Annotated in this window: 37 protein-coding genes and 1 pseudogene; 30 read left to right on the forward strand and 8 right to left on the reverse strand. The window is 67.5% G+C overall.

What is annotated here, in order from left to right; translation table 11 throughout:
- Positions 1-179 precede the first annotated feature (179 nt).
- Genes A3ES_RS0140445 through A3ES_RS0140455 form a run of 3 tightly spaced genes read left to right on the forward strand, consistent with a single transcriptional unit; the run spans position 180 to position 5,834 of the window.
- Complete coding sequence (locus A3ES_RS0140445) at positions 180-1,985, forward strand: glycoside hydrolase family 3 protein (RefSeq protein WP_020392551.1); 1,806 nt, start codon at positions 180-182, stop codon at positions 1,983-1,985.
- 5 nt (positions 1,986-1,990) lie between these two features.
- Entirely contained in the window at positions 1,991-4,540 is a 2,550-nt protein-coding gene (locus A3ES_RS50155; RefSeq protein ID WP_157631020.1) for a glycoside hydrolase family 3 N-terminal domain-containing protein, read from the forward strand.
- Between the two features lie 10 nt (positions 4,541-4,550).
- On the forward strand, positions 4,551-5,834 hold the full coding sequence (locus A3ES_RS0140455; RefSeq protein ID WP_020392553.1) for an exo-beta-N-acetylmuramidase NamZ family protein: 1,284 nt from the start codon (positions 4,551-4,553) through the stop codon (positions 5,832-5,834).
- A gap of 49 nt (positions 5,835-5,883) precedes the next feature.
- Here the strand turns inward: A3ES_RS0140455 and A3ES_RS0140460 are convergent, their stop codons facing one another.
- Positions 5,884-7,200, reverse strand: coding sequence for an ATP-binding protein (locus A3ES_RS0140460; protein ID WP_026163657.1), 1,317 nt, complete (start codon positions 7,198-7,200; stop codon positions 5,884-5,886).
- A gap of 206 nt (positions 7,201-7,406) precedes the next feature.
- On the opposite strand from A3ES_RS0140460, the gene A3ES_RS0140465 reads away from it, so the two are divergent.
- The 6 genes from A3ES_RS0140465 (at position 7,407) to A3ES_RS0140490 (ending at position 14,107) form a co-directional block, all read left to right on the forward strand.
- Complete coding sequence (locus tag A3ES_RS0140465) at positions 7,407-9,140, forward strand: serine hydrolase domain-containing protein (protein WP_020392555.1); 1,734 nt, start codon at positions 7,407-7,409, stop codon at positions 9,138-9,140.
- 35 nt (positions 9,141-9,175) lie between these two features.
- Positions 9,176-10,078, forward strand: coding sequence for a MurR/RpiR family transcriptional regulator (locus A3ES_RS0140470; RefSeq protein WP_026163658.1), 903 nt, complete (start codon positions 9,176-9,178; stop codon positions 10,076-10,078).
- A gap of 32 nt (positions 10,079-10,110) precedes the next feature.
- On the forward strand, positions 10,111-11,004 hold the full coding sequence (gene murQ, locus A3ES_RS0140475; RefSeq protein ID WP_020392557.1) for an N-acetylmuramic acid 6-phosphate etherase: 894 nt from the start codon (positions 10,111-10,113) through the stop codon (positions 11,002-11,004).
- A 47-nt stretch (positions 11,005-11,051) separates the two neighbouring features.
- Entirely contained in the window at positions 11,052-11,312 is a 261-nt protein-coding gene (locus A3ES_RS0140480) for a type II toxin-antitoxin system Phd/YefM family antitoxin (RefSeq protein ID WP_020392558.1), read from the forward strand.
- Between the two features lie 42 nt (positions 11,313-11,354).
- Complete coding sequence (locus A3ES_RS0140485; RefSeq protein WP_026163659.1) at positions 11,355-12,353, forward strand: GNAT family N-acetyltransferase; 999 nt, start codon at positions 11,355-11,357, stop codon at positions 12,351-12,353.
- Between the two features lie 392 nt (positions 12,354-12,745).
- Positions 12,746-14,107 (forward strand): class I adenylate-forming enzyme family protein, encoded by a 1,362-nt coding sequence (locus A3ES_RS0140490; RefSeq protein WP_085955608.1) that lies wholly within the window; start codon positions 12,746-12,748, stop codon positions 14,105-14,107.
- Here the strand turns inward: A3ES_RS0140490 and A3ES_RS53175 are convergent.
- Positions 14,038-14,664: a 4'-phosphopantetheinyl transferase family protein gene (locus tag A3ES_RS53175; protein WP_085955607.1), complete on the reverse strand. Its 627-nt coding sequence runs from the start codon at positions 14,662-14,664 to the stop codon at positions 14,038-14,040. The genes A3ES_RS0140490 and A3ES_RS53175 overlap by 70 nt on opposite strands.
- Positions 14,665-14,681: 17 nt before the next feature.
- Between A3ES_RS53175 and A3ES_RS0140500 the strand changes: the two genes are divergently transcribed.
- From A3ES_RS0140500 to A3ES_RS0140560, 13 genes are read left to right on the forward strand one after another with little or no spacing between them, the layout of a single operon-like run.
- Entirely contained in the window at positions 14,682-14,936 is a 255-nt protein-coding gene (locus A3ES_RS0140500) for an acyl carrier protein (RefSeq protein ID WP_020392562.1), read from the forward strand.
- Entirely contained in the window at positions 14,936-15,166 is a 231-nt protein-coding gene (locus A3ES_RS0140505; RefSeq protein ID WP_026163661.1) for an acyl carrier protein, read from the forward strand. Before A3ES_RS0140500 ends, A3ES_RS0140505 begins: the two co-directional genes overlap by 1 nt.
- On the forward strand, positions 15,159-16,190 hold the full coding sequence (locus A3ES_RS0140510; RefSeq protein WP_020392564.1) for a beta-ketoacyl-[acyl-carrier-protein] synthase family protein: 1,032 nt from the start codon (positions 15,159-15,161) through the stop codon (positions 16,188-16,190). The genes A3ES_RS0140505 and A3ES_RS0140510 overlap by 8 nt, the downstream gene beginning before the upstream one ends.
- Complete coding sequence (locus A3ES_RS0140515; protein ID WP_020392565.1) at positions 16,187-16,678, forward strand: beta-ketoacyl synthase chain length factor; 492 nt, start codon at positions 16,187-16,189, stop codon at positions 16,676-16,678. Before A3ES_RS0140510 ends, A3ES_RS0140515 begins: the two co-directional genes overlap by 4 nt.
- Positions 16,675-18,273, forward strand: a complete 1,599-nt coding sequence (locus A3ES_RS0140520) for a class I adenylate-forming enzyme family protein (RefSeq protein ID WP_020392566.1) — start codon at positions 16,675-16,677, stop codon at positions 18,271-18,273. The genes A3ES_RS0140515 and A3ES_RS0140520 overlap by 4 nt, the downstream gene beginning before the upstream one ends.
- The gene (locus tag A3ES_RS0140525; protein ID WP_020392567.1) at positions 18,270-19,529 is read left to right on the forward strand and encodes a beta-ketoacyl-[acyl-carrier-protein] synthase family protein; all 1,260 of its coding nucleotides are present in this window, start codon (positions 18,270-18,272) and stop codon (positions 19,527-19,529) included. Before A3ES_RS0140520 ends, A3ES_RS0140525 begins: the two co-directional genes overlap by 4 nt.
- The gene (gene hppD, locus A3ES_RS50165) at positions 19,529-20,602 is read left to right on the forward strand and encodes a 4-hydroxyphenylpyruvate dioxygenase (RefSeq protein ID WP_020392568.1); all 1,074 of its coding nucleotides are present in this window, start codon (positions 19,529-19,531) and stop codon (positions 20,600-20,602) included. Before A3ES_RS0140525 ends, hppD begins: the two co-directional genes overlap by 1 nt.
- The gene (locus A3ES_RS0140535; protein WP_020392569.1) at positions 20,599-21,507 is read left to right on the forward strand and encodes a phytanoyl-CoA dioxygenase family protein; all 909 of its coding nucleotides are present in this window, start codon (positions 20,599-20,601) and stop codon (positions 21,505-21,507) included. Before hppD ends, A3ES_RS0140535 begins: the two co-directional genes overlap by 4 nt.
- Positions 21,508-21,521: 14 nt before the next feature.
- Positions 21,522-22,319, forward strand: a complete 798-nt coding sequence (locus A3ES_RS0140540) for a DUF3050 domain-containing protein (protein ID WP_020392570.1) — start codon at positions 21,522-21,524, stop codon at positions 22,317-22,319.
- 4 nt (positions 22,320-22,323) lie between these two features.
- Positions 22,324-23,271 (forward strand): thiamine pyrophosphate-dependent dehydrogenase E1 component subunit alpha, encoded by a 948-nt coding sequence (locus A3ES_RS0140545; protein WP_020392571.1) that lies wholly within the window; start codon positions 22,324-22,326, stop codon positions 23,269-23,271.
- Positions 23,271-24,242 carry an alpha-ketoacid dehydrogenase subunit beta gene (locus A3ES_RS0140550; protein ID WP_020392572.1) on the forward strand — a complete coding sequence of 324 codons (972 nt, stop codon included), beginning with the start codon at positions 23,271-23,273 and terminating at the stop codon, positions 24,240-24,242. The genes A3ES_RS0140545 and A3ES_RS0140550 overlap by 1 nt, the downstream gene beginning before the upstream one ends.
- On the forward strand, positions 24,239-25,579 hold the full coding sequence (locus tag A3ES_RS0140555; protein WP_020392573.1) for an ATP-grasp domain-containing protein: 1,341 nt from the start codon (positions 24,239-24,241) through the stop codon (positions 25,577-25,579). The genes A3ES_RS0140550 and A3ES_RS0140555 overlap by 4 nt, the downstream gene beginning before the upstream one ends.
- On the forward strand, positions 25,579-26,913 hold the full coding sequence (locus A3ES_RS0140560; protein ID WP_020392574.1) for a hypothetical protein: 1,335 nt from the start codon (positions 25,579-25,581) through the stop codon (positions 26,911-26,913). The genes A3ES_RS0140555 and A3ES_RS0140560 overlap by 1 nt, the downstream gene beginning before the upstream one ends.
- Positions 26,914-26,915: 2 nt before the next feature.
- Here A3ES_RS0140560 and A3ES_RS0140565 read toward each other — a convergent pair whose 3' ends face one another.
- Both A3ES_RS0140565 and A3ES_RS0140570 read right to left on the reverse strand, forming a co-directional pair.
- Entirely contained in the window at positions 26,916-27,977 is a 1,062-nt protein-coding gene (locus A3ES_RS0140565) for a methyltransferase (protein ID WP_020392575.1), read from the reverse strand.
- Positions 27,974-29,221 (reverse strand): MFS transporter, encoded by a 1,248-nt coding sequence (locus A3ES_RS0140570; RefSeq protein WP_040456773.1) that lies wholly within the window; start codon positions 29,219-29,221, stop codon positions 27,974-27,976. The genes A3ES_RS0140565 and A3ES_RS0140570 overlap by 4 nt, the downstream gene beginning before the upstream one ends.
- Positions 29,222-29,379: 158 nt before the next feature.
- Between A3ES_RS0140570 and A3ES_RS0140575 the strand changes: the two genes are divergently transcribed.
- Positions 29,380-30,588: a cytochrome P450 gene (locus tag A3ES_RS0140575; RefSeq protein WP_020392577.1), complete on the forward strand. Its 1,209-nt coding sequence runs from the start codon at positions 29,380-29,382 to the stop codon at positions 30,586-30,588.
- A gap of 65 nt (positions 30,589-30,653) precedes the next feature.
- On the opposite strand, the gene A3ES_RS0140580 is transcribed toward A3ES_RS0140575, so the two are convergent.
- Both A3ES_RS0140580 and A3ES_RS0140585 read right to left on the reverse strand, forming a co-directional pair.
- The gene (locus A3ES_RS0140580) at positions 30,654-31,328 is read right to left on the reverse strand and encodes an SGNH/GDSL hydrolase family protein (RefSeq protein WP_020392578.1); all 675 of its coding nucleotides are present in this window, start codon (positions 31,326-31,328) and stop codon (positions 30,654-30,656) included.
- Positions 31,318-32,841, reverse strand: a complete 1,524-nt coding sequence (locus A3ES_RS0140585) for a class I adenylate-forming enzyme family protein (protein WP_020392579.1) — start codon at positions 32,839-32,841, stop codon at positions 31,318-31,320. The genes A3ES_RS0140580 and A3ES_RS0140585 overlap by 11 nt, the downstream gene beginning before the upstream one ends.
- Positions 32,842-33,034: 193 nt before the next feature.
- Here A3ES_RS0140585 and A3ES_RS0140590 point away from each other — a divergent pair, with 193 nt between their 5' ends.
- From A3ES_RS0140590 to A3ES_RS0140620, 7 genes are all read left to right on the forward strand, one after another.
- On the forward strand, positions 33,035-34,312 hold the full coding sequence (locus A3ES_RS0140590; protein ID WP_020392580.1) for an SGNH/GDSL hydrolase family protein: 1,278 nt from the start codon (positions 33,035-33,037) through the stop codon (positions 34,310-34,312).
- A gap of 16 nt (positions 34,313-34,328) precedes the next feature.
- Positions 34,329-35,255 (forward strand): alpha/beta hydrolase, encoded by a 927-nt coding sequence (locus A3ES_RS0140595; protein WP_020392581.1) that lies wholly within the window; start codon positions 34,329-34,331, stop codon positions 35,253-35,255.
- Entirely contained in the window at positions 35,248-36,306 is a 1,059-nt protein-coding gene (locus A3ES_RS0140600) for an alpha-hydroxy acid oxidase (RefSeq protein WP_020392582.1), read from the forward strand. Before A3ES_RS0140595 ends, A3ES_RS0140600 begins: the two co-directional genes overlap by 8 nt.
- Positions 36,306-37,574 (forward strand): aminotransferase-like domain-containing protein, encoded by a 1,269-nt coding sequence (locus tag A3ES_RS0140605; protein WP_020392583.1) that lies wholly within the window; start codon positions 36,306-36,308, stop codon positions 37,572-37,574. The genes A3ES_RS0140600 and A3ES_RS0140605 overlap by 1 nt, the downstream gene beginning before the upstream one ends.
- Before the next feature lie 69 nt (positions 37,575-37,643).
- A complete protein-coding gene (locus A3ES_RS0140610; RefSeq protein WP_020392584.1) occupies positions 37,644-38,834 on the forward strand; it encodes an MFS transporter in 1,191 nt (396 codons plus the stop codon).
- A gap of 135 nt (positions 38,835-38,969) precedes the next feature.
- Positions 38,970-39,923 (forward strand): hypothetical protein, encoded by a 954-nt coding sequence (locus tag A3ES_RS0140615; protein WP_020392585.1) that lies wholly within the window; start codon positions 38,970-38,972, stop codon positions 39,921-39,923.
- A 254-nt stretch (positions 39,924-40,177) separates the two neighbouring features.
- Positions 40,178-41,125 (forward strand): hypothetical protein, encoded by a 948-nt coding sequence (locus A3ES_RS0140620; protein WP_020392586.1) that lies wholly within the window; start codon positions 40,178-40,180, stop codon positions 41,123-41,125.
- A 46-nt stretch (positions 41,126-41,171) separates the two neighbouring features.
- On the opposite strand, the gene A3ES_RS0140625 is transcribed toward A3ES_RS0140620, so the two are convergent.
- Together A3ES_RS0140625 and A3ES_RS0140635 are read right to left on the reverse strand one after the other, a co-directional pair.
- Positions 41,172-41,450 carry a hypothetical protein gene (locus A3ES_RS0140625; protein WP_020392587.1) on the reverse strand — a complete coding sequence of 93 codons (279 nt, stop codon included), beginning with the start codon at positions 41,448-41,450 and terminating at the stop codon, positions 41,172-41,174.
- 718 nt (positions 41,451-42,168) lie between these two features.
- Positions 42,169-42,384: pseudogene (locus A3ES_RS0140635) on the reverse strand (IS256 family transposase); the annotation flags it as partial.

The following is a 42,384-nucleotide window of genomic DNA, read 5'->3' on the forward strand; positions in this document are numbered from 1 at the left end:
GGGCGGGAGCAGGCGACGGAGGAGCCTGCGTGGGGGAGGTTGTTCAAGCGATTGATCCGCGGGGTTGGTCATCGGGTGGTTGGATGAGGTGTGGGTTTCCTCTTGACCCCGCCTCGGGTCCGTGGGTAACTTTCGCGTGCGGGGGCACGGTTGTAATTCAATTACCTGAGGGGTCGGTCATGTCCGCCTTGCGCCGTTTTGCTGTTGCCAGCCTCGGTCTTGCGACCATCGCCTCGCTTGCGCCGGCTGTTGCTGTCAGTGCTCCACCACCCGAGCCGCAGTCCGCGGCGTTCACCAACCTGCAGCAGGCCAGCAAGGCTCTGCAGGGGATGACGCTCGAGGACAAGATCGGGCAGATGTTCGTGCTGTTCGCCTATGGGCCGGACGCGAGCAAGCCGGATGCGCGCAACACCACCCTGTACGGCGTGGCGACGCCGGCTGAGGTGATCGCGAAGTACAAGCCGGGTGGCTGGATCTACTTCAGCGCGCGCGGCAACGTCGAGAACCCGACCCAGCTGGCGACGTACTCCAACCAGCTCCAGCAAGCCGCTCTCAAGACCGGCCTGCGCGTGCCGCTGACCATCGCCACCGACCAGGAGCAGGGGGTGGTGGTCCGGATCGGCCCGCCTGCCACCCAGTTCGGCGGCAACATGGCCCACGGCGCGAGCCGGGACCTCAAGGACGCGCGGACCGCGGCCGGCATCACCGGGCGTGAGCTGAAGGCGATGGGCATCCGCCAGGACTACGCCCCGGTCGCCGACGTGAACGTCAACGCGCTCAACCCGGTGATCGGCGTCCGCTCGTTCTCCAGCGACCCGACGCTCGTCTCGGACATGACGGCCGCGCAGGTCAAGGGGTACCAGAACGACGCCGGCATCATGGCGACCGCGAAGCACTTCCCCGGCCACGGTGACACCCGCGACGACAGCCACACTTCGCTGCCGACGATCAACCACACCCTGGAGGAGTGGAACACGATCGACGCGCCGCCGTTCAAGGCCGCGATCAAGGCCGGCATCGACTCGATCATGACCGCGCACATCGTCGTACCGTCGCTCGACCCGTCGGGTGACCCGGCGACGCTGAGCAAGCCGATCCTGACCGGCGTACTGCGTGACCAGCTCGGCTTCAAGGGGCTCGTGATCACCGACGCGCTCGAGATGGCCGCGGTGCGGTCGAAGTACGGCGACGCCGAGGTGGCCGTCCGGGCGATCGAGGCCGGGGCCGACCAGTTGCTGCTGCCGCCGGCGCCGGACGTTCAGTTCAAGGCCGTCGTCGACGCGGTGAAGTCGGGCCGGATCAGCGAGCGTCAGGTCAACGAGAGCGTGCTGCGCGTCCTGTTGATGAAGCTCAAGAACGGCGCAATGTTCCACCCGTACGTCGACCCGGCCAAGATCGCCACGACAGTCGGTACGCCGGCCAGCCTGGCCACCGCGCAGAAGATCGTCGACAAGTCCGTCACGGTGGTCAAGAACGACACCAACACGCTCCCGCTGGCCAACACCCCGCGCAAGGTTCTCGTCACCGGCTGGGGAGTCACCACGACCCAGGCCCTGGCCAACAGTCTCGCCACCAGGGGTGCCACCACCACTGTGGCCCAGACGGGCGCGCAGCCCACCGACGCCGCGATCACGGACGCGGTGACGAAGGCGCAGGCCAACGACGTGACCGTGGTCCTCACCCAGAAGGCCTGGGACACCAGGGTCGTCGACCCGAATGCCAAGCAGCAGAAGCTCGTGAAGGACCTGCTCGCAACCGGCAAGACCGTGATCGTCGTGGCCGTCCGCGACCCGTACGACATCGCCTACTTCACCGCGGCGCCGACGTACGTGGCCACCTATGGTTTCGCGGCGGTCTCGATGGAGTCGCTCGCCAAGGTCCTGTACGGCGAGGTCAGCCCGGCCGGCAAGCTCCCGGTCGACATCCCGGTGGCGGGGCAGCCCGCCACGCCGCTCTACAAGTTCGGCCACGGACTGACCTGGTGACTCCGATGGAGTTCTCCCGCAGACAAACCCTGGGTCTCGCCGCCGCAGCCGTAGCCGGTACTACGGTCGCAGCGACGGGCCCGGCGCAAGCCGCCAGCAGCAGGTGGGTCCGCGACACCCTGCGCAGTATGACGCTGGAGCAGAAGGTCGGCCAGCTGTTCGTCTGCTACGCCTACGGGCCGACGGCGGACACGGCCGACCCCCGCAACACGAGCCTGTACGGCGTAGCGACTCCGGCCGAGGTGGTTCGCAAGTACCACCTCGGTGGCGTCATCTACTTCGCCTGGACCGACTCGGTCAAGGACCCGCTGCAGATCGCCAGACTCTCCAACGGCCTGCAGGCGGCAGCCCTTGAAAACAAGGGTATTCCGTTGCAGATCAGTACCGACCAGGAGCACGGTGTGGTGTTCCGGGTCGGTCCTCCCGCCACCCAGTTCCCCGGAGCGATGGCGCTCGGTTCCACCAGGTCGGCCGCCTTCGCCCGGACCGCTGGTGGCATCGGCGGCCGCGAACTCAAGGCCGTCGGTGTCACCACCGACTTCGCGCCGGTCGCCGACGTCAACGTCAACCCGCTCAACCCGGTGATCGGCGTCCGCTCCTTCTCCAGCGACCCCGAGCTCGTCGCGCAACTGACGGCCGCCCAGGTCAAGGGCTACCAGCGCGACGGTGGGATCGTCTCGACCGCCAAACACTTCCCGGGCCACGGCGACACCGCGACCGACAGCCATACCGGCATCCCGGTGATCAACCACACCCGCGAGCAGTGGAACGCGATCGACCGGCCGCCGTTCGAGGCAGCGATCAAGGCCGGCATCGACTCGATCATGACCGCGCACATCGTCGTACCGGCGCTGGATCCGTCCGGTGATCCGGCGACCCTGAGCAGGCCGATCATGACAGGCATCCTGCGTGAGGAGCTCCGGTTCGACGGCGTGGTGATCACCGACTCGCTCGGCATGAAGGGTGTCCGCGACAAGTACGGCGATGCCGAGATCCCACTCAGGGCACTCGAAGCCGGCGTCGACCAGCTCCTGATGCCGGTCCAGCCCGACCTCGCCTACAACTCCGTCCTGCAAGCGGTGCGGAGCGGACGGATCAGCGAGCAGCGGATCGACCAGAGCGTCGAGCGGATCCTCAAGCTCAAGCTGAAGACCGGAGTAGTCGACCGCCCGTACGTCGACGTCGCCCGCGTCACCAAGGTCGTCGGTACTCCGGCCAACTACGCCATGGCTCAGCACATCGCCGACCACACCACCACCCTGCTCAAGAACGAAGCCGGCCTGCTCCCGCTCTCACCGGCACCTCGCAAGGTGCTCATCGCCGGCTACACCCCGACCGTGCTCGGTACTGCGCTCCAGCAGCGCGGTGCGATCACGACCGTCAAGGACACCGGCGCGACCCCGACAGACGCCAAGATCGACGACGCCCTCGCCGCGGCTCAGCAGGCCGACCTGACCGTCGTCCTCACGATGAAGGCTTGGGACACCGAGGTCACCGACAAGCAAGCCAAACAGCAGAAGCTCGTCAACGGACTGCTCGCCACCGGCCGCCCGGTCATCGTCGTCGCCGTCCGAGACCCGTACGACGTCGCCTACTTCCCCACGGCCGGCACCACCCTGGCGACGTACTCGTATGCCGCCGTCTCGATGAAGGCCCTGGCCAAAGTCCTGTACGGCGAACTCGCACCCACCGGCAAGCTCCCCGTCGACATCCCGACCGCGGCCGATCCCACGAAGGTGCTGCACCCGTTCGGCCACGGTCTCGAGCTCTCGAACGAGACCCGCCTGACGGTAGCGTCGTACAACATCCACGCGGGTGCGGGCGAGGACAACGTCTTCGACCTGGAACGCACTGCGCAGGCGATCAAGGCGCTGAACGCGGACATCATCGGACTCCAAGAGGTGGACGTGGCGTGGGGTGCCCGCAGCGAGTGGCGCGACACCATCGCGGAGCTCGCGGAGAAGCTCGGCATGCACCTCGCGTTCGCGCCGATCTACGACCTCGACCCGCCCGCCGCCAGCCGGCCGCGCCGGCAGTACGGCGTGGGCGTGCTCTCGCGCTTCCCGGTGCAGCGGTCCGAGAATCACGAGATCACCAGGCTCTCCACCCAGGACCCGAATCCGGTGCCCGCACCGATGCCGGGGTTCCTGGAAGCCGAGGTGGAGGTGCGAGGCCGCCGTCTGCACGTGTACGTCACCCACCTCGACTACCGCGCCGACCCGGCGGTTCGGCTGGCGCAGGTCGAGGACACCGTGAAGATCCTCGCCCGGGACCGCAAGAAGGACCTGCAGCTCCTGGTCGGCGACTTCAACGCCGAACACGAAGCGCCCGAACTCGCCAAGCTCTGGCGCCGCCTCGATGACGGCTGGCTGGTTGCTACGGCCACCACTGGCAGCCCGTCGACGTACCCGGCGGTGGCCCCGGTGAAGCGGATCGACTTCGTTGCCGTGGGCACTGGTTTCCGCGTCGACCATGCCGCCGTCCCCGCGAGTCCCGGCACAACCGAGGCCAGCGACCACCGCCCGATCGTCACCGACCTGTACTTCAAGCCCTGAGGGAGAACCGATGAAGCGCCGCAGTCTGCTGGCCGGTGCGGGTGCACTCGCTGCCGCACCGCTGATCGACGTCCAGGCGGCTGCTGCCGCTGAACCCACCAAGCGCAAGGGAATCAAGACCGGCGCGCAGGTGCTGGCCGATGACGGCTGGAAGGCGCTGGCCGGCCAGAAGGTCGGGGTGTTCAGCAACCCGACCGGCATCCTCAACGACCTGAGCCACGTCGTCGACACCATGCACGCGTCCGGCAAGGTCAACGTGGTCGCGGTGTTCGGCCCCGAGCACGGGTTCCGCGGAAGCGCACAGGCCGGCGGTTCCGAGAACGACCACGTCGACCCGCGGACCGGGATCATGGTCTACGACGCGTACGGCGCCAACGCGGCCAAGCTCGCCACGCTCTACCAGAAGTCCGGTGTGGAGACCGTCGTCTTCGACATCCAGGACGTCGGCGCGCGCTTCTACACCTACATCTGGTCGATGTACGAGGCGATGGTGGCCGCCGCCAACACCGGCAAGAAGTTCGTGGTGCTGGACCGCCCGAACCCGGTCGGCGGCTACGCCCGCGGCCCGATGCTCAAGCCCGGCTACACCTCGGGTGTCGGCAAGGAAGAGATCATTCAGCAGCACGGCATGACCGTCGGCGAGCTGGCCCGGCTGTTCAACGCCGAGTACCTCGCCCTCGATACCGGTGGCCCGGTGGTCCAGGACCTCCAGGTGATCAAGGTGAAGGGCTGGAAGCGGGACCAGTTGTTCGCCGAGACCGGCCTGCCCTGGGTGATGCCGAGCCCGAACATGCCGACGCCGGACACCGCCCTGCTCTACCCGGGCACGTGCCTGTTCGAGGCCACCAACTTCTCCGAGGGCCGCGGCACGACCCGGCCGTTCGAGCTGATCGGCGCGCCGTACATCGACTACCGCTGGGCCGAGGCGCTGCGGACGAAGAACGTGCCGGGGATCGAGTTCCGCGAGGCGTACTTCACCCCGTTCATCAGCAAGAACGCCAACCTGCTGTGTGGCGGGGTGCAGCTGCACATCACCGACCCGCATCGGGTCGATCCGATCCTGGCAGCGACCCACATGATGATCGAGGCCAAGCGGCTGTACCCGCAGTTCGCCTGGCGGGCCGAGAACCCGCCCGGCCGGTGGATCGACCTACTGACCGGCTCGGACCGGTTCCGGACGATGTTCACCGCGGGTGCGTCGGCCGAGGAGATCGTCGCGGCCTGGCAGCCGGAGACCCGGGCCTGGACCGCGCGCCGCGCGAAGTACCTGCTGTACAAGGGAGATCACCGGTGAAGTGAGCGACTACCGGTCTCGCCGACGCCAGACGACGTCGGCGAGACCGCTACTGCCAGGCTCGGACCAGGTCGTCGGGGCCCCACTGCGCGGCGAGTGGCAAACCATCCTCGACACCGCAGCGGGACACGGCGACAAGCGGCGTGTCCAAGTCGGTGCCAGGTACGGCAAGCACGTCCCGGGCCATGGCCTGGTAGTCGCGTCCGCTGAACTGCTGGGATTCCAGCCACTTGATCGACCCGACGAAGTGCACCGCACTCGCCACGGGTTCGCGGTCGGCTCCAACCAGGTCGAGCTCCGGGTTGTTCTGTCGGTTCCACCAGCCACCCACCGCCTCGGTTTGCGGCCACCGCTCGTCGGGCAGTAGCCGGAGCAGCGATTCGCGGATGATCGGCTCGACGGCACGACCGCGCCAGGTCGTCCATGACCGCTCGATGCGTTCCAGCGCCAGGTCGCCGCGGCCGCGCTCGATGAGCGGGATCCCCCGCTGCAAGAAGGCCAGCCAGAATCGAAGATACGGATCAGCGACGCGATAACGCTTGTTCTTGCTATCGGCCTTGGCGGACAGAGGTAGGTCAGCGGCTAGAACCTGCTTGGACAGTAGCGTGTTCAAGAGCGGAGACAGCGTCCCGGACGGCATCGCACCTGCGCCACCAGTTTGCGCGGCGACGCTGGAGAAAGTTCGCTCGCCGGCACCAACTGCTTCCAGCACCCCGCGCGAGTGAGAGGCCTCAGGAAACTCTCCTAGCAACGAAAGTTCGCCTGCCACCAACAGTGGTGAGAGCGGGTTGCTGGCAGCGTCCCGGAGGAACTCTGTACGGCTCATCCCCGGCCGCCACGACTGGACGATCTCCGGGAAGCCTCCGGTAATCAGCAGGGCGTCCACTGCGTCCGCAGCATCCGTACCCGTCATAGCCTGCACGTCGGCTAGATGTAGGGGCCGCACGGTCATCTTTGCAGCCCGCCCGAAGAAGGGGCGGCCAGAGGACTGCAGCGACTCCATCACTGACAAGTCGCTGCCGACCAGAATGAGCAGGACAGGCTTGGCCGACAGGTGCCGATCCCAGATCGTCTGCAGCGCGCCTTCGAACTCGACATCCCGCTCCACCAGCCACGGCACCTCGTCGATTACCGCGATACTCGGCGCATCGTCCGGAAGTGCGATAGCGAGGGAGCGCAGTGCTTGGCTCCAGTCGCCGGCCTGGAGCCCGGCTATCAACTCTGCTCCAGGGAGGGCGGAGGTTGACAACGTTGAGGTGAAGTCCGCCCGTTCTGCCACCGGATTACGTCCCCTGGTCGCTTGGAACACGACGTAGGGCAGACCGGAACGGTCGCAGAACTCCTGAACCAGGCGCGACTTACCCACCCGGCGCCGCCCTGCCGTTGAACCTCATCAGGACCGGCTCCACGCTTGGTAAAGGTAGATTCAATCTTACGTTGATTGAATCCTACTTAGATACCAGCTTGCTTCAGGTGGGCCCAGTGGCGAGAGGCCTTGACCGCGCCCTCAGGGGTGGGTAACTTTCCTGGGTGGTGGACTATGTCGCAATTTAGTTACCTGAAGGGTCGGTCATGCTCGCCCCAAGCCGCTTCGCGCTCGTCGCGACCATCATGATTGTCGCCGTGACCCCAGTAGCAGCCGTTGCCAACGGCAACCATCAGGCCGGAAGCTTCGACCGCCCGTACGACGGCTATGCGCAAAAGTCGACGCTGCTCCGCGACTCGACTCCGGCGAAGGCCGGTCTCGACCCCGCGCCGATCGACACCGCGCTCACCCAGGTGGAGGGCTGGACGAAGCCGACCGGCACCGTCAAACCCCTGTACGCCGGTGCTGTCACGCTGCTCGGCCACGACGGCAAGGTGGTCACCCGCAAGGCGACCGGCCTGGCGGTCAAGTACGCCGATGGCAACGGCACCGAGTTGCCTGCCGACCAGCAGATCCCGATGCGTACCGACACCATCTTCGACATGGCCTCGGTCTCGAAGCTGTTCACCTCGATCGTGGTGATGCAGCAGGTCGAGAAGGGCAAGGTCGGCCTGGACACCCCGATCGCGACCTACGTGCCGGAGTTCGCCGAGAACGGCAAGGCCGCGATCACCGTCCGGCAAGCGCTCACCCACACGACCGGGCTGCCCGCGTTCCTGCCGCTGTGGAGCAGTCAGCCGACGCCCGAGCTGCGCATGCAGGCAGCGCTGACGGCGAAGCTGAAGAACCCGCCGGGCGGCACCTATCTCTACAGCGACTTGAACCTGATCGCCCTGGGCGAGCTGGCGCACCGGGTCAGCGGCAAGCCGCTGGACAAGCTTGTCGCCGACGGCATCACCAAGCCGCTGCAGATGCGCGACACCGGTTACAACCCGGACGAGAAGAAGAAGCCGCGGATCGCCGCGACGGAGTACCAGGCGTCACCCCCGCGCGGGATGGTCTGGGGTTCGGTGCACGACGAGAACGCCTGGTCGCTCAACGGCGTCGCCGGGCACGCCGGCGTCTTCTCGACCGCGGATGATCTGGCCGTGCTGGCGCAGACGTTCCTCAACGGCGGCAGCTATCGCGGCGCGCGGATCCTGAAGACGGACTCCGTCACCGCGATGATCACCAACTTCAACCAGGCCTTCCCGGGCAACGACCACGGACTCGGGTTCGAGCTGAACCAGCGCTGGTACATGGGCGGCTTGTCCGGACCCCGTACCGCGGGCCACACGGGCTACACGGGGACGTCGGTCGTCATCGACTTCGACTCGCGGTCGTTCGCGATCCTGCTGAGCAACCGGGTCCACCCGAGTCGCAGCTGGGGCAGCAACAACCCTGCCCGCAGGGCCGTAGTACAAGGGCTGGCGCTGTCTTTGGGTGTTGGGCCTAGGCACGGCAAGGATGCGTGGTTCTCCGGGACCACGGACGCCAGTACGACGACGCTCGCGGCCAAGGTCGCCGTACCGGCTGCCGGGGCGAAGGTGTCGTTCGACCTGTTCGTGGACACCGAGGACTCGGATCTGCTGTATCTGGAGAGTTCCGTGGACGGGACCACCTGGACCAAGGTGCCCTTCACGGTTCAGGACCGCGGGACGGTGATCGACACCGACGGCACGATCAGCGGGTCCGGTGACCGGCACTGGCACCAGGCGACCTCGGATCTTGGCGCCGGTGACCAGACGTTGCGGTGGCGCTACACGTCCGACCCGCTCTACCAGGGCCGGGGCGTTTATGTAGATAGCGTGAAGATCTCCTCGGGCCGTCAGGTACTTTTCGACGGAGAACGAACGCCTGAATCATTTGTCGCTTCTGGTTGGAGACTTTCGCGTCGGTGACCCCGCTCGGTGCTTAATCGCCGTACGGTGGCGTCATGACTTCAGTTACCTCTCCAGAACCCACGGGGCCGCTGCTGGTCCGGGTCCGCGCGGTGATGCCTGCGCTGGCGCCGGCCGAGCAGCGGGTGGCGAACGCGGTCCTCGCCGACCCGGGCGGAGTGGCGGCGATGACGATCTCCGAACTGGCCGAGGTGGCATCCACCTCGGAGACCACGGTCATCCGGTTCTGCAAGCAGATCGGCGTCCCCGGCTATCCGCAGCTCCGCCTGCAGTTGGCGGCTCAGTCGGCTACGGAGAACATCCGGCCAGAGGTGGGCGGTGACATCGAGCCGGGGGACTCCCTGGCCGATGTCGTCGGCAAGGTCGCGTTCGCGGACGAACGGGCGGTCCGCGAGACCGCTCAGCAGCTCGATGTGGAGGCCCTGAGCAAGGTCGTCGCCGCGGTCGCCAAGGCGCCGCGGGTGGACCTGTACGGCACCGCCGCGAGCTCCTTCGTCGCGCTCGACCTGCAGCAGAAGCTGCACCGGATCCGCCGGGTCGCGTTCGCCTGGTCGGACGTGCATGTCGCGCTGACGAGTGCCGCGCTGCTCGGTGAGGGCGATGTCGCGATCGGCATCTCCCACACCGGTACGACGGTCGAGGTCGTCGAGGCGCTCGAGGAGGCCGCCAAGCACGGCGCCACCACGGTCGCCATCACGAACTTTCCCCGCTCGCCGCTGGCCCGGACCGCAGATCTTGTGCTCACCACGGCCGCTCGCGAGACGACTTATCGCTCCGGCGCGATGTCGAGCCGGATCGCCCAGCTGATGGTGATCGACTGCCTGTTCATCGGGGTGGCGCAGTCGGTGATGCCGGACGCGCGGAAGGCGCTGGAGGAGACCGCGATCGCGGTTCGCGGGCATCGACTGAAGAGTTCTGTCAATGATCAACAGAATTGAAAATCCTTCAGTAGGAAACTAACATCGTAGCTGTGATCACACCCACGGAGCAGCGCAACCCCAGGACGCTCGCGATCGATGCGGTGGGCACCACCGAGATCCTCCGGATGGTCAACGCGGAGGACGCCAGAGTCGCCGGTGCGGTCGGTGCCGTGATCCCAGAACTGGCTCGCGCGGTGGATGCCGCCGTCGAAGCCGTCCGCAACGGCGGGCGGGTGCACTACTTCGGCGCCGGCACCTCCGGCCGCCTGGCGGTCCTCGACGCGGCCGAACTGCTGCCGACCTTCCATGCCCCCGACGACCTGGTGGTCGCGCACCACGCGGGCGGCATGGAGGCGCTCCTGCGCGCTGTCGAGAACGTCGAGGACTCCGAGGAAGGCGGCGCCGCCGACGCGGCCGCTGTGACGTCTCGTGACATCGTGATCGGCCTCGCGGCCTCAGGCAGTACGCCGTACGTCGCGGGCGCTCTGCGGGCCGCTCGTGCCGTCGGTGCGATCACTGCCCTGGTCACGTCCAACCCGTCGGCGCCGTTGGCTCCGCTGGCCGACATCGTGATCGCGGCGGACACCGGGCCCGAAGTGATCGCGGGCTCCACCCGGCTGAAGGCCGGGACCGCGCAGAAGATGATCCTGAACAGCTTCTCGACCACGCTGATGATCAAACTCGGCCGGACCTGGTCGAACCTGATGGTCGACATGGTCGCGACGAACCAGAAACTCCGCGGCCGGATGCTGCGGATCCTGGCCGAGGCCACCGGCGCGGACGCCGAGGCCTGCGCGACCGCCCTGGCCGACGCCGACGGCGAGCTCAAGCCCGCCCTGGTGCACCTCCTCACGGGCAGTCCGGTCGGCGAGGCCCGCGTGGCTCTGGCGGAAGCCGGCGGCCGGGTCGCCATCGCGCTCGGAAAACTCAGCGCCCCTGCATAGGATGTGATCTGGACTGTCTAGACAGAATGGCGCCATTGGGAGGTTCCATGAGCTGGCAGGTTCAGGAAGCGAAACAACGCTTCAGCGAGGTGCTCCGCGCCGTGGAAAGCGACGGGCCGCAGGCTATTACGCGCCATGGTGAGAAGGTTGCCGTCGTCATCGACATTGCCGAGTACCGCAGGCTGACCGGCGGTAACCATGACTTCGCCGCCCATCTGATGGCCTTCCCCACGATCGAGACCATGCCAGGGGACGCCGACGTGTTCGACGAGATCGCGGCCGAACGCGAACGGGATCAGCACTCTTAAACCGTTGGCTCTCGCGCTCGCCGGGTCCCTACAGTCAGACGGGTGAGCATAGAGCGCACCGACCCGCGGGACCCGGCAGCATTCGACGAGTGGTACGACGTCATGGAGGCCGGCGCGACAGCCGGCCGTGAGTTTGCCGTCGTCTGGACCCGCGAGGAGATGCGGGCCGGCATACTGCGCGAGTCGCCGTACTGGGGCAAGGAAATGTGGGCCGTTCGGGACGAGACCGGGAAGATCGCCGGAGTCCTGTGGGTCGAGCTGCCGCTGCAGGACAACCCGAGCCTCATCACGGTGGACATCAACGTCCCGCCGGAGCGGCGTCGGCAGGGGTACGGGTCCGCGCTGGTCAGAGTGGCCGGGGACAGAGCGGCGTACCACGGCCGCACGGTCGTCCATAGCGAGGTGACTGCCCCGCTCGGTGGTGTGGCGGCCGGTCAGGCCTTCGCACGGGCCAACGGACTGACGGTGGCCAACGTCGAGATGCACCGGATTCTCGAGCTGCCACTCGAGCAGGTCTTCCTCGAGAAGCTGGCCGCCGAGGTCGCTGAGCATCACCGCGGCTATCGCCTCGTCTCCTGGCAGGACCGCTGCCCAGACGAACTGGTCGACGCATATGCGGCCCTCGAGAGCACGTTCATGACAGAGTCGCCACAGGGTGAGCTGGAGGTGGAGGCCGAGGTCTGGGACGCGGACCGGGTGCGTTCCAGGGAGGAGCATGCCCGCGCGCAGGGCCGCACTGGCTGGGCTACCGTCGCCATCGCGCCGGACGGCACGCTGGCCGGGAACACTGAGCTTTACCTGTCCAGTCATGACCCGGTCAACGCCTTTCAGTCGGGGACGCTGGTGGCGCCGGCGCATCGTGGGCACCGGCTCGGGCTGGCGCTGAAGGTCCGCAACCATCTCGAACTGCAGCGCAGCCACTCCGAGCGGCTGGTCGTGCACACCTGGAACGCCGAGCAGAACACCGCGATGAACGCGGTCAACGAACGGCTCGGGTTCCGGCCGGTCGAGCAGAGCGAGGAGTGGCAGCGCAGAATCTGAAAAAATTCTGCCGGTGCCGATCCGGAACAGGTCGGCAAACAGTTCTTTGAATTCCGCGCGGGGAACCCTTCGCGAGTTTGCTTTTGAACGTAACAGCTAACCGGTGGTATTTGGCTGACCGGTTTGCGCGCTGGCCGGGTGTTTGATTTCTGGCGGCTTCGAAACGGAGCAGCATCGCTGATCCGGCGGCGAAAGAAAAGCGATCCGGACCACGTCGCGAAGGGTAGCGAACTCATCACTTTCGGTCCATAGCGGGACCGCGTAATCGTGTCGTATCGTCACGTCATCGCCAGGCCTTGGTGGGGGACTGGTGCTCTGAATCCTTTGTGTTCAAGGCGAACTTCGGAGCTCGGATGACCATGGACGGTACTGTCGTGGTGCCCGGAACCACTATGGGTGCCCAATGGGTCGATGACGTGTTGCTGACCGGTGCGGCCGGCGACATCTGTTTCAGACTCCCCACTCCAATTGATCGCGGAATGCTGCGCCGGCTGGTCCGGGACAGGCAGTCCGAATTGGCGGCATCGGGTTTGCGCCCGGGTGGTGCCGCCGCATTGCGATTACCGCCGTCAATGGCATTCGTTACCCATTTGCTGGCGATCTGGCGTAGCGGTGGGCAAGCGATCCTGCTGGATCACCGGCTGACCGACTACGAGGTACGCCGGGCGATCGAGCGGCTGGTGCCGCAGGTGGTGGTATCGCCGGACGGGCCGGTCGTGTCGGGTCTGCGCACGTTCGTGGAGATCGACACCGACGTGGCCAGCTACTCGGGTCACACCGCGAACACCGCGCACGCCGTCGTCCAGCTCAGCTCGGGGTCGACCGGGCCTTCGAAGGTGATCGGGCGGACCGTCGAGGACCTGGTCGAGGAGGTACTGCGGTACACGCAGCTCGAGGGCGTGCCGCTCCGGGGCGAGCGGGTGATCCTGCTGCCGTCGATGGTGCACGTGCTCGGTCTGGTGGGCGGGCTGATGTACGGCCTGCACGCCGGTGTCGAGCTGGTCCCACCCGCGCGGCTGACCGGTGACGCCATCGTCCAGGCGATCGCGAGCGGCAAGAGCCCGGCGACCGTGCTCGGGGTGCCGTTCCACCTCGGGCTGCTCGCCTCGGTCAAGGAGCCGCCGCCGCTGCCGCAGTTCAAGCGGATGACGACGGGTGGCGAGCTGGTGCCGGCCGCGATCTCAGCTGCCTTCGAGGACAAGTACGGCGTACCGCTGGGCAACATGTACGGGATGACCGAGGTCGGGGTGATCGGGACCGACCTGTTCGGCGCGCACCGGCCGGCGATCCGCCCGGCGCCCGGCATCGAAGTACGGGCTGTGGATGGTGAGCTGCATATCCGGCGGCCGGAGTCGCCGTACCTGGGACTGTCCGATCCGGGTCGCTGGGCCGACGGCTGGTTGCGGACCAAGGACGCCGGTGTCGTCGACCCGGAGACCGGGCTGGTGTCGATCAAGGGCCGGCTGGACTCGCAGGTGTCGGTCGGCGGGCTGAAGGTCGACCTGACCGAGGTGGAGTACACGCTCGGCACGTTGCGGGGTGTGGAGGCCGCGGTCGTCGTCCACGACGGCTCTATCGCCGCCTATGTCCAGCTGAACGAAAACCGCGACGTCGCTCGCATCGAGGGCGACCTGGCGCAGCTGCTGGCGTCGTACAAACGCCCGCGCAGTGTCCGGGTGCTCGATCAGCTGCCTCGCACGACCACCGGAAAACTCGTCCGGGACACCGCAGTACTCCGCAAAGCAGCACCGTGATGCTCAGAGACCTCGATGGTCCGGACGCCCGTCGGTACTACAACAGCCAGCACCGCGTCGGCCCGAACCGGAACATGCGCCAAGGTGAGCTGCGGCTCGGACGGAACGGGTCCGCCGGGCAGAGCCAGCTCCCGGCGCAACCCAGAGTTCCGGAGGCCGGTGCCGAGGGCCTTGCCTACCGCTTCCTTCGCAGTCCAGAGGTGCAGGAAAGCCTCGAGTTCTTCGGGCTGGCCGGCCATCCAGGTGAGTTCGGCGGGGGCGAACCAGCGGTGGGCCAGGGCGGTGATGTCCCGGGGGTAGCGGTCCTCGAGGTCTACGCCGACTGGGCCCGACAGGCTGGCGGCGACGGCGACGAGCCGCCGGCTGTGGCTGATGCTCACCCAGAGCGGGTCGACGTGGGGACCGCCGGCGGCGTCGTGGCGCAGTACCGGGGTGCCTTCGAGCAGGGTGCCGGCGAGGTCGAGGAGCAGGGCGTGGGCCGCCGATCGGTGGTCGCGTTCGGCGGGGTTCAGCCAGACGTGCACGGGAGCCAGATCGGTGCCCGGACGCTGATTCACAGGAAGAAGGTATCCCGATGAGGGAAGAGGTTCGCGAGTTCGTCCTCGCACAGCTGCAGGACATGAACTACGACGTCGAGGGGATCGACGACGAGACCACGCTCGGCCCGGCCGGTGTCGACCTGGAGTCGCTCGCGCTGGCCGACCTGTCGGTCCGGGTCGAGGACCGGTTCGGCGTGCGGTTCTCCGACGACGAGTCCGAGGAGCTGGCCCTGATGACGGTGGGCGAGTTCACCACCGCGGTGGCCGGCCGGGTAGCGCAGCAGGTCTGATGAGCTTCCCTCCGCCCGGGAGAGCCGAGATCGTGGACTGGCTGGCAGCGCTGGGTGACCGCCCGGCTGGTGAGGTCCGCGAACGGATCGACTCGATGGAACTGGCCTGGCTGGCTCATCAGGTCGAGCAGCGTTACGAGCTGGAACTCGACGATGACCAGCTGGACCGGATCAGGACCATCGACGACGCCGTCCGCGTGCTCGCGGAAGCGCTCAAGAGCCATGTCTGACCAGCGGATCTCCATCACCGGGCTGTCCGTCCTGAGCGCACTCGGCCGTGGTGCCGAGGCGCAACTGGCGGCAGCCCTGCCCGGCGCCCCGGCCTTCACCGACGTCCGGCGGTTCGACACCAGCAACCGCCGGGTCAGCAGGGCAGCGACGCTCGCCGATGTGCGGTCGCTGGAAGAGGAGTTGCTTGACGCCGTCACCGAGGCCTGTGCCGAAGCTGGTCTGACGGTGGCACAACGAGCCACAACCCCTTTGTTTCTTGCGGTTCACGGCCGCTCTGGCGTCCGCGCCCTGGCCTCCAGAGCGGCTCGCATCTACACCAGCGCCTGCGTCTCAGCCAGCACTGCGGTCGCTGACGCGGCCGCGCTGATCCGCCGCGGGTACGCCGACCGAATCGTCGTCGCGGCCGGCTATTTGGTCGAGTCGGACCAATTCGCGTTGTTCGATGCCGGCCGGGCGTTGTCGTCGGACGGAGTCGTCAGGCCGTTCAGCCTTGACCGTAAGGGCTTGCTGCTCGGCGACGGCGTGGCAGCCATCGTGCTGCAGCGTGGCGAGGGCCTGGCGGAGATCGTCGGTTGGGGAAGGGCGGGCGACGGCTATCACCCGTGTCAGCCGGCTCCCGACGGACACGGTCTGGAGGCAGCGATCCAGGCCGCGCTGCGGAAGGCGGACCTCCCGCCGGAGGTGGTCGGCTACATCAACGCCAACGCGACCGGGACCGGGTTCAGCGACGCATCCGAGGCTGCGGCGATCAGGACCGTGTTCCACAGCGACGTACCGGTCAGCTCGACGAAAGCCGTGCATGGGCACGCGCTGGAGGCATCTGGGCTGCTGGAGCTGATATTGACCGTGCAGGCCTTGCGTGAGGGGAAGCTCCCGGTCAACGCGGGTTTCACGACGCGTGATCCCGAGTGCGACCTGGATCTGATCCTGGATGCGCCCCGGCCCGCGACAGCGCAGTACGGGCTGACTTTGAATGCCGCGTTCGGCGGCGCCAACACGGCCTTGCTGGTGCGTGCTGGATGAACCAAGTATCCGGAATCTGGCCGCAGCCGGGTGACGACGTAGCGGCAGGTCCTCCGTCACTGCCCGGCTTCGTCGCGTCATCGTTCAGCCCACTGGTGGCTGTCGTGGCCGATCGTTGCCTGCAGCCCGTGTACGGCGAACCGCCTGCCCCAGCACGGACTGCGGTCGTACTGGTCACCCGGACCGGCGACCGGGTCAGCGCGGAGCACGTTCGACAGACGGTTGCCGATGGCAAGCGAGTCGGCCCGCTCTACTTCTTTCAGTCGGTCCCGAACAGCGTGGCCGGCTATGTCGCGGCCCGGTGGGGCCTGCAAGGACCGGTCGTCTGCCTCAGCCCCACCAGTGAGGCACGCACGACCGGGCTGGACCAGGCAGCACTGCTGATCGCGGACGGCGACGCGGACCAGGTCCTCGTCGTGCTTGTGGAACAGGCGGCCACCGGCGGCACCGCCGAGGCCATGCTGGTGAGTGGGGGAGATGCGTTGTGAAGAGTTTGAGAGCCCAACTGGCCGCCGACCCGGCGATCGGCGCCGGCAACATACTGGCGACGGTGATCGCGCACGGCGCTGACCTGGCCGGTCCGGGGCTGACGTTCGACACGGCGGTCGATCAGTTCCCGGCCGAACATCCGCTCACCTTGGGCGAACTCGACGACCGGGTCCAGGCACGTACTTCGTGGCTGCGCGACCAGGGCATCGGCCGGCGGGATGTCATCGCGATCTGGGCGACCGAGGCCGCCGACATCGTGCTGAGCTTCCTGGCGCTCACTCGCGTCGGGGCGATCCCCGCGCTGATGAACGGCAAGATGGCGCCCTCCATCGCGGAGGAGTACATCCGCAGGCTGCGCGTGACCGGCGTACTGGCTGATGCCGAGCACAGAGAACTGTTGCGTGAGGCACCGATCCTCGGTGAGCCGCAGGAACTCGGCAGCGGCGATCCGGCCAAGGCGCCGGAGCACTACCGGCATCATCCGGACGACCCGATCGCGATCACCCACACCTCCGGTACGACCGGCGTGCCGAAGGCGGTGATGCACACCCACACGACTTTGTACGCCGCGCTGAAGCACCTGCTCACGATGCCGCAGGCGCAGGGCACGGACCGGATTCTCAATGCGCTTCCGATCCCGCACACCGCGACGATCCTGATGGTCAACCAGGTGCTCGGCAACCGCGCCGAGATGCTGCTGCTGTCCAGCCAGGACGCGCCGACGGTCCTGCGGCAGATCGAACGGTGGAAACCGCACGGTGTCTACGGGTTCGCAGTCACCTGGGCGGGACTGGCGCGGGAGGACTTGAGCGTCCACGATCTCGACTCGGTGCGGATGTGGTTCAACACCGGCGACTGCGCGCACGAGCCGCACATCCGCAAACTCGTTGCCGTCGGCACCCGTGAGACGGTCACCCGCGAGGGTCGTACGACGGTGCGTGGCTCGCACTTCGTCGACGGGCTCGGGTCGAGCGAGATGGGGCACAACGGGTTCCACATCACCCACACGATCGACAGCGAGCACTACGGCCGGTGCATCGGCAAGCCGTACCAGTTCGCTGAAGCAACCGTGCTCGACTCGGCCGGCGAGGAGCTCCCGCCGGGCAAGGTCGGGTTGCTCGGCTTCAGGTCGCCGAGCGTTTCACCGGGGTACTGGAACGACTCGGTCAACACCTACAAGTTCCGTCTGAACGGCTGGTTCCTGACCGGCGACCTGGTCTATCGCGACGAGACCGGCCACTACTTCCACCTGGACCGTGTCCCCGACGCCGTCGCCGGCTTCGACGGTCCGCAGCTCTACACGTCGATGTCCGAGGAACGCATCCTCGCCGCGCTTCCCGAAGTACAGGACTGCACGGTGATCATCGTCCAGGAAGACGGCAGCTTCGTGACCGACATCTTGCTGGAACTCCCCGCGAACGCCGCTCCGATCAAAGACCGGGACGAGCGGATCCTCCAAGCCGTCGGCCAAGAGGTCGCCGTCACCCTGCGCCGGATCAGCGTGGTCGGCGAGGACGAGGTGCCGGTCACCGTCACCGGCAAGGTCCGCAAGGTCGCACTCCGCCAAGAGCGCTTGTCCGGGGTCTCGTCATGACTGCCGTGACGATCACCGGGATGGGGCTGATGACGCCCGTGGGCCGTGGAGTAGAGGACGTCTTCGGCGCCCTGCTGCACGGGAAGTCGGGCATCAGCCGGCCACCGGCTGACCACCCGGTGGCGAACTCGGTTGAGCTGGCAGGCTTCTTGCCTGCTTTCGATGCCGGGGCGATCGCGAGTGGGCCGGACGGCAAGGTGATGGATCGGACGGTGATCCTTGCTCAGCTGACTGCTCAGGACGCACTGGCCGATGCGGGACTGGTGGTCGGCAAGAACGTCGAAGCTGACCGCATCGGCGTGATCATCGGCGGCGTCGGCGGGATGGCGACGCTGGAGAATCAGGTACTTGCCCGGGCCGAGCGCGGGCGCGCGGCGGTCAGCCCTTATCTGCTGACCGGCATCCTGCCGAACATGCCCGCGGCCCGGGTCGCCATCCGGTTCGGCATCCGCGGTTACACCTCGTCAGTCGGTACTGCGTGCGCATCCGGCGCGCAGGCGATCGCGGACGGCGTACGGCTGATTCGCAGTGGTGAAGCGGATGTGGTGATCTGCGGAGCCAGCGAGGCGCCGCTGTTCCCGACCTTCGCGGAGACCTTCGCCAATGCCCGCGCGCTCGCGCGGAACTGGGACGACCCGACCGAGGCGAGTCGCCCGTTCGACCTGCGCAGGAATGGGTTCGTGCTGTCGGAGGGAGCAGCACTGCTCGTCCTGGAGAGCACCGAGCATGCGACTGCGCGCGGCGCTCGCGGGTACGCCGATGTCGCGGGGTACGGCGTGAACGCGGACGCGCACCACCCGACCGCGCCGCGTCCGGACGGTACCGGAGCCGCCGCCTGCATGGGGAAGGCCTTTGCCAGCGGCAACGTTTCGCCCGAGCAGGTCGGCTATGTCAACGCGCACGGCACGAGCACCAAGCTCGGTGATGCCGCGGAGTCCGTGGCGATCGGCCTTGCGTTCAGGGGATCCGGGCCGGCCGTGAGTTCCACGAAGGCGCTGACGGGTCACATGCTCGGCACCTCCGGGGTGGTGGAGGCCGCCGCGAGTGCCTTGGCGGTGGCGACCGGCCTGGTGCCGCCGACGTACAACCTCGATGACCCCGATCCGGCCTGTCCGCTGGATCACGTCCGCAAGGAGCCGCGCGAGGCGCGGCCGCAGTACGCGCTGTCGAACTCGTTCGGCTTCGGCGGCCAGAACGTCAGCCTGCTGTTCGGACCTCCGAGCACAGAGATCAAGAGTGAGGGGAAGGTCTGGTGATGGAGATCTACGGGATCGACCACGTGGAGCTGTACGTGGGCGACGCCAAGCAGGCGGCGTTCTACCTGGCACACGCCTTCGGCCTGCAGGTGCACGGGCAGGGCGGACCGGAGACGGGCCTGGCCGACCAGCGCTCGCTGTTGCTGCGGGAGAGCGCCGTACAGATCGTGTTGACCTCGGGGCTGGCCTCCACCCACCCCGCTGCCGCGTACGTCCAGCGACACGGCGACGGCGTCGCCGTGGTGGGCCTGGAGGTCGACAACGCCTCGGTGGCCTACACCGAGTTGCTTGCCCGGGGCGCCGAGTCGGTGGCCGAGCCGGTGACCTACACCGACGGGCAGGAGACCACCGTGGTGATCGCGGAGGTCGCCGGTTTCGGTGACGTGATCCACCGGCTGGTCGAGCGGCACGGGCCGCGGCGGGAGTTCCTGCCAGGCGCCATCCAGATCACCGAGCCGTCGAAGGGCCCGGACGAGAAGCTGTTCAGCGAGATCGACCACCTGGCCATCTGTGTACCGTCCGGCCAGCTGAAGCCGACCGTGGAGTTCTACGAAAACGTCTTCGGCTTCTTGCCGATCTTCGACGAATACATCGAGGTGGCCGGCCAGGGGATGGAGTCGACCGTCGTCCAGAGCCCGTCGAAGCACGTCACCTTCACACTGATCGAGCCCGACCCGAACCGCCGGCCGGGACAGATCAACGACTTCCTCAGCTGGCACGCGGGCGCCGGCGTCCAGCACATCGCCTTGCGGACCAGCGACATCGTCGAGGCGGTGAGCACGCTGAAGGAGCGTGGCGTCAACTTCCTCGCCTCGCCCTCGGCGTACTACCGGGCGCTGCCGGATCGCGTCGGTGAGGTCGAGACGCCGATCGAGGCGCTGGAGGAGCTCGGCATCCTGGTCGACCGCGACCACTGGGGACAGCTGCTGCAGATCTTCACCGAGTCGATGCACGTCCGGCGGACGTTGTTCCTGGAGATCATCGAACGGCGCGGAGCGATGACGTTCGGCAGCGGCAACATCAAGGCCCTGTACGAGGCCAAGGAGCGCGAACTGCAGGGGGTCGAGGTATGAGCGGGCTGGAATTCACCTTGTCGGCCGAGGAGATCGAGCTGCTTCCGTCGGACGAAGACGTTGCCTTCTACCACGAGCACGGCTGGTACCTGTCCAAGAAGCTGCTCACCGACGACGAGACCGACGAACTGGTCAACGCCAGCGAGCGGTACTACGCCGGCGAGCGCGACCGGAACCTTCCGGTGGCGCCGCCGAAGCTCGCGTACTGGGACCCGTCCAAGGGCGATGTCCAGCGGCACAACGACTACGTGCACTACGAGCACGACGGCCTCGCGAAGATCCTCAGGAAGCCGCTGATCGGTGCGGTCGCCGCGCGGCTCGCACAGGTCGACGAGATCCGGATCTTCCAGTCCACCCTGATCTACAAGCCACCGATCGAGGGCGAGCCGTCGAACATCGTGCCCTGGCACTTCGACAAGCACTACTGGTCGTCCTCGTCGTCGGACCGGATGCTGACCGCGTTCATCCCGTTCCACGACTGCCCGCCGGAGATGGGCACGATCACGATGGTCGACGGCAGTCACCGGTGGAAGGAGATCGGCGCGGACGACACCGTCGTCCGGCACTTCGCCGACCGGGACAAGTCGCAGCTGGACCAGATGCTCGCGGAGAACGCCGAGTTCAACGGGGTCGAGGTGGTCAAGCTGCCGATCACGATCCCTCGCGGCCATATGAACTTCCACCACTGCCGGACGTACCACGGCAGCGGAGCCAACGTCAGTGACCGCCCTCGCCGGGCGACCTCGCTGCACCTGCAGGACGGCGGCAACTCCTACCGGGAGTTCCCGCTCTCCGACGGCACCCTCGCGGCGTACAACCACGACGCGCTGGTCCGCCGGACCCCGGACGGCACGCCTGACTACGCCGACCCGGACTTCTGCCCCACTCTCTGGGCCGACCGCTAACAAGGAGAAGCAACATGTCACGTTACGACTGGGGTCAGACCCACCCGGGCATCGAGCAGCTGGAGAAGGCCGTCAGCGCCGCGCGCGACAAGGTCGTGCAGCACCCGCTCTACGCCAACCTGGACACGCACGAGTCGCTCGTCACCTTCATGGAGCACCACGTCTTCGCCGTCTGGGACTTCATGTCGCTGCTCAAGTCGCTGCAGCGCGAACTGACCTGCGTCACGGTGCCGTGGATCCCGACCGCGCACACCGGCAGCCGCCGGCTGATCAACGACATCGTGATGGTGGAGGAGAGCGACGAGCTCGAGGTCGACGGGCAGGCCGGCTTCATCAGCCATTTCGAGCTGTACGTCAACGGTATGAAGGAGGCCGGTGCCGACACGACCCCGATCGAGAAGCTGGTCGACCTGCTCCGCGGTGGCGCCCCGGTGGTCGAGTCGCTCGCGGCGGCCGGCGTACCGCAGGCTTCGATCGACTTCGCCGGTACGACCTGGAGCATCATCGAGAGCGCGCCCGTGCATTGCCAGGCGGCCGCGTTCGCGTTCGGCCGGGAGGACCTGATCCCGGACATGTTCACCCAGGTCGTCGCGGTGAACGAGCGCTCCAAGAAGCTCAACACGTTCGTCGACTACCTGGAGCGCCACATCGAGGTGGACGGCGAGTTCCACACGCCGATGGCGATGCAGATGGTCGCCGACCTGTGCGGTGACGACCAGGCGAAGTGGGACGCGTGCGCGGACACCATCAACACCGCGCTGGCCGCTCGCGCCCGGCTGTGGGACTCGATCCTCGCCGCGATCAAGGGCTGACCTGATGACCGTCGATCTCTACCGGACCGTGCGGCTGATCCGCCGCTTCGAGGAGCGCGCGATCGAGTTCGTCCGGTCCGGCGAGATCGTCGGCGGCATCCACCCGTACGTCGGTCAGGAGGCGATCGCCGCCGGAGTGTGCGCCGCGTTGCGGGCCGACGACCTGATCACCAGCACGCACCGGGGACACGGGCACGTCCTGGCCAAGGGGGTGAACCCGGCCCGGATGTTCGCCGAGCTGATGGGCCGGGAGTCGGGGCTGAACAAAGGTCGCGGCGGCTCGATGCACGCGGCCGACTTCGGCCTGGGCATCCTGGGCGCGAACGCCATCGTCGGTGCTGCCGGCTCGATCGCTACCGGAGCCGCTTGGGCGCAGCGCCGACTCGGCCGGTCGAGCGTCGCGGTGACCTTCTTCGGTGACGGCGCGGTCAACGAGGGAATGTTGCTGGAGGCCTTCAACCTGGCCGCGCTCTGGCGCGTACCGGTGCTGTTCGTCTGCGAGAACAACGGCTACGCCACCACGATGCCGGTGGACTCAGCGGTCGCGGGCAGCATCACCGGCCGGGCGAAGGCGTTCGGCATCCCGGCCTTCACGATCGACGGCCAGGATCCGGAGAAGGTGCTGGCAGCAACGACCGCCGCGGTCGACCGGGCCCGGGCCGGTAAGGGCCCGACGTTTTTGGAGTGCACGACGTACCGGTTCGATGCGCATCACACCTTCGAGCACCGGGCGCGGCTCAACTACCGCACGGCCGAGGAACTGGCCGCTGGATGGTCGCGGGACCCCGTGGAGATCCAGGGCGCACGGCTGACTGCGGGGGATCGGGCAGCCGTCGATGCCGAGGTGGAGGCGCTGCTCGACGCGGCGGCGGGGATCGCGCTGGGAAGCGCTCATCCCGATCCGGCTGCGGCTCTTCAGTACCTGTACGCGTCGCCGGAGGTGTTTCACTGATGCCCAAACTGTCCTATTTGAAGGCTCTCAACCGCGCACTGGGTGATGAACTCGAGGCCGACGAGCGAGTGTTCGTGCTCGGCGAGGACATCCGGGCCGCCGCTTCCAACCTGACTGCAGGGCTGTTCAGCCGGTTCGGTCCGGAGCGGGTGCTCGACACTCCGCTGTCGGAGCAGGCGTTCACCAACTTCGCGACCGGCGCGGCGCTGGCCGGGCTCCGGCCGGTGATCGAGTTCCAGATCCCGTCGCTGCTCTTCCTCGTCTTCGAGCAGATCGCGAACCAGGCGCACAAGTTCTCGCTGATGTCCGGCGGCCAGTGCAAGGTGCCGGTCACGTACGTCGTACCGGGGTCGGGGTCGCGGACCGGGTGGGCCGGGCAGCACTCCGACCATCCCTACAGCCTGTTCGCGCATGTCGGGGTGAAGACGGTGGTGCCGTCGACTCCGGCGGATGCGTATGGGCTGCTGCTATCGGCGATCCGCGATGACGATCCGGTCGTGGTGTTCGCGCCGGCGGGAGCGCTCGGTTTCCGTGAGGATGTCGACTTCTCGACCTTGGCGCCGGTACCGCTCGGCGTCGGCCGGGTTGCGCGGGCCGGCTCCGACGTCACAGTTGTTGCCTTGGGCCACCTTGTCCAGGATGCGCTCGCCGTGGCTGATGAGCTGGCCGGTGAGGCGTCGATCGAGGTGTTCGATCCGCGCACGGTCTATCCGCTCGACGTCGAGGGTCTCGCTGCGTCGGTCGCGCGGACCAGGCGGTTGGTGGTGATCGACGACTCGAATCGGACCAGCGGGTTCGCGGCCGAAGTACTGGCTGTGGCTGCTGAGCGGTTCGACTTGGCCGCGCCGCCGCGTCGGGTCACTCGACCTGACGGAGCTGTGTTGCCGTTCGCGCTGGCGCTCGATCGTGCTGTCCAGCCTGGGCGAGACGACTTGGTCGCGGCCATCCGCGGCGTACTGGAGGAGAAGTGAGACCATCCGCCGCGGAGCTCTGGCCGGTGCTGCCTGAAGCTGTTCGCGAGAAGTTGCTTGCCTACGGCCACAAGTATTGGCAACAGGTCTACGACGACGTCGCGCTGCAGAACCAGAACTGGATCCCGCTCCGTTCGCCGGTCGGGACGCATGCCGGGGCCGCCGAGATGAACCGCATCACGGCTCGTGTGTCGCAGCTCGTGCTCGACACATGCCGTCGCCGGGCGCGGACCGCGGGTGAGCTGCGCGCGGTACTGGGGGTTCCGGATGACCGGATCCAGTTGATCGATGACAGCGAGCCGCTGACCGGCCGGTTGATCAACGCGATCCGCTCGGACCTGCTGCTGGAACGCGGGGTGCCGCGGATGGTCGAGTGCAACGTCGAGAGCGCGCTGGGCGGAGTACTGGACGCCGATGGCGTGATCAAGCGGTGGATGGAGGTCTACCGGGAGGAGCCGATGTTCACCGCGATGGATGCCGCTGCTGCGCCGTCGGCGGTCGACGGCCGCTTCGACGCGATCCGGGCCGATGTCGGGCCGGGCAAGGTCACCGGGATGATCTACACCTCGGAGGGCGGCTACCCCGGCGCGCACGATGCGGCGTACATGATCAACCGGCTGCGGCCCTTCGCCGACCGGGGCCGGGAGCTGGGGGTCGACCTGCTCGTCTACCCGGTCGAGTGGCTCGCGCTGGACGCGGACGGTCGGCTGAAGGCCGGCGACCGGACGCTCGACGCGGTCTGGCGGATGTTCGTGCCGACGTTCGTCAGCGACTCCGGCGGGATGGCGGCGCTGCACGCGGCGAATGCGGCCGGGACCTTCCGGATGTACCTGCCGACGGCTGTCTGGTTGTTGAGCAACAAGACGATCTTCGCCTGGTTGTGGGATGACGTCGAACAACTGCCGGCCGAGGATGCGGAGATCGTCCGCGCGCACATCCCGCGGACGTGGATCTATCGACCCGAGCTGCGGCAGCGGGCGATCGACGAGCGCGAACGGCTCGTGTTCAAGCCGACTGACGACTACGGCGGCCATGGCGTCTTCATCGGCCCACTCACCTCACCGGAGGACTGGCTCGCGGCGATCGACGGCGCGGAGGGCCCGCACATCATCCAGGAGCTGATCGAGGCCGACCCGCTGACGATGCAGTTCCTCAAACCGGAGACGGGCGAGGTGGTCGAGGCCGACGTCTCGTACTGCGTGTCGACGTACCTGTTCGACCGGATCCCGGCAGGTGTCTTCACCCGCTTCTCGCCGCCCGGTGCGGGCGGGGTGGTGAACCTGACCCAAGGCGCGCTGACCGGCGGCCTGTTGCTCGTGACCATGGGGGAGAGCTGATGGACCCGTTCCTCGACTACTGGGACAGGTTGCCGCAAGCAACCAAAGACCAGGTGATCGCGGCCGGCCGGGAGGACTGGAAGAAGGTCTTCAGCGGCGTGCTGACCTTCAACAGGTCCTGGCGTCCGCTCCGGCCGGTGATGATCCACCAGCGCGTGTACGACGAGCTCGGGCTGGTGATGGATCGGCTGCTGCAACTGCTCCTGGAGACCGGGATGCGGCGGGCCAGGACGGCCGGCGAGCTCCGCAAGCTGCTCGGCACGCCGGACGGGCTGATCGAGTACCTCGACGACGACGAAGTACTCGGCGAGCAGCTGATCCAGTCGGGCAGGCCGGACATCCTGATCAGCGGCGGCGTACCGAAGTTCGTCGAGTTCAACATCGGCAGCGAGGCCGGTTGCGTCTGGGACACCGAACGCGTCTCGACCCGCTTCCTGACGATGTTCGCCGACCACAAGATCCCGGTGCGGGTCGACGCGCCACCGTCGCCGGTCGACGGCCGCTACCGGGCGATCATCGACCTGCTCGGGTTGCAGCCAGGGGACCGGCTGACGACCGTACTGCGGACCGAGGGCGAGTACCCGGGCAGCGACAACATCGCCGCCATCGTGCGTTCGCTGGACTCGTTCGTCGAGCGCGGCGCGGCGATGGGGATCGATGGCGACGTCGCGCCGCTGCTCTGGCTCGATGCGGACGAGAACGGTGAGCTGGTCAACCAGGGCAGGCGGGTGGATGCCGTCTTCCGGTTGTTCGTCTGCACCGACATGCCGCAGATCCCTGGCCAGGCGGCGCTCAAGGCCGCGGTCGAGTCGGGCAGGACCAAGCTCTTCACCTCGTCGGCGAGCTGGCTGCTGGCGAACAAGCTCGTGCTCGCCTGGCTGTGGGAGGACCTCGAGCTGCTGTCGCCCGAGGATCAGGAGCTCGTGCGTCAGCACGTCCCGTGGAGTCGGCTGGTGACCGCCTCGATGCTGGACGACGCCCTCGCGCGGCGGGCCTCGCTGGTGCTCAAGCCGGCTGACGAGTACGGCGGTGCCGGCGTACTGGTTGGGCATGAGACCGACCCAGAGGCTTGGCGGGAAGGGCTGGAGGAGGCCGTTCGGCGGGGCGGGTTCCTGTTGCAGGACTACGTGCGGCCGGATCGGCTGTCGATGGACTTCGTCAACATCGAGACCGGCGACCAGCTGGCCGCTGAGGTGCCGTACTCAGTCGGGCCGTACACATTCGGGCGGAAGACCTTCGGGTGCTTCCTGCGGGTTGGTTGCCATGAGCAAGGTGAGGTGCTGAACCTCAAGCGGGCTATCCATGTCACCGGTCCGCTGTTGGTGACTGACTGATGTCAGCACAGCCGCTGGTACTCCACTGCTCGCGGTCCGGCCGCGGGGACGTGGATGGCTGTCCGGGTCAGCCCGGCGGCCGCGGCGGCGGCGTCGTACTCGGCGAGGGTGCGCTCGCGACCGTGGCCGAGGACGAGCATCAGCAGGTCCATCGAGTGGAAGACGGCCGGGACGGTGTCGGACGCTTCGAGCACGAAAACGGATCCGCCTGGTACCAGTGCTTGCTCGCAGCGGCGGAGGGCGTCGATCGCTTGCTCGTCCTCGAAGGAATGCAGGAGATACCGCAGGATGAAGGCGTCGGCCCGCGGGAGCTCCAGCTCGAACAGGTTGCCGCCGATCACGTCACACTTGAGGTTGGCGTCCCTGAACCGCTCCTCAGCCGCCGTGACACTGGCCGGCAACTCGACCAGCGTTGCCTTGAGGTCCGGATAGACGTTGAGCAACGCGATGAGCTGCGCGCCCGTACCACCACCGATGTCGACGACCTGCCCGAACCGCCCCCAATCCAAGGCGTTCGCGAGGGCGGGCCCTTCCTGGTCGGCGCGCACCCCCATCAGTTCGTCGTACGACGCGGCAGCCTCTGGGCTGAGACTCGTCTTGTTGCCAACAGCAACAGGCCCACCAGCCCGGACAGTCCCCAGCAACCCAAAGAACGCCCGATCCATATGCCCGCCGAACCCGTCGAGATCCAGCCACCGCCGAGCACTACCAGGCGCATCGTCCAGCAACCACCGCGCAGCTTCCCCAAGGGCAAAGCGAGTCTGGGCCCCCTCGCCCCGGGCGACGCTTGCCTGGCCTCGTGCGCCTTCCCCTCGCCCCTCGTCGCTCGCGGCCTCGAAGAGGCCGCGAGCGACGAGGTAGTTCATGAGGCGGGCGAGGGCGTGGGGGTCTGCCGCTGCCTTGTCGGCGAGCGCCTTTGCGGTGAGGGTGCCGGCGGCGAGGTGGTCCGCGAGGCGGAGTGTGGCGGCGACTCGGATGGCCATCGGCATGATCAGGTCGCTCATCGCCGCCAGCTCGGCTGGGCCGGGCGGGCGAGAGGACTGGCCGTCCTTTGGCTGGGTCATCCGGGGTCTCCTGTTGGTTGCGCGGTCACCGCGGGTTCTGAGGTGCTGCGGCGGTATCTGAGCAGCGGGATCAGGGTCAGCGTGAGCAGTACCAGGCTGCCGACGAGGATGGTCGGCCTCAGCCCGACGCTTGCTGCCGCGACGCCGGCCAGGGCGCTGCCGATGGGGATGCCGGAGACCGCCACCGCGGCGACCACCCCGAACACCCGGGTCTGCAGCTCGACCGGGATCCGCTCGTACAGCACCGCGCCGACGACCGGATTCACACTGGCCATTCCAAACCCGGCCAGAAAGGTCACCGCGAGCACGATCAGCAGACTGTCACTCAACCCGAGCACCAGAATTCTCGGCGCCCCACCGATCACCGCGCCGATGAAAAAGGAAAGCATCTGCGGGAGTTTGGTCGCAAAGATCGTGAAGACCACATTCCCGGCCAGCGAACCGGCTGCGAAAACACCCAGGATGATCCCCAGTCGAGTCGGCGACCCGAATTCTTCCTGGACCCACAACGGGAGCAACACGGTACTCGCCGCCTGCTGGAAGAAATTCAGCAGGAACAGCATAGAGATCATCCCGAGCAGCAATTTGTCGGCCCGCAGAAACGCGAACCCGCCACGCAGCGCCTGCAGGTACGGCTCCTTGGCCGGCGCGACCTCATCCGGCTCCGGTGCCGGCCGGACCAGCGCCCACACCAGCACTGCCGCGACCGCGAACGTCCCCGCGTCCAGCCAGATGGTTTGCCGTGGCCCGATGGTCGCCACCAGGATGCCCGCGAGCGGCGCGCCGATCAGCCCCGCAGTACGGTTCATCGCCTCATATGCGCTGGTCACGCGGATCATCGGGATCCCCGACTCCGCTGTCACCGGCCTCAGCAAGACGTGCTTGACCCTGTCCCCGACGCCCCGCATGCCGCCGCTGACAGCGATCAGCAAGCAGAGCTGCCAGAACCCGAAGTCGGGTGTGGCAGCCACCACCGCCATCGCCACCGTGGAGCCCAGATCGCAGAAGATCGACGTCCGGCGCATGCCGAACCGGTCCGCGATCGGCGCCGCGAGCACGCTGGTCATCAGGTACGGAATCATTTCTGCGGCCGCCACCAGCCCCATCTTCGCCGGACTCCCCGTGCTGATCAGTACCAGCCACGGAATGGCGACCACGGAAAAGCGGCTGCCGAACGCCGAGAAGACATCGGCGGTGAGCAATGCATAAAGCCCGACCCGCCGTCTCGAGGTCTTCTCCGTCATTCTTTCCCCCACGCTCGTCGCGACCGCCCCCGGCAGTCACAGTACGGCACTCATCAGCCTTCAGTAAGTACTCCGCGGAGCGGGTTTTGCGGAATGGAAAGCAACCAGAGAATGCGCTTCACCATGCCCGGAAATCGGGCCGAAGCAAGGGGGAGAATGTGCTCGGTACCACTGGGGACGACCTCGTCAAGGCGTTGGCGACCAGCGGGGGCAACCTCGATCCGTACCCGCTCTACGCCCAGCTGCACCGGCTGGGCGAGGTCACTGCACTGACCGGACTGCCGTACGCCGCGGCCGTCTACAGCTACCGGGCCGTCGACGAGATCATGCGGGACTCCTCCTTCGAGGTGCACGACGCGCTCCGGCTGGAGCCGGTGACGCCGGACTGGCGGGACCACCCGGTGCTCGTGACGTTGATGAACTCGATGATGTTCAGCAACGGCGACCGGCACGCGCGGATGCGGGGCCTGTTCCGCAAGGTGTTCACACCTCGGCGCGTGCAGGCGATGGAGCCCGAGATCGTCAAGATCACGGCCGAGCTGCTGGATCGTGTCGCCGGCCTCGGCGCGGACGGTTCTGAGGTGGACTACATGGCCGAGTTCGCCTACCTGCTGCCCGCGAGAGTGGTCGGCCGCCTACTCGGGCTGCCCGACGAGGACATCAGCTGGTTCCGCTCGCAGGTCGACCTGATCAACGACTGGCTCGACTTCCGCCGCAAGGGATCCGACGTACTCGCCGCGGCGGACCAGGCTGCAGCCGAGATCACGGAGTACTACCTCGAGCTGATCACCCAGCGCCGCAAGGATCCGCGGGCCGACCTGATCAGCGATCTCACCCAGGCAAACGACCTTAGTGATCTGGAGCTGGCCGGCAACCTGCTGGTGCTCTTCAACGCCAGCTTCAGCACCACGATCCATCTGTTCGGCAACGCCCTGCCGCTGCTGCTCGCGCGCCCGGAGATCCGGAGTACGCCGGAGCTGATGCCGGCGTACGTCGAGGAGGTGCTGCGCTACGACACCCCCGCGCACGTGTTCATCCGGGTGGCGAGCACCGACACGGAGCTCCTCGGCGTACCGCTGAAGGAGGGGCAGCTGGTCGCAGTACTGACTGGAGCGGCCAACCGGGATCCGAAGCGGTTCGCTGAGCCGGACCGGTTCGATCCGGCGCGGGTGGACAACCAACCGATCAGCTTCGGGGCCGGGGCTCACTTCTGTCTCGGCGCCGCGTTGGCGCGGACGGAGGCGCAGCTGGCGCTGCCGATGGTGCTTGAGCACTTCCCGGAGCTCGCGCTCGGCAGCGAGCCGGTGCGGACGGACCAGCTCATCCTCCGCGGCTACAAGTCGCTGCCGATCGTGGTCGGGAGGTAAACACAGAGCAACCATTGAAGAGCGCACCCGACCCTGAATTCAGTGGCATTTCTGAAAACCACTGTTTACGGTTCCCTATGCCCAAATCCGGCGAATTCAGTGGATAGTCGTCGGCCGGTTTCGGCTGCGGCCACCGCGTCACTTCGGGCGGTGCCGTGACGGCCGTCGGGCGAGTAAAGCGTGGGGTCCGTGGAAAGGGGATGATCCGTCAGATGCACGTGGATTGTTCCTAGGCGATCTGCGAGCGCCCGCGTGCGTTCCGCCAGCAGCGCCATCCGCTGGCGGAGGCCAGGCCGGAGCCAGTCGGCGACCGCGGGGGAGTAGGAGACGTTGAACATGCCCAGGGTGATCACGTCGGCGCCGGCCGACTGGAGGGCCGTGATCATCGCGCTCAGCTCGGTGTCGACCTTGTCCGGGTTGTAGCGGGCGCTGAAGGCGTCGTTGCCGCCGCCGACGACCAGCGCCAGGTCGGGCTTGAAGGCGAGCGCGGGAGCCAGCTGGGTCGCGCGGATCTCGTGCGCGCGCAGACCGCTGACACCCAGGTTCAGGTAGTCGGGGACCTGTAGCTCAGCCGCCAGCCGGTCCGCCCACTGCAGCTCGGAGTACCCGGGCACAGGCGAGCAGAGACCCTCAGCCACGCTGTCACCCAGCACTACGAACCGCCGCCACGGGTGGCCCGCCAACAGCTTCCGAGCCTCCCCCTCCGCCAGGCAGTACTCGTCGGTCGCCTCAGTGAGCATGCCGGGCCCTGAGCGCGACCTTGTCGACCTTGTACGCCGAGGTCAGCGGGAGCTCGGCCAGGAACTCGATCGCCCGCGGCATCCACATCTCGTTGAACTCGTCGCGGACCAGCCTCTGCAGCTCCTGCCCGGTCACCACGGCACCGTCGTACCGGGCCACGTACGCGTGCGGCACCTCCCCGAACGCCTCGTCCGGTACGCCGATCACCGCCGCCGCACGGACCCCCGGATGCGTCTGCAGCAGGTCCTCGATCGGGCGGCAGTAGACGTTCCAGTTGCTGGCGCCGGTGACGATCGTGTCCTGCACGCGATCCACGACGTACAGGTACCCGTCGGCGTCGAGATAGCCCAGGTCACCGGTCCGGACCCAGTCGTCGACGATGGCCCGCTCGGTCAGGTCCGGGCGACCCCAGTAGCCCGCGAAGCGAAGCTTGCTCGTCGCGTAGATCTCACCCGTCGCGCCCGGCGCCAGCCGCTTGCCGTCGGCGTCGCGGATCTCCACCTGGACGTCGCCGTACGGCGTACCGGAGGAGCGCAGGCGTTCCGGGTGATCCGGGTCTTCGGTGAGCCCGGGCTGGGCCGTGACGACGATGACCTCGCTCAGGCCGTACACGATGCGCAGTACCGGGCCGAACCGCTCGATCGCCTGCCGCAGCCTCGATGGCGCGGCCGGACCGGCGCCCACATTGAGCATGAACAGGCTGCTCACGTCGGTCGTCGGCAGGTCCGGATGGTCGAGCAACTGGTAGAGCAGCGGCGGCGAGACGTACGTCGAGTTGATCCGCTCGCGCTCGATCGTGGCCAGCGCGCGGCCGGTGTCCCAGTCGTCCTCGAGGAACAGCACGCCGCCCATGAACAGGTTGAAGAAGCTGGTGATCTGGCCGCTCGCGAACGCCATCGGCGAGTGCGACAGATGCCGTAGTACGGGCAGGCCGGCGGCCAGGTAGTCGGCGGCGAGAGTCAGGATCTGCTCGTAGAACGCCTGCCGGTGGTGCACCAGCTTCGGCTCCCCGGTGGTCCCGCTCGTCTGCAGGCAGGTCGCCGGCGTCAGATCGCCGTACTCCGGCTGGAAGGTCGTGCCCGGCGATCGCAGCAGGTCCGGCCCCAGGCCGCCTTCGCCGAGACAGTGCACCGGTACTGCGAGCGTCACGGCCAGGCGCTCGCCGAGCACCGCCTTGGTGCGCGCGTCGTAGACGAAGACGTCCGCCTCCGACAGCCGCGCGAACGCCTCGATCTCGCGGCGGCCGGCGATCGGCGCGATCCACATCGTCCGGGCGCCGACCAGATGCAGCGCGAGCTGGAGAGCCGGCAGTTCGATCGTGTTGCCCGCGAGCACGAGTACGCCGGTGCCCGGGCCGACGCCGCGATCCTGCAGCGTCGCGGCCAGGTCGAGCACCTGGGCGCGCAGTTCGGCGTACGTGAGCCGCCGGCCGCCGGCGACGATCGCCTCGGCCTCGCCGTACTCCGCGAAAAGCCGGAGTGCGGCGACGACATAGGAACAAACGACCGACATGGCGCCCCACCCTTTCGGTATCCGGGGCGACTGTACTGCGGGAAATTCCCGGCGGCCAGCTTTCGGGTGAATTCAAGCGAGTAATTCAAAGCCCCCGTTGACGTGTCAGGAATCCGGAACTAGGTTTCCGTCACCGCCACTCGCGCCTGGGTATTCTCACCCGTCGCGCGCCAACCCATTGGGGGGTTGTTCCATGCGTATTCCCAGCACTGTCAGATCGGCCGCACTAGCGGCTGCCGTCTCGCTGGCCGGTTCGTCGCTGATCTTCACCGGTTCCGAGGCCAAGGGGGGCCGAACCGACTGGGTGGGGAGCTGGTCCACCGGCGTCGTCCGCCCGGAGGCCACCGGCTTCACCTCCACCGGCCTCAACAACCAGAGCGCCCGCTACGTGGTCCGGCCATCCGTGGGGGGCGACAAGGTCCGGATCCGGTTCTCCAACATCTACGGCGACCGGGCGGTGCAGATCGGCGCGGCGACCGTCGCGAAGGCCGACACCGCGACGCCGGTGCAGTCCGACCTCGACCCGGCGACCAAGCGCACGCTGACCTTCAACGGTTCGCCGACCGCGGTGATGAACAAGGGCGCCGAGCTGCTCAGTGACCCGGTGAACCTGCGGGTCGCCGACCTGAGCACGCTGGTGGTCAGCGTCTTCTACCCGACCGCGACCGGGCCGACCAGCTGGCACGCACAGTCGCTGCAGCAGAACTTCTTCGGTCCCGGCGACCTGACGAACTCCACCGCGGGGACCGACTACATCACCACCCGGGCCTGCTGCTGGACGTTCCTGTCCGGGGTCGATGTGAAGACCGAGAAGTCCGACGGCGCGATCGTCGTGCTGGGCGACTCGATCGCCGACGGCCTGGCCAGTACGCCGAACGGCAACAACCGCTGGCCGGACCAGCTCGCCGAGCGCCTGGTCGCCGACCGCCGGCACAAGGCTCCCGGGGTGCTGAACGTCGGCCTGGCGGGCAACCGGCTGCTGAAGGACAGCTCCGCCCCGATCCTCGGAGGCGGCGGCGGTATCGAGCAACTCGGCCTGAACGCCCTGGCCCGGCTGAACGAGGACGTCTACGGCCAGACCGACCCACGCGTGGTCATCACCCATCTGGGCGTGAACGACATCTGGATGGACGGTGCCACCCCGGAGCAGATCATCGCCGCGCTCCGCCAGATCAACAGCCAGCTGCATGAGAAGGGCATCCGCAGTGTGGGCGCCACCATCACGCCGTACGGCGGATTCACCACACCGGGAGGCTGGACGGCGCAGAAGGAGGCGACCCGGGTCGCGGTCAACACCTGGCTGCGCGGCCAGCACGAGTTCGATGGTGTGATCGACTTCGACAACGCGGTCCGGGACCCTGCTGCAACGGACAAGCTGCTGGCGGCGTACGACGGTGGCGACCACATCCACCTGAGCGACGCCGGCTACCAGGCGATGGCCGACTCGATCCCGCTGCAGCTGCTTCGATAAGTGAGAGGTGCACCCCATGCCACTGGATCCTCAGGTCGAGGAACTGCGCGCGAAGCGTGCAGCGGACAACGTTCCGCAGCTCTACACGCAGACCCTGGCCGAGGCTCGTGCGGCTGATCTCGCCTCCATCCAAGCGGGTGGAGGCGAGGTCGAGGGGGTGCACCACGTCGAGGATCGAGTGACTTCCTCGGGCCTGCCGCTGCGGATCTACCGTCCCGCTGGGGACGGACCGCTGCCGACGTTGGTGTACTTCTTCGGTGGCGGGTGGACCCTCGGCAGCATCGAGACCGCCGACGGGGTCTGTCGCCGGCTGGCCAACCTGGTGCCGTGCCAGGTGATCACCGTCGGGTACCGGCTGGCGCCCGAGAATCCTTTCCCAGCGGCCGTCAACGACTGCCACCAGGCGACCCAGTGGATCGCTGCTCACGCCGTCGAGCTTGGTGTCGACGTTGCACGGATGGTGGTCGGTGGAGACAGTGCCGGCGGCAACCTTGCGGCCGCAACCACCTTGCTGGCAAGGGATTCCGGGCCAGCTCTGGCTGGGCAGGTGCTTGTCTACCCGAACACTCTCTATGGGTCTGACACTGCCTCCATGCGGGCCGGGGATGATCCGTTCCTCTTCAACCGCACCTCGGTCAACTGGTACTGGAAGCACTACCTGACGTCCGAGGCCGACGGGACGAACCCACTGGCCTCACCGTTATTGGCGTCGTCGCACGCCGGGTTGCCGCCCGCGTTGGTCATCACGGCCGAGTTCGACCCGCTGCGCGACGAGGGCGAGTTCTACGCCGAGAAGCTGTACGCCGCCGGCGTGCCCACGGAGCTGAGCCGGTACGACGGCATGGTGCATGGCTTCTTCACCATGGCGGGTGTTCTGGACGGCGCCCGCAAGGCGCTGGCCGAGTCCGCGACCTGGCTCCGCAAGACGTTCGAAGATGGCTGAGGCGTTCGGGGACTACGAAGAGCTTGCGGCCGGCGTGCTGCCTGCTGACGTTCGTGACTTCGTTGCCGGAGGGAGCGGCAGTGAGACGACCCTCCGGCTCAATCGCTCGGCCTTGGATTCGGTGACGTTGACCCCTCGGGTGCTTGCTGAGGTCGCGGAAGCCTCGTTGCGGTGCGGGTTGGTGGGTGGTTCGGCGGCCATGCCTGTCGTGGTGGCGCCGATGGCCTACCAACGGCTGCTGCATCCGGAGGGCGAACTCCTGCTGGCGCGGGCTGCCGCGGCGGCGGGGATTCCCTACGTGATCAGCACGTTGAGCAGCTATCCGCTGGAGAAGATCGCGGGTACCGGACCGTCGTGGTTTCAGCTGTACTGGTTGCGGGATCGGGCGATGGTGGAGTCGTTGGTGGATCGCGCCGGGGCGGCCGGCTGTGGTGCCTTGATGGTGACGGTGGATGTGCCCGTGATGGGTCGCCGGCTGCGCGACGTACGGAACTCCTTTTCGCTTCCGCCCGATGTCGTTGCCGCCAACCTCGTGGATGCGGTCAGTGAGGCGCATGTGGGGGTGCCGGGGTTGTCGGCTGTCGCGGCGCACACCGCATCGGCGTTCGAGCCTGCCGTGTCGTGGCGCGACCTCGAATGGCTGAAGGCGCGAACCGAGCTTCCCCTGCTGGTCAAGGGGATTCTCGATCCGCGCGATGCGATTCGAGCGGTGGAGATAGGTGCCGACGGCATCGTCGTGTCGAATCATGGCGGTCGGCAACTGGATGGAGCTGTTGCCTCGGTCAACGCGCTGCCCTCCGTAGTAGATGCTGTTGGCAAGGAGTGTTCGGTGCTGCTCGACAGTGGGATCCGGAGCGGTACCGACGTACTGCGGGCGCTCGCGCTCGGCGCGTCCGGAGTACTGGTCGGGCGACCGTTGCTCTGGGCACTCGCCGTCGATGCGTGTGATGAAGCGCTGGCCCTGCTGCGCAAGGAACTGGTCGATGCGATGCTGCTGGCCGGCTGCGCGAACGTCGCCGACGCGGCCCGGCTCACCACTGGGAGGGCCTGATGGCTGATCTGGACGTCACCGACCTGCACGGTTCGCTCACCGATCGCGCGCTGAACTCGATGAACTTCCTCAACGAGATCGCCAACCACTACCCCGACGCGATCTCCCTCGCAGCCGGCCGGCCGTACGAGGAGTTCTACGCGCTCGAGGATCTGCACTCCTACCTCGACACCTTCAGTGCGTATCTGCGCGACGAGCTCGGGTACGACGAGGCGGGGGTCCGGCGCACGATTTTCCAGTACGGCCGGACCAAGGGCGTCATCCACCCGCTGGTCGCGCGCAACCTCGCCGCCGACGAGGGGATCACGGTCGACCCGGACGCGATCGTCGTCACCGTCGGCTGCCAGGAGGCGATGGTCCTCGTACTACGCGCGCTTCGCGCCGGCCCCGCCGACGTGTTGCTCGCGGTCTCACCGTCGTACGTCGGAATCACCGGCGCGGCGCGACTGGTCGACCTTCCGGTGCTACCTGTTGCCGGGGACCTGGAGGATCTCGTTGCCGTAGTCAAGCGTGCGCGAGCTGATGGCCTGCGTCCGCGTGGCTGTTACGTGATGCCGGACTTCGCCAATCCGTCTGGACTCAGCCTGGATCTGGAGACTAGGCAACGGTTGCTGGAGATTGCCGCGCAGGAAGACCTGCTGCTGCTCGAGGACAACCCGTACGGGCTGTTCCCCGCGGCCGGCGTCGAGCGGGTGCCGACGCTGAAGGCGCTGGACACCGAACGGCGGGTGATCTACCTCGGGTCCTTCGCCAAGACGGCGCTGCCGGGCGCCCGGGTTGGGTACGTGGTGGCCGATCAGACGGTCGCGGCGCCGGACGGCAGCGTCGGGCTGCTCGCCGACGAACTGTCGAAGATCAAGAGCATGCTGACGGTCAACACCTCGGCGGTCGCGCAGGCGGTGATCGGCGGCAAGCTGCTGCAGAACGATTGCAGCCTCATCGCCGCGAACCGGCGCGAACGCGCGATCTACGCCGCCAACCTGCGAGCGATCACCGACGGCCTCGCCGAACGCTTCCCCGCCGGCGAGATCAGCTGGACCGTCCCGTCCGGCGGCTTCTTCGTGGTCGTCACTGTCCCGTTCCCGGTCGACGACGCGCTCCTGGAGAAGTCGGCCCACGACTACGGCGTCCTGTGGACCCCGATGAGCCACTTCTACGACACCGAAACCCCCATCCATTCCCTCCGCCTCTCTTGCAGCTCGGTCACCCCCGCCCAGATCGACGCCGCCCTGAACCGCCTCTCCGCCCTGATCCACGACCACTGCTAGAAATTGGTCCTCTCACCGTCATCGGAACTGGATCTGTAGACCAGACCGGTCTGTTCCTACGGTGAACCCATGACTGACCTCACTTGCGAACTCCCAGCGACCACCGTCCTCCTGCCGCGGCTGGTGACGCCGCAGTTCGCGCGCCTGCTGGTGGTGGTGTTCGGATCAGGGCTGAGCATGTATCTACTGACCTCGGTGGTGCCGCTCTATCTCGCGGCCAGCGGGTCTGGTGGGATCGGGGCCGGGCTGTCGACCGGGGCGATGATGTTGTCGGCCGTGGCGATGGAGCTGGTGGTGCCGCGGATGCTCAGGCGGTTCGGGTATCGCGGCACGCTGGGTCTTGGTCTCCTGCTGTTGGGTGTGCCGTCGCTCGCGCTCTTGTTCACCTCGTCGCTGGCGTTGGTCCTGGTCGTGTGTGTCATCCGTGGCGGCGGGCTGGCGATTCTGGTGGTCGGGGCGGTGGCGCTGGTCGCCGAGGTCACCCCGGCTCACCGGCGCGGTGAGGGACTGGGTGTGTACGGCGTCGTGGTCGGGCTGCCGGCCGGGATCGGGCTGCCGCTCGGGGTCTACCTCACCAACGTGATCGGGTACGACGCCCTCTTCGTGCTGGCCGCGATCGCCTCGCTTGCCGGACTCGCGATGTTGCCGGGGCTGCCAGGCCGCAGTACAGGCTCCGCCTCCGGCGCGGACGAGCAGCACGTGAAGGTACTTGGTGGGTTGCGGGGGAGCGGGCTGTTGATGCCGACCTTCGTGTTCGCGGCCGTGACCGTCGCGGCGGGCATCAGCGTCACCTTCCTCCCGCTGGGCTCGGGCAACCACCTCGTGGTCGCCGTCGCGCTGCTGATCCAGTCGGTCACCGCGCCCCTCGCCCGCTGGCTGGCCGGCCGGATCGGCGACCGCATCGGCCCGGCGAAGTTGCTGGCACCGGCCATCCTGCTGGCTGCGCTCGGTGCTGCCTCGCTCATCTTCATCGGCAGCGCCGTCGCGGTCATCGCCGGCGCCGCGCTCTTCGGGCTCGGCTTCGGCGCCGCCCAGAACCTGACGCTGGCGCTCATGTACGACCGCTCACCCAAGACCCGCTACGGCCAGGTCAGCGCGCTGTGGAACCTCGCGTACGACGCCGGCTGGGGCGTCGGCGCGATCCTCTTCGGGTTCGTTGTCGCCGGTACCGGCTACTCGCTCGCCTTCGGCCTGACCGCCGCGATCGTTGCCCTCGCCATCGTTCCGGCCCTGAAAACGTCACTGCGGGCAACCGCCTGACGACGGTGCGCGCTGCCTTTCCATGCACTGTTCAAGCTAGGTGAAATCCGTTCGTTCGTGACTCTTCTCCAGGATAGGGTCACCCCGTCTCGATCGAGACATATCGATTTTTTTGCCCTGGAGGGGGACTCCTAGATGAAACTGCAGCGCTTCGCGCTCGCACTGGCTGGTGCCGGCCTGTTCGCCGCCACCGCCGTCTCCGGTTCGGCCGTAGCCGCCGAGCCGAACCCGAACCTGACCGACAAGATCGCCAAGGCGAAGGGCAAGTTCACGACGAAGGCCGCGGCTGCCGAGCCCTGCGCGAGCTGGGTTGGCTGGGTCCAGCCGACCGGCCTGGCGCAGCACGCCGACATCACCCCGGCCAAGCCGCCGACGGCCGAGCCGTGGGAGGACTTCCAGTTCGTCGGTGCCCGGTCGTCCGGCACGTGGTACCTGGCCGCCAACAACTCGGCCACGCGCGTCTACTTCTACGGCCTGTTCCTGCAGGGCGGCAACCTGTACCGGCACACGTCCTACGTCAACGAGGACACCGGAGCCATCACGCCGAGCGCAACGAAGGTCGGTAGCGGCTGGACCAGCTTCAAGACCATCGCGACCTCGAACTACAGCTTCGCGGCGCCGCGGCACGCGCACCTGTACGGCCTGAACTCCAACGGCAGCCTCTACCGCTACGCGCAGATCGGCGCCGGCTTCAAGGCGCTCGGCTCGTTCCCCGGCTTCCGGTCCTTCAAGGCGATGACCGTGATCAGCGAGACGCCGACGTACGACACCCTCCTGATGACGACGACCGCCGGTGCGATCTACACCGTCCGGATCCCGGTCGCCGCCACCACCAAGCCCGTCCTGAAGCTCGTCCGCAGCACTGGCTTCGCGGCGTACGAGGCCCTGACCGCCCACGGTTGCGGCACCCGCGGCGGCTCGCTGATTGTCGGCGTCGACCACGACACCGACACCGGCCACCAGTTCGCCTTCAGCAAGTTCAACGGCGCGGCAACCGCGATGACCGCCTACGGCAAGGTCCCGGCAGTCTTCAACGGCACCACCACCGCACCTTTCACCACGCACTACGACCAGTTGGTCGGCGAGTAGCACCCAAGCACTAAAGCAATTCCCAGCCGGGGGCGCCGCATCTGCGGCGTCCCCGGCGCCGCGATCGTTGCCCTCGGCATTGTCCCCGCCCTGAAAGCCTCACTGCGGACGACCAGCTGACGACGGTGTGGGTTACGGTCTAGACCTGTTCGAGCAGCTGGAATCCGTTCGGTGGTGACTCCTCCCCGGGCCAGAGCTACAGTCGCATCATCTCGACCGAGACGTGTCGACTTCTGCCGGAGGGGGACTCCCAGATGAAACTGCAGCGCCTCGCGCTCGCACTGGCCGGTGCCGGACTGTTCGCCGCTACCGTCGGCTCGGGCTCGGCCGTCGCGGCCGAACCGTGGCCGTCATTGGCCGACCAGATCGCCAAGTCGAAGCAGCAGTCCACGACGAAGGCCGCGGCTGAGGCCTGCATGAGCTCGGTCGGCTGGGCGAACTCCGACGCCACGGTGGCGTGGGCGAACGCCATCGCCAGCCGGCCGCCGGAGGCTGTGACCAACGAACCGTTCAACTTCGCGGCAGTCCGGAACTCCGCGACTTGGTATCTGGCGCAGGGCAACTCCGGAACCTACCTCTACTTCTACGGCTTGTTCCTTTGGGGCGGGAACCTGTACCGGCACGCGACCGTAATGCCGGACTCGGGTGTGCCGCGGCCGACCGTGACCAGGATCGGTTCGGGCTGGACGAGCTTCAAGTCCATCGCCACGTCCAACGCCGCCTTCACGACGCCGAAGCACGCGTACCTGTACGGCCTGAACACCAACGGCAGCCTGTACCGCTACCAGAAGGTCGGTACCGGCTTCCGTGCGCTCGGCTCGTTCGGCGGCTTCAGGGCCTTCAAGGCGATGACCGTGATCAGCGAGACGGCGACGTACGACACGCTGCTGATGACGACCAACGCCGGTGCGCTCTACACCATCCGCATCCCCGTCACCGCGACCGCCAAGCCGGTCGTCAAGCTGATCCGCAGTACCGGTTGGTCGGCCTACGAGTCCCTGGCCGTCGAGGGCTGTGGGGCCCGCGGCGGCTCGCTGGTGGTCGGCGTGGACCACGACACCGACTCGGGCGACCACTACGCCATGAGCAAGGCGAACGGCACGGCGACCGTGATCACGTCGTACGGCAAGATCCCGGCCGTCTTCCCCGGAAACACCCACATGGCGTTCACCACCCACTACGACCAACTGGTCGGCGAGTAGCCGCAAGGGATCTCAGCGCGGTCCTGGTCCCAGACCTGGCCGGGCTTCACTGGTGAAGGGATTCGTACGCGTCCCGAAGTTCGCCAGCCTCAGGAACGCCGCGAGCATCGATTCCCTTGATGACCTCCTTGGCCCGCCAGAAGTTCGACGGCACCAGGCGACCGGAGGTGAGCGCGTCCATCGTGGGCCCGCTCGCCTCGTCGGGTTTGTTGCTGGCGAGCAGCGCGAGCGACAGGTCGAGGCGGGCGGTCGCCGCGCGACGAGGACGAGGCTGCCCGTACGCCGGTGCCTCCAGCGGCGAAGCTTCATGGAGGGCTGGGACCACGGCGTCCGTGACGCCGCCTGATCAATCGACCTACTCCTGCAGAAGCACGCCGAGTCGGCCATTCCCCGGGCCGCCGTAAAGGAGTTGTCAGCCCGGCTGTACGCCGAACTGAAGGACTACTAACCCCAAAGCCGGTGAGTTAAGGCGTGCGTGGCGCTGTCAAGGCACCGAACAAATCTCTGAGCCGCGGGCGTGTGTTGTCCCGATCGACAGGACATAGTCGGCCGTTCGACCGGGCGCCACGCTCACGGCAGCGGCGGCCGGCCCCAATACGAGCACTATGTCCTGTCGGTCGGGACAAACATCCCCGCTGAGGCCGGCCTTGGGGTTGACCCGAAGGCGAGGTGCAACGTTGGGGCGGGGTTGCCGATGGCGAGCTGGGGCGCAGGGCCGGGAGGGTCCGGACGTCCGTGCAGACACCTCTCCGGTCAGCAAACGCTTCCCCCGGCGTGTCGGGGCATCGGCGCGAGGTCGTGCGTGCGCTGCCGTCCACGTCTTCGCCGCGACGGACGCAGGGGCGAGCAAGTCGGTGAGTGGCAGATGACCCGCGTGAAGGTTTTTGCCACGGAGCGGCAAAAATCCTTCACGCCGTGGTTCGGGACGATCTCAGCCAGCGCCGTCGAGCAGCACCTTGTCGGCCTGGTGCATGACAGTGATTCCGTGCGAGTCGAGCATGTCCCGAGTTGTGTGGAACTTGGGTGACGATCCACGGTGAACTCTAGGCGACGGCACCGACAGTTTCTGTGTGGTCGGTGGTGTCGGGGTGGGTGTGTCGGTGGAGGGCGGCGACGAGCTGTGGCATGTGTTTGTAGCCCTTGATGCGGCGGAAGGATCGTTCGGCGTTGAGCATGCCGGCCGCGGTCCAGCGCAGCACCATGTGCCCGTCGCGCCAGCGGGACACGTTGCGGTTGGTGGTTCGGGCGATCGAGATCAT

Origin of the sequence: Kribbella catacumbae DSM 19601, assembly GCF_000372465.1 — a bacterium.
In the GTDB taxonomy this organism is placed as follows: Bacteria; Actinomycetota; Actinomycetes; order Propionibacteriales; family Kribbellaceae; genus Kribbella; species Kribbella catacumbae.

Bases quoted from the DNA above. Each gene is read 5' to 3' on its own strand.
- A3ES_RS0140615 (WP_020392585.1), top strand. From the start codon at position 38,970: ATGAAACTGCAGCGCTTCGCGCTCGCACTGGCTGGTGCCGGCCTGTTC.
- A3ES_RS0140465 (WP_020392555.1), top strand. From the start codon at position 7,407: ATGCTCGCCCCAAGCCGCTTCGCGCTCGTCGCGACCATCATGATTGTC.
- A3ES_RS0140595 (WP_020392581.1), top strand. From the start codon at position 34,329: ATGCCACTGGATCCTCAGGTCGAGGAACTGCGCGCGAAGCGTGCAGCG.
- A3ES_RS0140620 (WP_020392586.1), top strand. From the start codon at position 40,178: ATGAAACTGCAGCGCCTCGCGCTCGCACTGGCCGGTGCCGGACTGTTC.
- A3ES_RS0140535 (WP_020392569.1), top strand. From the start codon at position 20,599: ATGAGCGGGCTGGAATTCACCTTGTCGGCCGAGGAGATCGAGCTGCTT.
- A3ES_RS0140570 (WP_040456773.1), bottom strand. From the start codon at position 29,221: ATGACGGAGAAGACCTCGAGACGGCGGGTCGGGCTTTATGCATTGCTC.
- A3ES_RS0140605 (WP_020392583.1), top strand. From the start codon at position 36,306: ATGGCTGATCTGGACGTCACCGACCTGCACGGTTCGCTCACCGATCGC.
- A3ES_RS0140470 (WP_026163658.1), top strand. From the start codon at position 9,176: ATGACTTCAGTTACCTCTCCAGAACCCACGGGGCCGCTGCTGGTCCGG.
- A3ES_RS0140515 (WP_020392565.1), top strand. From the start codon at position 16,187: ATGAACCAAGTATCCGGAATCTGGCCGCAGCCGGGTGACGACGTAGCG.
- A3ES_RS0140525 (WP_020392567.1), top strand. From the start codon at position 18,270: ATGACTGCCGTGACGATCACCGGGATGGGGCTGATGACGCCCGTGGGC.
- A3ES_RS0140500 (WP_020392562.1), top strand. From the start codon at position 14,682: ATGAGGGAAGAGGTTCGCGAGTTCGTCCTCGCACAGCTGCAGGACATG.
- A3ES_RS0140610 (WP_020392584.1), top strand. From the start codon at position 37,644: ATGACTGACCTCACTTGCGAACTCCCAGCGACCACCGTCCTCCTGCCG.
- A3ES_RS0140455 (WP_020392553.1), top strand. From the start codon at position 4,551: ATGAAGCGCCGCAGTCTGCTGGCCGGTGCGGGTGCACTCGCTGCCGCA.
- A3ES_RS0140480 (WP_020392558.1), top strand. From the start codon at position 11,052: ATGAGCTGGCAGGTTCAGGAAGCGAAACAACGCTTCAGCGAGGTGCTC.
- A3ES_RS0140600 (WP_020392582.1), top strand. From the start codon at position 35,248: ATGGCTGAGGCGTTCGGGGACTACGAAGAGCTTGCGGCCGGCGTGCTG.
- A3ES_RS0140585 (WP_020392579.1), bottom strand. From the start codon at position 32,841: ATGTCGGTCGTTTGTTCCTATGTCGTCGCCGCACTCCGGCTTTTCGCG.
- A3ES_RS50155 (WP_157631020.1), top strand. From the start codon at position 1,991: ATGGAGTTCTCCCGCAGACAAACCCTGGGTCTCGCCGCCGCAGCCGTA.
- A3ES_RS0140550 (WP_020392572.1), top strand. From the start codon at position 23,271: ATGCCCAAACTGTCCTATTTGAAGGCTCTCAACCGCGCACTGGGTGAT.
- A3ES_RS0140580 (WP_020392578.1), bottom strand. From the start codon at position 31,328: ATGCTCACTGAGGCGACCGACGAGTACTGCCTGGCGGAGGGGGAGGCT.
- A3ES_RS0140560 (WP_020392574.1), top strand. From the start codon at position 25,579: ATGGACCCGTTCCTCGACTACTGGGACAGGTTGCCGCAAGCAACCAAA.
- A3ES_RS0140505 (WP_026163661.1), top strand. From the start codon at position 14,936: ATGAGCTTCCCTCCGCCCGGGAGAGCCGAGATCGTGGACTGGCTGGCA.
- A3ES_RS0140445 (WP_020392551.1), top strand. From the start codon at position 180: ATGTCCGCCTTGCGCCGTTTTGCTGTTGCCAGCCTCGGTCTTGCGACC.
- A3ES_RS0140590 (WP_020392580.1), top strand. From the start codon at position 33,035: ATGCGTATTCCCAGCACTGTCAGATCGGCCGCACTAGCGGCTGCCGTC.
- A3ES_RS0140565 (WP_020392575.1), bottom strand. From the start codon at position 27,977: ATGACCCAGCCAAAGGACGGCCAGTCCTCTCGCCCGCCCGGCCCAGCC.
- A3ES_RS0140545 (WP_020392571.1), top strand. From the start codon at position 22,324: ATGACCGTCGATCTCTACCGGACCGTGCGGCTGATCCGCCGCTTCGAG.
- A3ES_RS0140510 (WP_020392564.1), top strand. From the start codon at position 15,159: ATGTCTGACCAGCGGATCTCCATCACCGGGCTGTCCGTCCTGAGCGCA.
- A3ES_RS0140540 (WP_020392570.1), top strand. From the start codon at position 21,522: ATGTCACGTTACGACTGGGGTCAGACCCACCCGGGCATCGAGCAGCTG.
- A3ES_RS0140490 (WP_085955608.1), top strand. From the start codon at position 12,746: ATGGGTGCCCAATGGGTCGATGACGTGTTGCTGACCGGTGCGGCCGGC.
- hppD (WP_020392568.1), top strand. From the start codon at position 19,529: ATGGAGATCTACGGGATCGACCACGTGGAGCTGTACGTGGGCGACGCC.